Origin of the sequence: Acidovorax sp. 35-64-16, assembly GCF_002281195.1 — a bacterium.
GTDB classification, from domain to species: Bacteria; Pseudomonadota; Gammaproteobacteria; order Burkholderiales; family Burkholderiaceae_C; genus Acidovorax; species Acidovorax defluvii.
The window spans coordinates 1-56,578 of sequence record NZ_NCFM01000017.1 but is presented as its reverse complement, the minus strand read 5'-3'; the positions used below and the strand labels follow the sequence as shown (position 1 = coordinate 56,578).

Here is a 56,578-nt window from a genome sequence, read left to right as displayed (position 1 = left end):
ATGCGGGCGCCGGTGCCGACGTTGTAGGTTGTGGCGCCCCAGGCGAAGGCCACGCCGACGCACATGAACATGAGGCCGGCAAAAAAGTCTTTTTGGCTCTTGATTTTCACGAATGTCTCCTAGGCGGAATCTCGACATCGCGATTGTGCTGGGAATACAGGCCCCCAGCGATGTGGATTCCACCTACACCCGGGCACCGCCGCCGCGCCTTGCCTTGTCGTGCTTTGCCGTGCCAAGAAGGGGCGCAGCGGCCACCCCCCCGGGTCATTCGAGCGGCGGGGTCCCTGCCACCACCTCATCGAGCGTGGTCAGCCCTTCGGCCACGCGCAGGGCGCCAGCCAGGCGCAGGGGACGCATGCCGTCGGCCACGGCCTGGCGGCGCAGCACGTCGATCGATGGCGCCTGGGTGATCTTGTCCTTGAGCGCCTCGCTCACCGTGAGCAGCTCGTACAGCCCCATGCGCCCCAGAAAGCCCCCCATGCGGCAATCCACGCAGCCCACGGCCTTGAACGGCTGGTAAGTGCCCGAGAGCTTCCAGGGCTTGACCACCTCGGCCAGCGCCTCGGGCGCGGCCGAGGTGTCGGGCTGCTTGCACTGCTTGCACAGCGTGCGCACCAGACGCTGGGCCAGCACACCGAGCAGCGTGGCATTGATCAGGTAAGACGGCACACCCAGCTCCATCAAGCGGGTGATGGCACTGGGCGCATCGTTGGTGTGCAGGGTGGAGAACACCAGATGCCCCGTGAGCGCCGCCTGGATGGCCATCTCGGCGGTTTCCAGGTCGCGAATTTCGCCCACCATGATGATGTCCGGGTCCTGGCGCATCAGCGCACGCAGGCCTTCGGCAAAGTTGAAGTCGAGCTGCGGCTGCACCTGCGTCTGGTTGAAGCTGGGCTCGATCATTTCGATCGGGTCTTCCACCGTGCTCACGTTGACCTCTTCGGTGGCCACGCGCTTCAAGGTGGCATACAGCGTGGTGGTCTTGCCCGAGCCGGTGGGCCCGGTCACCAGGATGATGCCGTGCGGGCGCTTGACCAGCGCCTCCCAGCGCTGCGCGTCGTGCGGCGCAAAGCCCAGGGCATCCAGATTCTTGACGGTGTTGTCGGGGTCAAAAATCCGCATCACCATCTTTTCGCCAAACGCCGTGGGCAGCGTGGACAGGCGCATCTCCACCTCGTCGCCGCGCTGGTTGCGGGTCTTGATGCGGCCGTCCTGCGGTCGGCGCTTTTCCACCACGTCGATGCGGCCCAGCAGCTTGATGCGCGACACCATGGCGTTGTGCACGCCCATGGGCATCTGGTAGACGGGGTGCAGCACGCCGTCGATGCGAAAGCGGATCACGCCCTGCTCGCGGCGCGGCTCCAGGTGGATGTCGCTGGCGCGCTGGTCAAAGGCATATTGCCACAGCCAGTCCACCACCTTCACCACACCCTGGTCGTTGGCATCGAGCTGCTTGTTGCTTTTGCCCAGCTCGACCAGCTGCTCAAAACTGCTGCCACCCGCGTTGCCGCCCGCCTTCTGCGCCGCGCGCACCGACTTGGCCAGCGCAAAGAACTCGGCCGTGTAGCGGTGAATATCCTGCGGGCTGGCCACCACGCGACGCACCGCGCGGCGCGACTGGCGCTCCACCTCGGCCACCCAGTCGTCAATGAAGGGCTCGGCCGTGGCCACCACCACCTCCTTGGCCGTCACCTGCACCGGCAGCACCTTGTGGCGCTCGGCATACTGGGCGCTCATGCTGTCGGCCACGCGGCCCACGTCCACCTTGAGCGGGTCGATGCGCAGGTATTGCAGGCCCGCGCGCTTGGCCAGGTATTCGGTGAGTGCTTCGATATCGAGCGGCTTGCCGTCGCTGGCGCGCGCCATGGACACGCTGGCCAGCCGCACCAGCGGATGCTGCGAGCTTTCGGCCTGCGAGCAGCGCGCAATGGTGCGCTGGGCTTCTTCCAGCGATATCACGCCATCGGAGCGCAACCAGTCCACCATGCGGCGCCAGTCCAGCGGGCCGACATGGATCGCAGGCGCAGCAGGCGCGGGGGTTTCGGGGAGGGTTTTCATCAGGGGCCTTGGGAAACGGTGCAATGGCTCGGCGCGCGGCTGCGGACGATCAGTCCACAACGGGTTTGAACACGCGCAGCCACTTGGCAGAGGGCAGATCCCAGCGCGCCTGGATGGCCTCGGCCCGCGCCGCCAGCTCGGTGCGTTTGGGCCGGCTGGGCGTGCGCTGCGCCAGCACCACGGTGTTGCCCTCGCGGGTGGGCTTGAAGGCCCACAGCGCGTCTTCGCCAAAGGCGCTGGCCATGCTCTTGAGGCTGCGCTCAAAGCTCGACGCGCGGCCAAACAGGTTGACGGTCATGCAGCCGTCCTCGGTCAGCAGGGCGCGGCAGTCGGCATAAAAGTCGGGGCTGTCGAGCACCGGCGCCGCGGCCTCGTGGTCGTACAGATCCACGGCCAGGGCATCCACGGTGCCCAGCCACATCGGGTTCTTGATTTCCTCGGCTGCATCGGCCAGCACCACGCGCAGCTTGGGGCCATCGGGCGGCAGCTTGAACCACTGGCGGCACACCGCCAGCACCTGGGGGTTGAGCTCGATGGCCGTGGTGCACAGGCGCAGTTTCTTGTGGCAGAACTTGGTGATGGCCCCGGCCCCCAGCCCCAGTTGCATGGCGTGGCGCTTGGTCACGCTGGCGGGTTCGACAAACAGCAGCCAGGCCATCATGCGCTGCACATACTGCAGCTCGATCTCGAACGGCTCGGCCACGCGCATGGAGCCCTGGATCCAGGGGGTTCCCAGGTGCAGGTGGCGCACCTCGCCATCGTCGGAGACACTCACTTCGGGTAATTCGATTGCGGTCTTTTTATTGCGGGCCATTCACACCAATCCATGCCGGGCCAGCAGTTCGGCCCAGGCGGTCAATTTACGTTCAAAACTCCAGGAGGCGTTGGCCGGGCTGGTGGACGGAAGCCGGCTCACCGACACCCCCAGCAACGCCGTGCTGCGCGCATGCCTGAAACTCTCCCCCCCATTGTGGGCGATGGCCGCCAGCCGGGGGCAGCGCCCGCGCAGGCTGGCAAAGTCGTTGACCTGCGCGTTGCGGATGCGGGTGTCCAGACTGCCCACGCGCTCGCAGCTGGCGTACACATCCCACAGCCCAAGCCCCCGCGCCAGCAACCAGGCGCAGCGCTGGTCGTAGTGCTCCCTGCCGGGCAGCGGGTGCTGCGGCCAGAGCGCCTGCAAGATGCGCCAGAAATGGTTTTGCGGGTGCGCATAGTACTGCCCCGCCCGCAGAGAGGCCGCGCCCGGAAAACTGCCGAGCACGAGCACCACCGTGCGCTCGGACACCACGGGCGCCAGCCCCGTCAGGCGCTCGCCGCCGGGCGGCAGCAGCGGGCTGGGCACATCGCGGGGTCGGGTGGGGCGGCCCACAGCCGCCTTGTTTTCCTTCATGGTCTGATTCTGTCGTGAAACCTGGTGGGCAATCCGGCAACTATCAAATAAATAGCTGCTAGCGCTTATCTGACAAGCGCTACAAGCCAAAAACACCTCAAACTTTTTGCACCAGCCCGGCCAGGCGCGGCAGCGCCGCACAGGCGTTTGCGGCGGTGCTGCGCGCCAGTTCCGCCACGGGCATGCCGCGCAGGCCCGCCACCACCTCGGCGATGCGCGGCAGCTCGGTCGGCGCGTTGCGCCCCTGGGGTTGTCCGGCGGCACGCTGTTCGGCCGGGGTGTAAAGCCAGTGCGGCGGAATGTCGGGCGCGTCGGTTTCCAGCACCAGGGCCGACTCGGGCAACTCGGCCGCCAGCCGGCGCAATTGCAGAGCCCGGTCATAAGTCACCGCGCCGCCAAACCCCAGCTTGAAACCCAGCGCAATGAACGCCTGCGCCTGCTGCAGGCTGCCATTGAAGGCATGGGCGATGCCGCCCGGCACGGCAACGTCGCGCAGGCCCTTGAGCAGCTTGTCTGCCGAGCGGCGCACATGCAGGACCACCGGCAGATCGAACCGGCGCGCCAGCTGCAGTTGCGCACGGTAAAACTGCTCCTGCCGCGCGGGGTCCAGTCCATCGGCAAAAAAATCCAGCCCGATTTCGCCGATGGCCACCAGGCGCGGGTCGGGGTGGTGCTGCTCCAGCGCCTGGGCCAGCAGCGCCAGGTCGGCATCGGCCGCCCGCGCGGTGTAGAGCGGGTGAATGCCCAGGGCGTAGCTGTCGCCATGGCGGTGCGCCAGCTGGCGCACGGCATCCCAGTTGGCACGCTCTACCGCCGGAATCACGCAATGCGCCACGCCTGCTGCAGCCGCCTGCTCGCGCACGGTGTCGCGGTCGGCGGCAAACTCGGCGGCGTCCAGGTGGCAGTGCGTATCGATCCAGGAAGACATGCCGACATGATGCCCGACCAGCGCGCACCTGGCAGCGGCCTGGCAGCGGCCCGGCGACACGGTGGTGTGCATCAACGGGCGATCCGTGCTACTGTCAAACCCGTGCGCCACGCCCCGGCGCGACGTGCCGTTTTCTCACCCCCCGCGTGCCTGCCAAGGCGCAGCGCCCACAGCCCCCCAAGGCGTGCGCACGGGCCGGCAAATGGCCATGGAACCAGAAGGTGACAGCATGCCCCGGCCCGCCCTCTACAGCAGTTCCCGCCCCACCCGGCGCCCGGCAGAACCGGTGGCCGCAGTGGCCAGCGCGCCGCAGCCGTCACCACCGCTGGCACCGCCCGCCGCCGCATCCGCAAAACCAATCGCCCCGCGCAACCACCTGCGCGCCCTGTGGTCGGCCGTGGTGCTGCTCACCGCGCTGCTGCTGGCCAGCCTGTGGCTGCACCCGGGCACCACGCCCCGCCGCATCACGCAGGACGACATCGACGCCGCCGTGCTGCGCACCCTGGAGAACACCACCTTGCCATCGCCCGCCACAGCGGCGGTGGAGGCCGTGGCGCCCTCGGTGGTGCGTGTGGCGAGCTACACGCGCAGCAAGAACGGCAAGAAAGAGCTCGAGCGCGGCATTGGCACCGGCGTGGTGATTGTGGATTCGGGAGTCATCCTCACCAACCTGCATGTCGTACTGGGGGCCAGCCGCATCACCATCACCTTCCATGATGGGCTGGAAACCACCGCCAGCGTCACCGGCGTCCAGCCCGAAAACGACCTGGCCGTGCTGCAGGCCCACAAGGTGCCCGACGACCTGGCCGCCGCGCCGCTGCGCTCCACGCAAGACCTGCGGGCGGGCGACCAGGTGGTGGCCATCGGTTTTCCGTTTGGCATCGGGCCATCGGCGTCGGCGGGCGTGGTGTCGGGCCTGGACCGTGAATTCGATCCGCCCGAAGGCACCCGTCCGCTCACCAACCTGATCCAGTTCGACGCGGCCGCCAACCCCGGCAACTCGGGCGGCCCGCTGGTCACCATGGAAGGCGAGGTGGTGGGCATCGTCACCGCCATCCTCAACCCCACCGAGGCCCGCACCTTTATCGGCATCGGCTTTGCCGTGCCCATTGAAAACGCCGCGGCTGCGGTGGGCATGCCGCCGTTTTAGCAGGAGGCACCCCCCTGAGCTTCGCGCCCTCCCCCTCTCTCGCTTCGCTGCGCGATGCGGGAGGGGGACGCCCCCAGCGCACGGACTGGATATGCCGCCTTCGCGGCGGGGCGGCCCTTGCGCGGGGGCGCTGGCTTTGCACCGCGCCAGTTGCTCGGGCTGGTGACGGCCCGCAGCATCGTTGATCACTGACAAGGAAGGGAACCCATGGAAGCCGCAACGAACAACGCATCCACCGCCACGCTGATGGAGCAGGTGCTCTACGAAGTCAAGCGCGTCGTGGTCGGGCAAGACCGCTTTCTCGAACGCGTGATGGTGGCCATGCTGGCCCAGGGCCATCTGCTGGTCGAGGGCGTGCCCGGCCTGGCCAAGACGCTCACCATCAAGACGCTGGCGCGCACCATCCAGGGCAGTTTCAAGCGCATCCAGTTCACGCCCGACCTGGTGCCCGCCGACCTGGTGGGCACGCGCATGTACAACCAGAAGACGGGCGAGTTCAGCACCACGCTGGGCCCAGTATTCACGCACCTGCTGCTGGCCGACGAAATCAATCGCGCCCCCGCCAAAGTGCAAAGCGCCCTGCTGGAGGTGATGCAGGAGCGCCAGGTGACGATTGCCGGCGAAACCCACAAGGTGCCCGCGCCTTTTTTGGTGATGGCCACGCAAAACCCCATCGAGACCGAAGGCACCTACGCCCTGCCCGAAGCGCAGGTAGACCGCTTCATGATGAAGGTGCTGCTGGGTTACCCCACCGAGGAGGAAGAGTTCGTGATTGCCCAGCGCGCGCTGGCTGCGCCCGTGCAGGTGCTGCCCGTGGCCACCACGGCGCAGCTGTCGGCCCTGCAGGCCGAGTGCCGCAGCGTGTATGTGGACCCGTCGCTGCTGCAATATGCGGTGAAGCTGGTGGCGGCCACGCGGGCACCCGCGCAGCATGGCGTCCAGGACATTGCGCAGTTCATTGCCTGCGGCGCCAGCCCGCGCGCCACCATCTGCCTGGCTGAAGGCGCGCAGGCCCTGGCCATGCTGCGCGGGCGCGCCTACGTGCTGCCCGAAGACATGACCGATCTGGCGGCCGATGTGCTGCGCCACCGGCTGTCGCTGTCGTATGAGGCGCTGTCGGACGGGCTGGATGCCGATGCGCTGATTGCCCGCATCATGGCCAAGATACCGGCGCCTGCGCGGCCTTTGCACCACCTGCAAAACAGCTTGGGCACTCACCATGAGCAACAAGCTGCCTGAACCCGCCACCGGGCAACCCCTGCCCAGCGTGCCTGGCCAGGCCGACCGCCTGCTGCGGCAGCTGGAGTGGCATGTCATCCGGCGGCTCGACGGCCTGCTGCAGGGCGACTACCGCACCCTGGTGCGCGGCAGCGGGCTGGACCTGGCCGACCTGCGCGAGTACCAGCCCCACGACGATGTGCGCCACATCGACTGGAATGTGACGGCCCGCCTGAACACGCCCCATGTGCGCGTGTTCACCGAAGACCGCGAAATGTCGGCCTGGTTTCTGCTGGACCTGAGCCCCTCCATCCACTTTGGCCCGCAGGGCTACGCCAAGCGCGACATCCTCACCGGCTTTGTGGCGGTGCTGGCGCGCCTGCTCACGCGCCACGGCAACCGCGTGGGCGCCATGCTGTATGGCGCGGGGGGTGCGGGTGGTGCGGGCGGTGCAAAGAGCGCAGAGGGCGCCGGCGCGCGCGCGGTCGATGCCGTGCTGCCCCCGCGCAGCAGCCGTGCGCAGGTGCTGCACCTGGCGCACCGGTTGCTGCAGCCGGGCACCGTCCAGCCCGCCGGCGTCACGCAACTGGGCTTGCTGCTGAAGGCCGGCCTCGGCGGCATTCGCAGGCGCTCCACAGTGTTCGTGGTGTCGGACTTCATCAGCGCACCCGGCTGGGAAAAGCCGCTGGCCCAGCTGGCGCAGCGCCACGACGTGGTGGCCGTGCGCCTGTTCGATCCGCTCGAACTGGAGCTGCCCGACCTGGGCCTGGTGCTGTTGCGCGATGCCGAGACCGGCGAGCAACTGCAGGTCGACACGCACGACAAGGCCTTTCGCCAGCGCTTTGCCCGCCTGTCCGCCGAGCGCGAGGCCGCCCTGCGCACCGCCCTGGCCGCCGCGGGCGCCGACACGCTGGAGCTGCGCACCGATGACGACCTGATCGACGCCCTGCTGCGCTTCATGGACCTGCGCCAGCGCCGCGCCGGGCCGCGGCTGCGCGCTGTCCAGTCCAGCCCCCGCCCCACCACCGTGCTGGCCGGGCAGACCGCGCAGGCCACTGCCTGAAACCCACTCACCCAAGGACAACCGACCATGGTTTTTCTCTGGCCCACCCTGCTCTGGCTGCTGCTGGCGGTGCCGCTGCTGGTGGCGCTGTACGCCTGGCTGCTGCACCGGCGCAAGCAGCAGGCGCTGAACTACCCCAGCCTCGGCCTGGTGCGCGCGGCGCTCGGCCCCGGCCAGCGCCTGCGCCGCCACATCCCGCCCACCCTGTTTTTGCTGGCGCTGGTGGCCCTGCTGCTGGCGGCGGCGCGCCCCATGGCGGTGATCACGCTGCCCTCAGAGCAACAGACCATCGTGCTGGCCATGGATGTGTCGGGCAGCATGCGCGCCACTGACGTGGAGCCCGACCGCCTCACCGCCGCGCAGAACGCCGCCAAGGCCTTCATTGCCGAGCTGCCGCGCCATGTGCGCGTGGGCATCGTGGCGTTTGCGGGCAGCGCCCAACTGGCGCAACTGCCCACCCAGAGCCATGAAGACCTGGTCAAGGCGATCGACAGCTTTCAGCTGCAGCGCGGCACGGCCACGGGCAACGGCATCATGCTGGCGCTGGCCACGCTGTTCCCCAACGCAGGCATCGACATTGCCGCTCTGGGCGAGCGCCAGGCCATGCGGCCGCGCTCGCTCGACGAGGTCACCCGGCAGGACCCGGCCAAGACCTTCACGCCCGTCGCCCCGGGCTCCTACAACTCGGCCGCCATCATCATGCTGACCGACGGCCAGCGCACCACCGGGGTGGACCCGCTCGAAGCCGCCCAGTGGGCCGCCGACCGGGGCGTGCGTGTTTACACCGTGGGCGTGGGCACGGTGCAGGGTGAAACCATCGGTTTCGAGGGCTGGTCGATGCGCGTGCGGCTCGATGAAGAAACCCTCAAGGCCGTGGCCTTGCGCACCCAGGCCGAATATTTCCACGCTGCCACGGCCGCCGACCTGAAGAAGGTCTATGAAACCCTGAGTTCGCGCCTCACGGTGGAAAAGCGCGAAACCGAAGTCTCTGCCGTGCTGGCGCTGGTGGGGGCGGCGCTGGCGGTGCTGGCCGCCGGGCTGTCGGTGGGGTGGTTTGGGCGGGTGATGTAGTTAAAAAAACTATCAAAATAATAGCTGCTTGCGCTTATTCCATAAGCGCTAGAGGCCAAAAACACCCAAAATACGCGTTATTCGACCAGGCCCCCGGCGCCATCCACCAAGGTGGCCAGCGGCAGGTCGTGCAGCTCTTGCAGCAAGCGCACCAGTTGCTGTGCGGCGGCATCCACCACCGCGCGGCCCTTGTCGGCTGTGGCGGCGGCGGCATTGCCCACGGCACCGGCCACGTGGTAGTCCTGCATCTGCCAGCCCAGCTTGGCGCTTTTGCCGTTGCCCAGGATGGCGTAGCGCTCGGCCCGGTCCTGCGAGGTGGAGCGGAAATCGCGCGCGTGCTCCATGTGCACCGCGCTTGGCGCCAGGTGCAGCATCATTGAGGTCTCGATCTCGCCCGCATGGATGCCAAAGCGGTGCTCTTCGGCACTGAATTGGCCAGCCACGGCGTCGGGCAGAGGCAGGCTGAACCAGCTGGCGCTGTAGACCAGCAGATGGCTGCGCGTGCGCAACTCGCGCGCCACGATGTCCATCACGCTGACCTGGCCGCCATGGCCGTTGAACAGCAAGAGCTTTTTCACCCCGGCGCGCGCCACGCATTCGCCAATCTCGGTCCACAGCGCAATCACCGTGGCGGGCGACAGCGTGAGCGTGCCGGGAAAGCGGATGTGCTCGGGGCTCAGGCCCACCACCTGCGGCGGCAAAAACAGCACGGGCAGCGCAGCGGGCAGCAGCGGCAGCGCGGCGTCCATCACGCCCTGCAGCAGCGTGGCATCCACCGACAGCGGCAGGTGCGGCCCATGCTGCTCGATGGCCGCCACCGGCAGCACGGCCACCGTCTGCCGGGCCTGGCCGCTGGCGCGCAGCCCGATGAAGTCGCGGGTGGAAAGGTCGGCCCAGAAGCGCGACGGCAGGGGTGGGTGGGTGGCAGCAGTCATGCCCGCCATGGTAGTGGCTGCCGCCTCGGCCTGGGCATGAAAGGAATGCAGGTCACTTGAGCACCGTGGTGAGCAGCCAATACAGCAGATGGCCCACGCCCATCGCCAGCAACAGCACCAGTGCCAGCCCGCTGGCGCGCGTGCTGAAGCCACGGCGGCGCTGCCATGCCCGCACTGCCAGCGCCACCACCAGCCCCACGCCCGCCAGCACGGCCCACACCACCCAGACAAGACCCCGGTAAATGCAGCCAAAGTTCTCGCAATACAACGTGAAGCCGTGGAAGGACAGCGCTGCCAGCAACGCACACAGGCCCAGCAGCAGCCAGCCGCTGCCACGCAGCAGGCGGGTGAGCGAGCGCGACCAGATAGTTGCTGCAGGAACGACCACAGAAGAAGAAGAAGAAGAAGAAGAAGATGGCTGCATGGAAGTGGCTTTGCCCGACAGGGGCATGACCACCCCGACTATCCACCAGTTGGAAGCACCCCGGTGCACGGGATGCAATGGCTTACCCCGACGGTCAGACAACGGGGACAATAGCGGCTCGCGCGCGGTCGTTTTGCATCAGGCCCTTGGGACCGCGGCGCTCACTTTTTGCACCTCGCCATGCCTTTGTCCCTGCCCTCTTTTTCTATTGCCTCCTCGCGCCAGCAACGCTGGCTTCGCCTCGCAGTGGGCGCACTGGCGGCCTTGATCGTGTGGTGGATGGTCAGCTGGCTGGCTATTGCGCACCTGGCGAAAGGCCCGCTGGAGCGCATCGCCAGTGAACAGCTGGGCCGACCAGTGACCGTGGGGGCGATCGAGTTCACGCCCTGGACGCTGGAACTGACCCTGCGCGACATCGCCATTGGCGGCGCCCAGGGCGGCCCCCCGCAGCTTCAGATTGCACGCATCTATGCCGATGCCGAGCTGCAGTCGCTGCTGCGCCTGGCGCCGGTGGTGGATGCCCTCGCGGTCGACGCGCCCCATCTGCGGCTCACGCACCTCTCGGACGGCCACTACGACGTGGACGACATCCTCGCGCGGCTCGCCGCCCCCAGCGACAAACCGGCCAGCGGCCCCGCACGGCTGGCGCTTTACAACCTGGCGCTAACGGACGGCACCATCGAATTCAACGACCACAGGGTCGACGCACTCCACACCGTGCGCCAGCTGGCCCTCAAAGTGCCTTTCATCAGCACCCTGCCCTCGCAACGCGAGATCAAGGTGGAGCCGCACCTGTCGTTTGTCGTCGGCGACAGCCGGTTTGACTCGTCGGTGCAGGGCACGCCGTTTGCGCAAACCGGCAAGGGCGACGCCACGGTGAAGTGGGAGGGGCTTGATCTGGCGCCTTACCTGCCCTACCTGCCCGCCAGCCTGCCGGTGCGGGTGCAGGGTGCCTTGCTCGACCTGGACCTGAAGGTGGCGTTTGAGCAGGCACCCCGCCTGGCCGTGACACTGAGCGGCACGGCGCAGACGCGCAACGTCAAGATTGCTGACCGCAACAACCAGCCCCTGCTGTCGTACGAGCGCCTCACGGTGGACATGGCCGATGTGCGGCCGCTCGACCAGGTGGTGCGCCTGGCCCGCGTGGAGCTGGCGTCGCCCATCGTGACGGCCGCGCGCAATGCCCAGGGCGCGGTCAACCTCGCGCAACTGGCTACCCCGGCCGCCGCCGCCAAACCGGCAGCGCCGGCACGCACATCACCGGCGGCATCGGCCCCCCAGGCCCCCGCCAGCAGCGCAAACCCACCCGCAGCCACAGCCCCCGCCCCCGGCTGGACCGTGGCGGTGGCGGCGGCCGCCGTGCGCAAGGGCCAGGTGCGCTGGAGCGACCAGAGCACCCGCCCCGCCGCCGCGCTGGAGGCCACCGACCTCACGCTGGATGTGGCCGATGTGGCCTATCCCTTCAAGGCCCCGCTCACCTTCACGGGCGCGCTGGGCGTGCAGGGCAGCACCCTGGCTTTCAAGGGTCAGGCCACCGACCGTGCCGCCGAGGTGCGCCTGACTGCCCAGGCCCTCGCCCTGCAACTGGCCGCGCCCTACCTGGCCCAGACGCTGGAGCCCGTGCTGACCGGCCTGGTCAGCGGCGAGCTGGCCCTGCAGTGGCAAGCCCCTGCTGGCGACGCCGCCAAGGCAGGCGCTACGGGCATCACGCTTGGCGCGGGTCCCCTGGCGCTGGAGCAACTGGCCCTGCAACAGGGCAAGACCGCGCTGGCCAGCGTGGGCAAGCTGGCGCTGGACGGCCTGAAGCTGAACCTGGACACGCGCACCGTGGACATCGAGCGCCTGGGCATCACCCAGCCCAAGGCCACGGTGGAACGCGCCGCCGATGGCCGCTGGATGGCCGAGCGCTGGCTCAAGTCCGCGCCCGCCGCCAGTCCCTCCAGCGCCACCACAGCGCAAGCCTCCGCACCGCCACCCGCTGCGCCCGCTGCACCCGCATGGCGCGTGCGCCTGGGCGAGCTGGCTGTAGACGAGGGCAGCATGGCCTTTGCCGACCGCGCCCAGCCCCGCCCCGTGGCGCTGAACCTGTCGGCGCTGAGCCTGCAGGCCCGCAACCTGGCGCTGGACGGCGGCAAGCCCGAGGCCTTCCAGCTCTCGGCCCGGGTGGCCGCACGCCGCGGCAATGCCGGCTTTGTCGAATCCCGGGGCAACGCCGGCATAGTCGAATCCCGGGGCAATGCCGGCAAGCTCGACTACCGGGGTACGCTGACACCCCAGCCCTTTGCCACGCAGGGGCGCCTGGAGGCCAGCCGCCTGCCCCTGCACGCCCTGGACGGCTACCTGGCCGACCGGTTCGCCATCGAGTTGCTGCACGCCGAGGCGGGTTTTCGGGGCCAGGTGGCCATGGCCCAAAGCGCGCGCGGCACCACGCTGCGCGTGAGCGGCGATGCCGCCATCGACGAGCTGCGCGCCAACAGCACGGCTGCCGCCACGCCCAAGACCGCAGACCAGGTGGGCGAAGAACTGCTGGCCTGGAAGAGCCTGGGCCTGCGCGGCCTGAGCGTGGCCCTGGCGCCCGACACCGCCCCCCGGGTGGAGGTCAAAGAGACCAGCCTGGCCGACTTCTTTGCGCGCATCACCATCAACGAAAACGGCCGCATCAACCTGAGCGACATTGCCAAAAGCCCCGCCCAGGTCAACAACACGCCCCCGGCCGCCGACACCGCACCAGCCGCCCCCGTGGCGCAGGCGCCAAGCTCGCCCCCCGACACGCCCGCGAGCACCGCCAACGCCACGGCATCGGCCAGCACCGCGCTGCCCCCCTCCCCAGCCACCCCGCCCGACCCCCTGGCCCCGGTGGTGGTGTTCGGCCCGGTGAGCCTGGTCAACGGCAAGGTGCTGTTCTCGGACTTTTTCATCAAGCCCAACTACTCGGCCGACCTGACCGAGCTGACCGGCAAGCTCAGCGCGTTCTCGTCCCAACCTGCGGGCAGCGAGCCCGTGCTGGCCGACCTGGAGCTGCGCGGGCGCGCCGAGGGCTCGGCATCGCTGGAGATCACCGGCAAGCTCAATCCGCTGGCCAAGCCGCTGGCGCTCGATATCCAGGGCAAGGTGCGCGACCTCGAACTGCCGCCCCTTACGCCTTATTCCGTCAAATACGCGGGGCACGGCATCGAGCGCGGCAAGCTCAGCATGGATGTCTCTTACAAGGTGCTGCCCAACGGCCAGCTCACGGCGAGCAACAAGCTGGTGCTCAACCAGCTCACGTTCGGCGACCCGGTGGAGGGCGCCCCCAACAGCCTGCCGGTGAAGCTGGCCGTGGCCCTGCTGTCTGACAGCCGTGGCGTGATCGACCTCGATCTGCCCATCAGCGGCTCGCTGAACGACCCGCAATTTCGCATCGGCCCGGTCATCTTCAAGATCATCGTCAATTTGATCGGCAAGGCCATCACCGCCCCGTTCAGCCTGCTGGCCCGCGCTTTTGGCGGCGGTGACGAACTGAGCAGCGTGGCCTTTGCCCCGGGCAGTGCCGCCCTCACGCCCGAGGCCCGGCAGGGCCTGGACAAGGTGGCAAAAGCGCTCACCGATCGGCCCGCGCTCAAGATCACCGTCACCGGCACGGCCAGCCTCGAGCGCGAACGCGACGCCATCCAGCGCAAGCGCCTGCAAGCGCTGGTGCACGCCGCAAAACGCCGCGCGGCCCCCGCCGACACCACCCCCGTGCAGGCCGCCGAATACCCGGCGCTGCTCAAAGAGGTGTACCGCCGCGCCGACATGCCCAAGCCGCGCAACCTGGTGGGCATGGCCAAAGACCTGCCAGTGCCCGAGATGGAAGCCCTGCTGCTGGCCCACCTGCCCGCCGCCACCGAAGACGAGGCCACCGAGCTGGCCACACAGCGCGGCCAGGCCGTCAAGGCTTATCTGGCCGAGCAAAAGCTGCCCGAGGAGCGCCTGTTCATCGCCGCACCCAAGGCCGCCAAGCCCGACGAAAAATGGACGCCCCAGGCCCAGCTGAACCTGGCAACACAATAAGGCAGGCCGCGGGCTCCAGGCAGGGCGCTCCGGCGCGCCCGGCCGGGGGCGCCGGAACCAACCGCTGCGCCGAGCGCTCACACCCTCTAACCATGCCCCAACGCCTGCACTTCCGTCTCTTTTTTGCTCTGCTTTTTATAGCTGCTAGCGCTTTATTCACGGGCGCCAACGCCCAATTTAGCCAAAAATCCAGCGCCGCAGCCGGCAGCGTGGTCACCACACCCTATGTGCGCGCCGAGCTGCTGGCCCATGCACCCCAGGGCGTGGCGCCCGGCCAGCCGCTGTGGCTGGGCCTCTCGATCACCCACCAGCCCGAGTGGCACACCTACTGGAAGAACCCCGGCGACTCTGGCCTGCCCACCGAACTGACCTGGACGCTGCCCGCCGGCCTGGACGCTGGCGAAATCGCCTGGCCCCTGCCCCGAAAAATCCCCATCGGCACGCTGGCCAACTATGGCTACGAAGGCACGGTGCTGCTGCCCGTGCCCGTAACGGTGGCCAGCACCTTCGCCCCCGGCCCGCTGACCAAGGACGCCACCATCGAGCTGCGCGCCTCGTGGCTGGTGTGCCGCAAAGAGTGCATCCCCGAAGAAGGCGTGTTCACGCTGAAGTTGCCCATCCAGAGCACCACGGCGCTGCACGGCGGCGCATTCGAGGCCGCCGCCATGGCGCAGCCGCAACCCGTGCTGGCGGGCACCGGCGGCAGCGGGCAAGAGAACCAGGCGCAAATGGCCGATGGCAACGCACTGCAGATCAGCGTGCACGGCCTGCCCGTGGCGCTGCGGGGCAAAACGCTGGACCTGTTTCCCGAAACCGGCGAGATCATCGACAACGCCGCGCCGTGGCCCCAGGCCTGGAAAGGCAACGTGTGGACGGCCACCGTGCCGCTGTCGCCCCAGCGCAGCGCCAGCCCCAGCCTGATGCCGGTGGTGCTGGCCGAGAAGACATCCGGGCAAGAAACCGCAGGCCACGCCACCGGCCCCGACACACGCACGGGCTACCGCGCCGAGCTGAAGGTGCTGGGCACCTGGCCCCAGGGCGCCGCCGTGGCCACCGTATCGCCCGCGCTGGAGGCTGCGCTCAAGGCCAATGCGGCGCAGGCGGGCGGCAACGCCGCCACCAATGCGGCAACGGCAACGCCAGGCGGCGGGGCCTCGTCCCTCACCCTCACGGCTGCGCTGCTGGGCGCCTTGCTGGGGGGCCTCATCCTCAACCTCATGCCCTGCGTGTTCCCGGTGCTGGCCATCAAGGTGGTGGGATTCACCCAGCATGCGCAAAACCGCCGCGCCCACCGCATCAGTGGCATCGCCTACACGGCGGGCGTGGTGCTGTCGTTCATCGCGCTGGGCGCACTCATGCTGGGCCTGCGGGCGGCGGGCGAGGCCATTGGCTGGGGCTTTCAGCTGCAGTCGCCCGCCGTGGTGGCGGGGCTGGCGGCACTGTTCACGCTGATTGCGCTGAATCTGGCGGGGGTGTTCGAATTGGGGCACTTTCTGCCGTCGTCAGTGGCCAGCCTGCAGGCGCGGCACCCGGTAGCAGACAGCTTTTTGACCGGCGTGCTGGCCGTGGCCGTGGCCTCGCCCTGCACGGCGCCGTTCATGGGCGCCTCACTGGGCCTCACGGCCACACTGCCCGCACCGCAGGCGCTGGCCGTGTTTGCGGCGCTGGGCCTGGGCTTGGCGCTGCCGTACCTGGCCGCGAGCTTTGTGCCCGCCGTGGCCCGCGCACTGCCGCGCCCCGGTGCCTGGATGGACACTTTCCGCAAGCTCATGGCCTTTCCCATGCTGGCCACCGTGGTGTGGCTGGTGTGGGTGCTGGGCCAGCAAAGCGGCATTGATGGCGCGGGCGCGCTGCTGATCCTGCTGGTGGGGCTGGCCATGGTGGTGTGGGCGCTGTCGCTGGCGGGCCTTGCCCGCTGGTGGATGGGCTCTGTGTCCATCGCGGCGATGGCGCTGCTGGTCTGGGCCTTTGCACCGCAGGTGACCACCGTTGCGTCCACCGCCGCGCCCGCCACGGCAGCATCCAGCGCCGAAGCCGCTGCAGGCACCGGCTGGCAGCCCTGGACACCCGGCGCGGCCGAGCAGATCGTGGCCACTGGCCGCCCGGTGTTTGTGGACTTCACGGCCGCCTGGTGCGTGACCTGCCAATACAACAAAAAGACCACGCTGGCCAACGCCGACGTGCTGGCCGAACTGCAAGCCAGGAACGTGGCCCTGCTGCGCGCCGACTGGACGCGGCGCGACCCCGCCATCACGGCGGCTCTCACCGCGCTGGGCCGCAGCGGCGTTCCCGTGTATGTGTTCTACCGCCCCGGCAAGCCGCCGGTGGTGCTGACGGAAGTGCTCAGCGTGGACGAGGTGCGGGCGGTGCTGGCCGACCTGTAGCGGCGCAAGGGGCGGGCAGCGCACATGCGCGGTCATGCTTGCGTACACTGCCACGCATGAGCCGCACCCCCGACACCATCAGCACCCTGCGCGACGTGCTGGGCCGCTGCCGCACCATTGCGGTGGTGGGCCTGTCGCCGCAATGGCACCGCCCCAGTTTCTTTGCCGCCAAGTACATGCAGGCGCATGGCTACCGCATCGTGCCGGTGAACCCGGTGGTGGCGCAGGGCGGCGGCAGCATCCTGGGCGAGATCTGCTTCGCCAGCCTGTCCGACGCGGGGCAGGCCATCGCCCGCCAAGGCGGGCGCATCGACATGGTGGACTGCTTTCGCAAAAGCGAAGACATCCCACCGCTGGCCGAGGATGCCATTGCCATTGGCGCCAGCTGCCTGTGGCTGCAGCTCGGCGTGGTCAATGAAGACGCTGCCCGGCGCGCCGAAGACGCGGGCCTGCAGGTCATACAGAACCGCTGCGTAAAAATTGAACACGCGCGCCTGTTTGGCGGCCTGGGCTGGATGGGCGTGAACACCGGCGTGATCACCGCCAAGCGGCTGCGGCAGCTGCCCTACTGACTGGTTATTCCTGTTTTAATAGCTGCTTACGCTTTATACATAAGCGCTTGCGGCCAATTTGATGCATAAACCGCCATGAGCAACTCTCCCCACCAAGCCGACCATGCCTATGGTTTTGGCACCCGCGCCATCCACGCCGGCGCCCAGCCCGACCCGGTGACCGGCGCGCGCGCCACGCCCATCCACCAGACCACGAGCTTTGTGTTTGACAGCGCCGAGCACGCCAGCAGCCTGTTCAACCTGCAGACTTTCGGCAATGTCTACAGCCGCATCAGCAACCCGACGGTGGCGGTGTTCGAGGAACGCATCGCCAGCCTGGAAAACGGCCGCGCCGCGCTGGCCTGCGCCAGCGGCATGGCCGCACAAATGGCGGCGCTGCTGGCCATTCTCAAAACCGGCGACCACATCGTGGCGGCGAGCACGCTGTATGGCGGCACGGTGGGGCAGCTGGGCGTGGGGTTTGCGCGCCTCGGTATCGAGACCACGTTTGTCGACCCGGCCGACCCCGAGAACTTTGCCCGCGCCATGCGCCCCAACACGCGCGCGGTGTATGGCGAAACCATCGGCAACCCGCTGGTCAACGTGCTTGACATCGCCGCAATTGCCGAGGTGGCGCATGCCCACGGCGTGCCGCTGGTCATCGACAACACGGTGGCCAGCCCCTACCTGTGCAACCCGCTCGATTTTGGCGCCGACATCGTGGTGCACAGCGCCACGAAATACATCGGCGGCCACGGCACCACCATGGGCGGCGTGGTGGTGGAAGGCGGCAAGTTTCCGTGGGACAACGGCAAGTTCCCCGAGATGGTCGAACCGAGCCGTGCCTATCACGGCGTGAAGTTTTATGAGACCTTTGGCGACTTCGGCTACACCATGAAGGCGCGCATGGAGGTCAACCGCACCTTTGGCGGCGTGCTCTCGCCCATGAACGCATGGCAGCTGCTGCAGGGCGCCGAAACGCTGCACCTGCGCATGCGCGAGCACTGCCGCAACGCGCTGAAGGTGGCGCAGTTTCTGCAGGGCCACCCGCAGGTGCAGTGGGTCAACTACCCGGGCCTGCCCGGCTCGCCGTACCACGCCTTGGCGCACAAGCAGTTCCGTGCGGTGGATGGCCACCCCGGCGCCTCGGGCATCCTGACGTTTGGCGTCAAAAGTGCAAAGGGTGGCGGCGCGGCCACGGGCGAGAAGTTCATCGACGCGTGCGAGTTTTTGAGCCACCTGGCCAACATCGGCGACGCCAAGACGCTGGTGATCCACCCCGCCTCGACCACGCACCGCCAGCTCAATGACGAAGAACTGGCCCGGGCCGGCGTGAGCGCCGACATGGTGCGCCTGAGCGTGGGCATCGAGGACGTGGACGACATCCTGTGGGATATCGACCAGGCACTGGGGCGGGCCACGGCCTGATTCCATTTTTATGGTTCCGGCACTCTGAGATCTCCGCCGCCATTCGGGCTGCGCGCATCGACACCCGCTGGTCAATGCTCCGCAGGCGGTGTGGTGCCAACTGCCACGCGACAGTGCTGCCAGCGGCGCCCGCGCTGCACGGCTGGCGCCAGCCACAGGATGTGCACGGCCACATATCCCAGCGCTGCCAGCAGCAGCCCCAGCGTGGGCAACCCCACCAGCAGCGGGGTGCCCAGGGCCTGCATCCATGCGGCCAGCGCCTGCACTGAAAACGCGCCGTCGGGTGCCACGCTGCCCCAGGCGGGCATGACCTGTTCTCCGGGCATCACCAGCGCGCCCAGGTAAAAGGCCAGCGCATACAGCGGCACGATCGTCAGGGGGTTGGTATAGAACGTGGTCATGCCGCCCGCCACCACATTGCCGCGCAGCCAGGCGCAGGCCAGCAGGGTGCCAGGCAACTGCAGCGGGCCGGGAATGAGCCCGCAGAACATGCCCGCTGCTACACCCCGGGCCAGCGGCTGGCGCTGAAAACGGAACAGCGCGCGCTGCTCCAGCCAGGGCTGCAGGCGCAGCAGCCAGGGCCGGTCCATGTGACCCCGCACGCGGGGCTCCAGCCCCCGCAACCAGCGGCGCAAGCGGCACAGCATCTGCATGGCGGCGAACACTTAGAAGGTGTGAATGAATCCGGCGTGGCCGAGCAGGCCGCCAAAACGCGGCCTGTCGAGGCGCAAAGCGCAGCCATAGCTCGGGCTATGGCGAGCATTTGCAACGACGAGGGGGTGCGTTTTGGCGGGATGAGCGGGCATGGTGGGTTCGTTCACGCCTTCTCAACCCTTGGGGGGCAGGGCCGGCGAGCCTTGGCTCGACGCCCGCAGCGACAGCACGATGGAGCCGGCAATCAGCGAGGCCGTGACCAGCAGGGCATAGCCAATCGGGATCTTCACCAGGTCGATGAGCAGCATCTTGCCGCCGATGAACACCAGCACCAGGGCCAGGCCATAGGCCAGCAGGTGAAAGCGGTTGGCCAGGTCGGCCAGCAGGAAGTACAGCGCGCGCAGGCCCAGGATGGCGAAGATGTTGGCCGTGAGCACGATGAACGGGTCGCTGGTGATGGCAAAGATGGCGGGGATGCTGTCCACCGCAAAGATGATGTCGGTGGTGCCGATCAGCACCAGCACCACGAACAGCGGGGTGTAGTGCTTGACGCCGTCGATCATGGTGCTGAGCTTTTCGCCGTCAAACCGGTCAGTGATGCGCATGCGCTTTTTCAGCAGGGTGAGCACCGGATTGGTGGCAATGTCGGGCTCCTGCCCTGCAGCAAACCACATTTTCGCGCCGGTAAACACCAGAAATGCGCCAAATACATACAAAAGCCAGTGGAAGGTGGCCAGCAGCCAGGCGCCCACCAGAATCAGCAGCGTGCGCAGCACGATGGCGCCGATGATGCCGATGATGAGCGCGCGCTTCTGGTATTGCGGCGGCACGGCAAAGTAGCTGAACAGCATCAGAAACACGAAGATGTTGTCGATCGACAGGCTTTTTTCCACCAGATAGCCGGTGATGAACTGCATTGACACCGTGTTGGCCACCTCACGGCCCTGGCTGCCGTCCAGATACCACCACAGGATGGCCACAAACACAAAGGCCAGCGAGAACCACAAAAGACTCCAGCGCACGGCCTCTTTCATCGTGACCTTGTGCGCGCCCTGGCGCTCCATCACCAACAGGTCGATGGCAATGGCCACCACCACAAAGACGGCAAATCCCGCCCACATCCACCAGGTTCCTATCGTTTCCATGCTTTTTCTCCGAAAGGGAATTTGTTTTGCCCACCGCTCGCCTCGGGCACAGGGCTGCACTGTAGGGGCGGCATCGATTCTTAAAAACCTGTCATATTGGTAGCATTGGTTCGGTTTTTACGAACCCCACCGCTTCACTCACCGAAAGCCCCCCATGAGCCAAAGCTTCAATTACCGCCATCTTTTCTACTTCTGGGTGGTGGCCAAGGAAGGCGGCATTGCCCGCGCCGCCGAGCGGCTGGACATGGCCGTGCAGACCATCAGCGCCCAGGTGCGCGAGCTGGAAAAATCGCTGGGCGTAAGCCTGCTGCGCACCGAAGGCCGCAACCTGGTGCTGACCGACGCCGGCGTGGCGGCGCTGCACGAGGCCGACCACATCTTTGCGCTGGGTGAGCTGCTGCCCGTGCGCGTGCGCGAGGCCGCCAGCGGCCAGACGCTGCGGCTGAACCTGGGCATCTCTGACGGCATTGCCAAGCTGGCCGTGCACCGGCTGCTGACGCCCGTGCTGGACGAGCCCCACCTGCGGCTGCTGTGCCATGAGGGCGAATTTCAGCCGCTTTTGGGCGAGCTGGCACTGCACAAGCTCGACGCCGTGCTGGCCGACCGCGCGGCGCCCCCCAACCCCGCCCTGCGCACCACCAGCCAGCTGCTGGGAAGCAGCGCCATCGCCTGGTATGCCCCGCCGCTTTGGGCCGAGGCAGCGGCCAACGGCTTTCCGCACAGCCTGGCCGTGGTGCCGGTGCTGCTGCCCACCGACCACGCCGCCATGCGCGCGCGCATCGACCACTGGCTGGAGCGCGAGCGCATCCGCCCGCGCATTGCCGGCGAGTTTGAAGACAGCGCCCTCTTGAGCACCTTTGCCGCCACCGGAATGGGCGTGATGCCCGCGCCGGTATCGCTGGGCGAGCACCTGGCGCAAACCCACGGACTGGTGCAGGTGGGCAGCACGCCCGAGGTGCAGGAGCAGTTTCACCTGATCTACAGCGCACGCAAGGTCATGCACCCGCTGCTGACAAGGCTGCTGGAGGCAGGCAAGATCGGAACGCTATTAAATTAATAGCTTATAGCGCTTATCCATCAATGGCCAGAAGCCAAAAACACCCAAACTTCGAACCACAACCCGCTGGATGTACAGCGTTTGCGGCCCATCCCCGCGAGCAGGCCGACGCAACAGGAGGACCGCTTCTTCCAGACCGAAACCCGGGCCAGTGGCCTGCGCCAGCGCGCCCTGCGACAATTGCGGGCATGAGCACCACCTTCGCCCCCCTCACCAACGACACCTTTTTGCGCGCCTGCCGCCGCCAAGCCACCGACTACACCCCCCTGTGGCTGATGCGCCAGGCGGGCCGCTATTTGCCTGAATACAAGGCCACGCGTGCCCAGGCGGGTAGCTTCATGGGTCTGGCCACCAATGTGGACTACGCCACCGAAGTGACCCTGCAGCCGCTGGAGCGTTTCCCGCTCGACGCTGCCATTTTGTTCAGCGACATCCTCACCGTGCCCGACGCGATGGGCCTGGGCCTGACGTTTGCCGAGGGCGAGGGCCCACGCTTTGCCCAATCGATCCGCACCGAGGCCGACGTGGCCCAACTGGCCGTGCCCGACATGGACAAGCTGCGCTACGTGTTTGACGCCGTCACCAGCATCCGCAAGGCGCTCAACGGCCGCGTGCCGCTGATCGGCTTCTCGGGCAGCCCCTGGACGCTGGCCTGCTACATGGTCGAAGGCAAGGGCTCGGACGACTACCGCCTTGTCAAGACGCTGATGTACAGCCGCCCCGACCTGATGCACCGCATTCTGGCCGTGAACGCCGACGCCGTGGCCCAGTACCTCAACGCCCAGATCGACGCGGGCGCCCAGGCCGTGATGGTGTTCGACAGCTGGGGCGGCGTGCTGGCCGACGGCGCATTCCAGGAATTCAGCCTGGCCTACACCCGCCGCGTGCTCGCGCAGCTCAAGCGCACCGGCGTAGACGGCCAGGACGTGCCGCGCATCGTCTTCACCAAGGGCGGCGGCATCTGGCTCGAGGACATGAAGGACATCGACTGCGAGGTGCTGGGCCTGGACTGGACGGCCAACCTGGGCAAGGCGCGCGCCATTGTCGGCGGCCAGGTGGGCGGCCCCGGCAAGGCGCTGCAAGGCAACATCGACCCCAATGTGCTGTTTGCCCCGCCCGCGCAGATCGTGACCCAGGTGCATGCCGTGCTCGACAGCTTCGGCACGCCGCACACCGACCGCACCACCACCGGCCCCACGCACATCTTCAACCTGGGCCACGGCATCAGCCAGTTCACGCCACCCGAGCACGTGGCCGCGCTGGTCGAAGCCGTGCACAGCCACTCGCGCGCGCAGCGCCAGCGGTGAGCGCAGCGGCAAGCCCCCGTGCACCAACCGGGGGCGCACCTGGCCATGGGGTTATGCACAAACCGGGCGCAGCGGCGGCTACCACTTCGCAGCCCCTGCGCTTCGTCAAGACAATCTTTGACCACTTGCAAAATTCGATGTAAGTGATTGATTTCAAACAAGTTAATTGCGCTGCTTATTTTGCGTGCAATCCAGCCAGAGCACGCAATTTCAAGGGCTTGCAAGCCAAATCCAGTGGATATCAACAAAGTTATCCACAGATATTCTGAATTTCTTGCAAATACCTTGTGAAATCAAGCACTTGGAGCACAAAGTGAACGCATTTTTGAAGAGCTCCGCCCACCACTAGCACAAAACGGGGGCGTTTTCCCCTCTTGACGAACCTGGGGTGTACGACTTATGCACACTGATCGTGATGCGGCGCAGCAAAACGGCGGGCGAGCGTGCTACCACAAAAATTTCGCCAAAAATTCTTCAGATGATTGATTCATAAGGATTTTTTGACTGTGCCATTTTTCCGGGCAATCTGTTGCAAGCCAGTGTTCATGCGGTCTGGCAGTGCATCGGCGCAGGATGTCAACAAAGTTATCCACAGAAATCCGGGATTACTCCCCAATGCCTGCCAGATCAAGCACTTAGCGCCCACATCCCTGCACCACATCAACAAGCGGTTGTAACCTTGCCTGCCCATCCCTGCATCGTCCATGTGGCCCTGCACACCCCTTCGCACAGCGGCGTGGGTGACCTGCTGAGCTACGCCAGTGAGCGCCCGCTTGCACCCGGCACGCTGGTGCGCGTGCCCTTGGGCAACCGCGAGGTGCTGGGCGTGGTGTGGGATGCCGACCAGGCCACGGGGGAGCTGCCCGACGGCGCCACCCTGCGCGCCATTGCCGGCGTGCTGGAAGGCGTGGCCCCGCTCGATCTGTCCTGGCGCCGCCTGGTGGCGTTTGCGGCGCGCTACTACCAGCGCGCGCTGGGCGAAGTCGCCCTGGCCGCCCTGCCCCCGCAACTGCGCGACCTGAAACCCGAACAGCTGGCGCGCCGCTTGCGCCGCCCTGCCACGGCGGCCGGAGACACGTCAAAAACTATTAAAAACATAGCGCTCACCGCAGAACAGGAAAGCGCCAGAGCCCGAATTGCTGCAGAAAAAGGCCCCTTCCTGCTGTTTGGCAGCACCGGCAGCGGCAAGACCGAGGTGTACCTGCGCTGCGTGCAAGAGATGCTGGAGGCCGACCCAGGCGATGGATTTCCGGCCCAGGCGCTGGTGATGGTGCCCGAAATCAACCTCACGCCCCAGCTGGAGGAACGCTTTGTGGGCCGCTTCGCCCCCCGCTTTGGCCCCGGCGCCGTGGTGTCGCTGCACAGTGGCATGACCAACCCGCAGCGCCTGAAAAGCTGGCTGGCCGCGCACAGCGGCAGCGCGCGCATTGTGCTGGGCACGCGCATGGCCGTGTTTGCCAGTCTGCCGGGGCTGCAACTCATCGTGGTGGATGAAGAGCACGACCCCAGCTACAAGCAGCAGGAAGGCGCCCGCTACTCGGCGCGCGACCTGGCCATCTGGCGCGGGCGCGAGCAGGGTGCCAAGGTGCTGCTGGGCTCGGCCACGCCGTCGCTGGAGAGCTGGCACGCCAGCCGCCCACCCACGCCCGAAGACCCGGAGGGCGGGCGCTACGTGCGCCTGCACATGCCCAGCCGCATTGGCGCAGGCGCCCTGGCCCGCGTGCGGCGGGTGGACATGAACCAGCAGCCCCGTCGCACCGTGTTCAGCGCCCCGCTGCTGGCCGCCATCACCGAGCGCGTGGCGCGCGGCGAGCAGAGCATGGTGCTGCTCAACCGCCGGGGCTATGCGCCCGTGCTGCACTGCGCAGACTGCGGCTGGAAAAGCGACTGCCCCCACTGCAGCGCGCACCAGGTTTTCCATAAAACCGACCGCACCATGCGGTGCCACCACTGCGGCTTCACCGTGCGCGTGCCCTACCACTGCCCCACCTGCGGCAGCCCCGACATCCAGCCCATGGGCCGGGGCACCGAGCAGCTTGAAGAACAACTGAGCGCCCTGCTGCGCAACGTGCAGCGGCCCGATGGCGACCCTGCCCGCATCGCCCGCATCGACGCCGACACCACCAAGGCCAAGGGCGCGCTGGAGGCGCAGCTGGCGCAGGTGCATTCGGGCGAGGTGGATGTGCTGGTGGGCACGCAGATGATTGCCAAGGGCCACGACTTTCGGCGCATCACGCTGGTGGCCGCCGTGCAGCCCGACGGCGCCCTGTTCAGCAGCGACTTTCGTGCGCCTGAGCGGCTGTTTGCACTGCTCATGCAGGCCGCAGGCCGCGCCGGGCGCGACGCCGCCTACATGGCCGCGCAGGGCACGCAGTGCGAAATGTGGGTGCAGAGCTTTCACCCCCAGCACGCCGTGTTTGAGGCGCTGCGCACGCACGACTACCCCGCCTTTGCCACCCAGCAATTGAAGGAACGCGAAGAGGCCGCCATGCCCCCGTTCTCATACCAGGCGCTGGTACGGGCCGACGCCCGCACGCAGGAGGTGGCCCAGGGATTCCTGTCGGCCGCCACCGCCGCAGCCCATGCGACGGGCCTGCCGGGGCTCGACCTGGTGACCCTGTTCCCGCCCGTGCCCCTCACCATCCAGCGCGTGGCCAATGTAGAACGCGCCCAGATGCTCATGGAAAGCCCCAGCCGCGCTGCGCTGCAGCGCTTTCTGGCCGCCTGGCAGCCCGTGCTGCAAACCACCCGCAGCCAGCCCGAGCACAAGGGCCTGATCCGCTGGCTGGTGGATGTGGACCCGCTGGCGATTTGAGGTGTTTTTTGGCCCTTGCGCTTGCTGGACAAGCGCAAGGGATGACCTGCATAACCCTCGCGCGTCGGTGGTAGTGCGGATCGGGATGGGCCGCAAGGCGTCTTTTTGCAGCCAATAGCTCGGCTATTGGCAAGAAAAGCAACGCAGTGGACCGCCCGAGGCCGCGCTGCCACAGACCGCAGGGAGTTATGCAGATCATCCCTCGAAGCTATCGAAATGGATGCAGCCCAGAGAGCCGAAGCGGCACCTCGGTACGCCGTGGATGCGCACGCACGATCTGCCGCTGCAGCGCAGCGTGCCAACCTACAAGTGGAAGTCGCCCGCGGCTTCCGGCTGGTAAAGCACTTTTTCAATCCGGATGTGGCAGGTCCGGTCCGGAATCCGCCAGCTGAAGGCATCGCCCGCCTTGTAGCCCAGGATCGCGGTGCCGATGCCGGAGCAAACCGACAGTTTCCCGGCACGGTCGTCCGCGTCCTCCGGGTACACCAGCGCCACTTCCAGTTCCTCGTCGTCCACCTGCAGCAAGGCCCGGGAGTTCATCGTGACAACATCCTCGGCCACGTTCCAGGGATCAACGACGATGGCCCGCTCGATCTCGTGCTCCAGCTCAAAAACCTCCGAGCCGCGTTCAAGCTCGACCAGACTCCTGAGCCGGGCCTTGTCAATCTCGGTGATGTAGATGTCGGCGGCGTGCACCGCAGGGCTTTCGCGCAAGAGCCGGAGATAGCGCTCCGAGCTCATGGAAAGCGACTTCATCGCAGGCGTTTCGCTTTCCAGCAAAAAGCCGCTGTGCAGGAAGGCCTTCAGCGAGCGCGCATTGTCCGGGTGGATCTTGGCGATGAGCTTCTCGGCCCGCATGTCGAAGAAGGCGAGCTTCATGCCTTCGCGAATGGCGCTGGCGCCGAGCTTGCGGCCCCAGTTGTCGCGATTGCCGATGACCAGCACCATTTCGCAGTCCCGTCCCACCTTGACGAGGCGCACAAAGCCCACCGGCACGTCCTGCCCGTCGTAGGCCATGAAGAACCGGCCGCCCTGGTTGAAAAGATGGGTGAGAATCGGCAACTGGACGCGCCCGATGACCTGCTCGATGAACCGGGAGACATGGCGCGAATCGCTCAGGTAGCGGGTGACGTCCTCGTCTTCCAGCCAGTCCATCAGGGTCAGCGCGTTGGCCCGGGTGATCTCGGGGCACAGAGCAATAAAAGGCTTGTTCATCTTCACCACCTTTGGTTTCAAGAATGAAAGCCTTTCAGGGCCGCGGCCGTGACGGTTCTTTCGGTTAACGTTTCATTTTAAAGCGGTACGCGAGTGCGGGCGTTCGATGCATTGCAAAAACCCCTGCGTTGCGTGCGACGTATGGGCCAGTGGCCGCCAGGCGCCATCAGGCGCTGAAGCGCCCGAGTTCACCGCGAAACGGTCGCTTGCGCCATGTGAGCGAGCGGCCGCAACGGCTCGGCGCCCGCCTATCGAGGCAATTCGCCGGTGTCCGCTCGCAACGGGTGGCCTGTACCAACCGTGCCGGGCCGCGCAGCCAGACGATGAGTGCGCTGGCCATTTAGCGGTGGCATTTTCTGGCAGACCGTCATAGAGTGGCCCAATGCACGTCCCTCCCTGCCACGTCACCCACCTTGTCTATCGGCTTGGCACGGGTGGCATGGAAAACGTGGTGGTGCAACTCATTCGGCACCTGCCGCGCACATCGTTTCGGCACACCGTCATCGCACTCAGTGACATCGACCCCGAGTTTGCCCGGCGTCTTGATGGAACGGATGTGGAGCTCATCGCGCTCAACAAGCCGCCGGGGCAGCCCTATGCCCTGTACCCCAAGGTCTATCGACTGTTGCGTCGCCTGAGGCCCGACGTGCTCCACAGCTGCAACCTGGGGGCACTGGAGTTCGTGCCCGTGGCGGCACTCGCGCGGGTTCCGCTGCGTGTGCATGTCGAGCACGGACTGGACTTGCATGAAATCAATGGCAAATCGGCGCGCTACCGCCTGCTCAGACGGCTTTATCGCCCCTTTGTGAGCCAATACGTGGCGGTGTCAGTGGACCAGGCGCGCCAGTGTGCGCAGATTGGAGCGGCCGCTGAGCGCGTGCACCTGATCCCCAATGGTGTGGACACGCGCGTGTTTCGCCCGCGCACCGGCGACGACGCCTTGCCGGTGGGTTTTCCGTTCCAGCGCGAACGGCACTGGGTCATTGGCACGGTGGGGCGCCAGGCGGACATCAAGAACCCCTTGCTGCTGGTGGACGCCTTTGTCCACCTGGTGCGTTCGGGCGCTCCCGGCACAGAACGCCTGCGGCTGGCCATGGTGGGTGACGGGCCATTGCACAGCGAGATGGCACAGCGGCTGCACAACGAAGGGTTGAGCGATCGCGCCTGGCTGCCGGGTGCGCGTTCGGACATTGCAGACATCCTGCGATCGTTCGACTGCTTCGTCCTCCCGTCCCTTTCAGAAGCGACGTCGTGCGCCCTCCAGGAGGCCATGGCCACGGGCCTGACCATCGTGGCCACCAACGTTGGCGGCAACGCGGACGTGCTGGACCAGGGCCGGTGCGGCAGCCTGGTGCCCTCGGGCGACGCCACCGCGCTGGCGACCGAACTGCTGCGGCTCAGCCAATCGGGCCGGCCGAACGCCCAGGCGCAAGAAGCGCTCATCTCGGTGCAGCGCCGCTACAGCCTTGAGACAGTGATCCAGCGCTATGGCGACCTCTTCCTGAGCGCGGCAACCCATGGCCCCCTTGAAATAGCGGCACAGCAGCCGGCGCCCCCGCAAGACACCATGCATTGATCCCCGTGCAAAGAAGCGGATTCACCACCGGTCTCATCCCTCTTTGCGTCCGAACGACGTCACTTTTTACCGCCATGAAAATACTTACGTTCTCTACCCTGTACCCCAATGCCGTCAAACAGCATCACGGCATCTTCACGGAAACCGCGCTGAAGAAGGTCATGGAGACGGGCAAGATCGAAACGGTGGTGGTGGCGCCGGTGCCATGGTTTCCGTTCACGCACAAGATGTTCGGCGACTATGCGGGCTTTGCGAAAGTGCCCACAGAGGAAATGCGCAGTGGCGTGCGCGTGCTACACCCCCGGTACTTTCTGCCGCCCAAGATGGGCATGCATGTCGCGCCGTTTCTGATGGCCATGGCTTCCAGGTCCGCGATAGCCAGACTGATGGACGAAGGCTTTCAATTTGACGTCATCGATGCGCATTACTTCTACCCTGACGGGGTGGCAGCAACGCTGCTGGGGCGCTACTTCAACAAACCCGTCGTCATCAGCGCCCTGGGCACAGACATCAACCTGATCCCGAAGTTTTACCTGCCCCGGAAAATGATAGTGTGGGCAGGCAAAAATGCTGCGGCCGTCGTGACGGTCTGTGAGGCCCTGAAGACTGAACTGAAAAAAATTGGCTTGGCACGCGAAGACATCATGCCGCTGCGCAACGGCGTCGATCTGGAATTGTTCAAACCCGTCGACCGGCCCACCACGCGGTCAGCGCTGGGAATCAGCGGCTTTACCTTGCTGTCGGTGGGTTACCTGGTGGCACGAAAAGGGCATCACCGCGCCATTGCCGCGCTCGCGTTGATGCCCGACGTGACCCTCGCCATCGCAGGCGGCGGCCCCGACGAGAACAAGCTCAGAAAACTGGCCACAGATCTCGGTGTTCAGAACCGCGTCAAGTTTCTGGGTGTGCTTTCGCAAAAAGAGCTTTGCCTTTACTACGGTGCCTGCGATGCCCTGGTTTTGGCCTCCAGCCGGGAAGGCTGGGCCAACGTGCTCCTGGAGTCGATGGCATGCGGCACCCCGGTGGTCGCCAGCAATATATGGGGAACACCAGAGGTCATCACCTCGCCTGAGGCTGGCGTCTTAATGCCCAGCAATACGCCGGCGGGCATTGCACAGGCGGTGGCGCACTTGCGCAGCAACTACCCTCTGCACACCTCAACGCGGGCTTATGCAGAAAGGTTCAGCTGGTCGGACACCACGGCGGAAAAAGTGCGGATTTACAGCCGCTTGACCCAGCAGCCTGCACCAGCGCATTGAGTTTTATGGCACTTGAACTTGCAACCGCCCTTTTGGGGCATGCAAGACAAGCCATCAAAAGCAAATCAAGTCTTGCGCAAATGGCCGCGCCGGTTCCCGTTCTGTCGGGCTAACCGCAGCAGTCGCCGCTGGCTCGGTTGGGAGTTGGCGCGCTCGGTGGGGCTCCTGCGGCACCGCTGCAGCACGATGCTGCGCCACGGTTCGGTGCCGATGCCGATGCCGATGTCGGCGCAAGCATCTGGCTGGCTGCCATCAACCCTGCCTGGATGAACTGCTCCTGCGGGATCGCCTCGTAAGTGTGGCCGCCCACTTCAATCGTGCGGCAATCCGAGTCGCCGCACACAGAGCAGCAACGGCTCATGCCCACCTCGGCGCCCAGCCACTCCTCGATGGGTTTGCCCGCGATCCACACGCGGTTGGACTCGGAGGGATTGGACTTGAACGCAGCTTCGTCGATTTGCTGCATTTCGAGCACGGGCTCGATCCCCAGCGGTCGCAGTGCCGCGGCGAGTTGGGCCGTGGCCGCCTCGAGTTCGCGACCCGTATCCCCGCAACGGGTGCAAGTCTCACAGCCCATCACGAGGCGCCTCCACACAATCTGCATTGGTTTCATGCCACTCTCCTGAAAGTTTCTGATGGACAACGTTGACATGGTCCATCGCACCGAAGGGCTTGGCAAGAGTGGCCAGCATCACGTACACGCGCATTCTTTGGTACCTTGAACTGCTCGGCCAACCCTTCCATCACATCCGGATTATTCGACACCTCTCGAACTCCCGCCTCCCGATCGAACCGGATGGGCATGGCCTTCGGCAAGAACCCCAATGCGAGGTTGGCACAGGATTGAATTGAAGTGTTTTTGGCCTCTAGCGCTTATGCAATAAGCGCCAACAGCTATCAAAATGAAAGCGCTCAGGTCAGCAACGCCACCGCCCCCGAAAAGCTCAGAAACGCCAGGGCCGTGGACACCAGAATGATTCGTGCGATGCGGCCGTTGTGGGCGCCGAAGCGTTCGGCCAGCAGCGAGACATTGCTGGCGCTGGGCAGGGCGGCCAGCAGCACCAGCACCGTCAGCGCAAAGGGCGTGAGCGGCACACCCACGGCGATGGCCGCCGTACCCACCGACCACACCAGCAGCGGGTGCACCAGCAGTTTGGCCACGGCAACGGGCACGTAGTCGCGCACCAGCACCTGTTCATGCTGGTTCATTTGCGAGCGGGCCAGCACGGCACCGATGGTGAACAGCGCCACGGGCGAGGCGGCGTCGGCCAGCATGGCCACGGTTTTGTCCACCGGGCCGGGCAGGGTGAACTGCAACGCCGAGGCCAGCGCCCCCAGCGCAATGGACCAGGGCATGGGGTTGGTGGCCATGCCCTTGAAGGCGCTCTTGAGCGCCACGCCCACGCCGTGGGTGCCCGCGCCGTCAAGGCGCGACAACGCAATGCACAGCGAGCTGGTGATGACCATGTCCACCACGATGGTGACGATGGCCGGGCCCGCGCTCTGCGCGCCCAGCAGCGCCACCAAGAGCGGCACGCCCATGAAGCCGGTGTTGGGGAAGGCGGCCACCAGGGCGCCAAAGGCGGCGTCGTTCCAGCCGATGCGCGCATTGCGCGTGAGGGCCACCGCGGCGCCCACCATGACCAGCGCGCACAGCAGGTAGACGCCGGCCACGGCCGGGTCGAGCAGCTGCGCGATGGGGGTGCTGGCGCCAAAGCGGTACAGCATGCACGGCAGCGCGAAATACAGCACGAAGGCGTTGAGCCCCGGAATAGCCGGCTGCGGCAGCACGCCGCGCCGGGCGGCCAGATAGCCGCACAGCACCAGCGCGAAGAAGGGAAAGGTGATGAGGAGGACAGACAGCACGGGAAAGATTGTCGGTGCTGCGCCCGGCGCCCGGGCGGTGCGGCCCGGGCCGCGGTCAGCGCAAAATCAGGCGGGGGTCATCACACAGGACGAATGCGCGGCGGATCGCAGGCTTGGGGGGTCTCTTCAGGGGGTGCTTCTAAGGATTGCCTTCCACCGGATAACCAGGCGGAGAGCCGCAGACAGTGCGATTGCACGGCAAGGCTCTTCAACGACGTTAGCCGGTTGGAGGCATTCCTTGGTCACTGCTTGCGCTGGATGATGAGGTTGCGCTTGGCATCCTCGGGGTAGGCAAAGGTGATGCCGCCGTTTTTGACCATACCGATGACCAGCATGTTGCGCGTGATGGCGTCCTTGTCTTCCACGCTGAACGGTTTTTCGTAGGTGGACACGACGCCGTAGTAGGTTTTCATCTTGCCTTCGAGCGATTCCTTGATGGCCTTGCCGGCCAGGTTGCCGTCGCGGATGCCCAGAAACGAATACATCAGCAGGTAGGTGGCGTCGTAGGCGTTGGCGGCTGCCATGGGCACGGCCACCTTGCGCTGGAATTTGCGGGTGTAGCTCGACAAAAAGGACGCACGGCGCTCGTTGCTGGGCTCGGCAATGAAGGTCTGCACCATCAGCGCGCCTTCGGCGGCATCCTTGGCGCCATCCAGGAAGAACGGGAACGACAGCGTCCAGGGGCCCACCTGCGGCACCTTCCAGCCCAGGGCCTTCTTGCCATTGGCGATGACGGCGTTCTCCTGGCCCACGGTGTAGCTGTAGATCACTTCGGCGCCGGCGGTGCGCGCGGCGGCGAGTTCGGCCGAGAGGTCTTTCACGCCCAGCGCGAAGCGCGACACATGCACGGGCTTGAGGTTCTTGGCGGCCAGGGCGGCCACCACGTCGTTGTAGCCGCCTTCGCCATAGCCGGTGGTGTCGGCAAAGATGGCGACCTTGTCCCAGCCGCGCTTGACGATGTCCTCGACCATGAACGGGGCCTGCAGCGCATCGCGCCCCGTCACGCGAAAGATGTAGCTCTCGGGGGCGGGGTATTTGGCGGTGACGGCCGTGCCGGTGGCGCAGGGCACGATCAGCGGGGTCTTGGTGTACTGGAACAGGTCAATGGCCTTCATCGCCACGCCGGTGTTGCAAAAGCCGATGGCGGCAACCACTTTTTCCTTGAGCAGCTCCTGGCTCACCTTGCGCCCCTGGTCCGGGTCGGCCGCGTCGTCCTTGACCACCAGTTCCAGCGGCCGCCCCAGGTAGCCACCCACTGCGTTGATTTCATCCACCGCCAGCTTGATGCCATTGAGCATGGGCACACCAAAATCGGCAGAGGGGCCAGTGAAAGGCCCCACCACACCGATGCGCACGGGCGTGGAGCTGCCAATCTGGGCCTGTGCAGGCAGGCAGGCCGCGCCCAGCAGCAAGCTGCCTACGGCCATTGCGCCCCACGAAGGGCGGCGTGCAACGCACAGGATCGAAAGAAAACGGTGCATGGAGGACATGGGTACAGACGTTGCAGCGCAACCGCTGGCAAGAAAAGTGATGAGATGGGTCAAGAGTATCAAACTGCAACGCCAAACGCCCTAGCGGGAATTCCCGAGACCACAGGTGGGGTGTCAGGGCGGCGTCAGGCAAAGCGAAAACTGGGCCGGCCGGTATCATTGCGCGCTTCGCGTCGTCCGCCCCCTGCCTGTCCCCTTCCCTCCCCCTCCCTCCATGTCTGCCGGTCTCAATCTCGCCCAGCTTCAGGCTGTCCATTACACCGACGGTGCCTGTCTGGTGCTGGCGGGGGCCGGCTCGGGCAAGACGCGGGTGATCACGCACAAGATCGCGCACATGATCGAAAAAGGGATGGAGCCCAAGCGCATTGCCGCCATCACCTTTACCAACAAGGCCGCCGCCGAAATGCGCGAGCGCGCCAAGGGCCTGATTGGCCGCCGCGCCAAGGATGTGCTGGTGTGCACCTTTCACGCCCTGGGTGTGCGCATGGTGCGCGAAGATGGCGCGGTGCTGGGCCTCAAGCCCCAGTTCAGCATCATGGATGCCGATGACGTGGCCGGTATCCTGAAAGACGCCGCTGGCGGCACCACCGACCTGGCCACCGCGCGCCAGTGGCAGTGGACCATCAGCAAGTGGAAGAACATGGGCCTGACCTCGGAGCAGGCACTGGCCCAGGCGGCAGACGACAACGAGCGCAGCATTGCCGTGGTGATGGCGCGCTACGAAGAGCGTCTGGCGGCCTACCAGAGCGTGGACTTTGACGACCTCATCGGCATGCCGCTCAAGCTGCTGCGCGATTTTCCCGAGGTGCGCGCCAAGTGGCAGGCGCTGCTGGCCCATGTGCTGGTCGATGAATACCAGGACACCAACGCCACGCAGTACGAGCTCTTGAAGCTGCTGGTGGGTGAGCGTGGCCATTTCACCGCCGTGGGCGACGACGACCAGTCCATCTATGGCTGGCGCGGCGCCACGCTCGACAACCTCAAGAAACTTCCGCTGGACTACCCCGCGCTCAGGGTCATCAAGCTCGAGCAGAACTACCGCTCCACCAGCGCCATCCTGCGCGCGGCCAACAACGTGATCGGGCCCAACCCCAAGCTGTTTCCCAAGACCCTGTTCAGCGAACTGGGCGAGGGCGAGCCGGTGCGCGTGGTCGATGCCGACACCGAAGAGCACGAGGCTGACCGCGCCGTGGCCCGCATCCAGAGCCTGCGCGCCGCCAGCAACCCGCCGCCTGCGTGGAAGGACTTCGCCATCCTGTACCGCGCCAACCACCAGGCCAAGCCGTTTGAAAAAGCGCTGCGCCGCGCGAGCATTCCTTACAAAGTGTCGGGCGGCACCAGCTTTTTTGACCGCGCCGAAATCAAGGACCTGTGCGCCTGGTTTCGCCTGTGGATCAACAACGACGATGACCCGGCGTTTTTGCGCGCCATCGGCAGCCCCAAACGCGGCATCGGCCACACCACGCTGGCCGCTTTGGGCGCGTTTGCCACGCAGCACAAGCAAAGCATGTTTGGCGCGCTGTTCAACGGCATGCTGCCCGCGGCCGTGCCCAAACGCGCGCTCGATGGCCTGCACGAGTTTGGCCGCTACATCAACGACCTGGAGCACCGCGCACGCCACACGCACGGCGCCGAAGATGCGCGCGCTTTTCTGACCGACTGGCTCAAGGAAATAGGCTACGAGCAGCACCTGTACGACGGCGAAGACAGCGAAAAGGTGGCTGCGGCCCGCTGGAGCAATGTGCTGGAGTTTTGCGACTGGATGGCCCAGCGCGCGGGCGGCCAGATCGACGACACGGCGGGCGCCGTGGTGGCCAGGGAAACCAAAAGCCTGCTGGAGGTGTCGCAGACCATTGCGCTGCTCTCCACCATCAGCGAGCGCGAGCAAGAGCAGGACATGGTCACGCTCTCCACGCTGCACGCCAGCAAGGGGCTGGAGTGGCCGCACGTGATTCTGGTGGGCGTGACCGAGGGCATGCTGCCCTTCAAGCTGGACGATGCCGAGGGCCGCCAGCTCAAGGTGGCCGATGACACCCTGCAACGCCTGCAGGAAGAGCGCCGCCTCATGTATGTGGGCATCACCCGCGCCCAGCGCACGCTGGCCGTGAGCTGGACCAAAAAGCGCAAGAAGGGCCGCGAGATGGTGGCCGCACGGCCCAGCCGCTTCATTGCCGAGATGGGCCTGGACAAAACCACGGCGCGCGAAGACCCACGCGAAAAACTCAAGGCCCTGCGCGCCGAATTTGCTGCCAAGGCGCAGGCCGCGAGCGCTGCGAATGCGGCCAACGCAGCACCCACCCCATGACGCCACGCCCGATGAATCCCATGGCATGGCCCACGCTTCGGCCTGCGATTACTTACATTTTGATAGCTATCAGCGCTTGTCCTACAAGCGCTACAGGCCAAAACGACCCAAAATCCGCGACGGCTTGCCCGGCTGCTGCCAACATGAACCACCAGAACCTGCAGGGCCGCTGGCACGCCACGCTGCAGGCCGCCGCACCGGATGCGGCGCACCCGCCCGATGCCACCGCCCTGTTGCAGCTTGGCCCCCATCCCGAGCTGGCCCACAGCGTGCGCGGAACCGTGCAGCGTGGCGGCGCCAGTGCACAGCTCAGCGGCGATGTGAACGCGGGCGAACTGACTTTGGAAGAATCGGTCAACGGCACCAACATCAGCGCCACCTGGACAGGCCAGGTGGTCGATGGCAGTTGCGGCAAGGAAATACACGGAACATGGAACAACGCCACTCCCCCCACCACCCTCCCCTTCGTGCTGCGCAAGCAGGCGGGCTGGCAATGAGCGCCCGCCACGGCGCCGCACTGGCGCTGGCATTGCTGGCACCGGCCGGGGCCGCCCTGGCCCAAAACGCACCCACGCCCGCCAGCGCCAGCGCACCCGCCAGCGGCGACGCTGCATGGCGCCGGTGCGCAGCCCTGGGCGACGACAACCAGGCGCGACTGGCCTGCTTCGACCAGTGGGCCGGCCAGCAGGCCTGGCAGGCGCCGGGTGCGTCGGCCAAGGCGGGTGCAGCGGGCGCGGGCGAAACCGGCCAGGGCGCCGATGCGTCGGCGGTTGCGCTGCCGGTGGACGCCCGGCTGCCGGCCACCCGCATCATCGATGTCGCAAGCTCCGCAGGTTGCCGCGACACCCAATACAGTGACATCTCGCGCTTTTGGGAGCTGGAATCGGGCACCGACTGCGGCACCTTCAGCTTTCGCGGCTACCGGCCCATCACCGTGTCGGTGGTGGCCTCCGACAGCGTGAACCGCCAGCCCAGCTCGGATGCCGAGGACCGCACCGCTGCCGACATCACTCCCTACCGGCGCACCGAAAACCGCATTCAGCTGTCGGTGCGCACCAAGCTGGCCCAGGGCATGCTGACGCGGGGCCACCCCACGCTCAAAGACTCGCTGTGGTTTGGCTACACGCAGCAGTCGCACTGGCAGCTGTTCAGCCCCAACATTTCGCGCCCCTTCCGCACCACGGACCATGAGCCCGAGGTGATTTATGTGTATCCCACCGACGCCCAACTGCCTTTTGGCTGGCGCTGGCGCTACAGCGGCGTCGGGCTGGTGCACCAGTCCAACGGGCAGAGCAACCCCTTGTCGCGCAGCTGGAACCGCGCCTATCTCATGACCGGCATGGAGCTGGACAACCGCTGGAACGTGCGCGCGCGCGTCTGGAAGCGCCTGTCCGAAGACCGCACCAGCGACGACAACCCCGGCATCAGCGACTACATCGGCCGGGGCGAAGTGCAGGTGTTCTGGAACGTGGACAAGGACAACACCCTGGGCGCCACGGTGCGCCACTCGCTGTCCGGCACGGGGCGCGGCTCGGCCCGGCTGGAATGGCTGCAAACCCTGGGCACGGGGCTGGGTGGTGGCAAAAGCAACCTGCGCCTGCACACCCAGCTGTTCAGCGGCTACGGCGACAGCATGATCGACTACAACCACAAGCGCACGGTGCTCAGCCTGGGGCTGAGCCTGGTGGACTTCTAGCGTACATCCCCCTGAGGCGCTTGCGCGCCTTCCCCCTTCTCTCTCCTCGCTTCGCGAGTCGGAAAGGGGGACGCAGCCAGTGCGGCGGGGCGGCCCTTGCACGGCTGCCCTGGCCTGGGCCGCGCCAGCGTCACGCGCCGCGGGTGGCACGCAGCACCGGAGAAAGCCCATGCCATCACCGCCGCCCTCGCCAGCTCACAACTCGTTACGACATCGTCCTCAAGTTTGCCCCTGACGCGCCGACGTGCCGCCAAAATGGCACGCGCACCGACGCCGGCATGGCCCTTGGCGAAGGGCTCCCAAAAAGAGCCCCTTTCCCACCCTTTAACCTGCCATTGCCTGCACCGTGCGCCCTCGACAATGCCGCTAAAGAGGAAATCCCATGGACATGCAATACCAGCTCAAGGCAGGCAGCTACTACCTGTACGACATGCGTGACACGCCCAGCGCGGTCACGGGTGAACGCCGGTTCAAGCTGAAAACCGACACGGTGGCCATTGCATTTGATGTGCACACGGGCGAGGTGCACCAGCACGGCAGCCCCACACGCATCCAGTCGTGGGCCAACAATACGCGCCGACGCCTGCGCGCAGCAGGTGCGCAAGATGTGGCCAACGACATCGTGGTGGTGTCAGGCCCCCTGCCGGTGGACGAGCTCAACAAGTGCCTGTGGGTCAACGGCTACGTGCGGCGCATGTTCAAGCGCCTGGCCAGCCTGCCGCACGGCAAGCTGCAGCGCACGGCCGAGCCGTTTCGCAAGGCCGCCTGAAGCCGGTCAAGCATTCATTTAATTCTGCACAAGGGCCGCGAACTGCGGCCCTTCGCGCATCTGCAGGTCAAACTGCTGCGTCTGCGGCACCTTCCAGGTCGTCTTGCACCTCCAGCACCTCGGGGTGTTTCACGATGGTCACCGGCACCGGGCTGGCATGGGCCAGCTCTTGCGACACCGATCCCAGCAACGCACTGCTGATGGCACCCTGGCCGCGCGCGCCAATCACGACCATGTCGCAACCCGAGCTTTCGATGATGTCCACCAGCACATGCGCCGGGTCGCCCACGCCCACGGCGGTTTCGCAGCCAAGGCCGGCCGCCTGCAGCAGCGCGCGGGCCGACGCCATCAGGTGCTCGCCGGCCTCCACGCTGGCGGCGGCGATCAGGTCGGGGTCGCGCGACACCACCAGCTCATACAGCGACGCAGGCTCTTGCACATTGGTCAGCACCACGCTGGCGCGCAGGCCGTCCTGCACCAGCCGCAGCACATGGTGCACGGCGTCGAGCGAGAGGGCCGAGCCATCCACAGCGATAAGTATCTTGATCATGGCAACAACTCCTTTGTATTGAACAGTTCGGACCAGTGTAGCGGCGCGTGGGCAGCGCGCAGCGCGGCATGGCGGTGTGGCCCCATCTGGGACAATCGCGCCCATGCTCCAGTTTGACCTTCTCACCACCGACCCCACCAGCCACGCCCGGCGCGGCACGCTCACGCTCAACCATGGCGTGGTGCAAACCCCCATCTTCATGCCCGTAGGCACCTATGGCACCGTCAAGGGCGTGATGCCGCAAAGCCTGCACGACATGGGCGCGCAGATCATCCTGGGCAACACCTTTCACCTGTGGATGCGCCCTGGCCAGGACGTGATGCAGAGCTTTGGCGGCCTGCACGGCTTTGAAAAATGGGACAAACCCATCCTCACCGACTCGGGCGGCTTTCAAGTGTGGAGCCTGGGCGCCATGCGCAAGATCACCGAAGAAGGCGTGCACTTTGCTTCTCCCGTCAACGGCGACAAACTCTTCATGTCGCCCGAGGTGAGCATGCAGATCCAGACCACGCTCAACTCCGACATCGTGATGCAGCTCGACGAGTGCACCCCGTACGAAACCAAGGGGCATCTGACCACCGAGGCCGAGGCCCGCAAGAGCATGGAGATGAGCCTACGCTGGGCGCGCCGCAGCCAGGACGAATTTGCGCGGCTCGAAAACCCCAACGCCCTGTTTGGCATCGTGCAGGGCGGCATGTTTGAGAACCTGCGCGCCGAATCCCTGGAGCGCCTGGTCGAGATGGACTTCCCCGGCTATGCCGTGGGCGGCGTGAGCGTGGGCGAGCCCAAGGACGAAATGCTGCGCATCATGGCGCACACGCCGCATCTGCTGCCCGCCCACAAGCCCCGCTACCTGATGGGCGTGGGCACACCCGAAGACCTGGTCGAAGGCGTGGCGCAGGGTGTGGACATGTTCGACTGCGTGATGCCCACCCGCAACGCGCGCAACGGCACGCTGTTCACGCGCTTTGGCGACCTCAAAATCCGCAACGCCCGCCACAAGACCGACCACCAGCCGCTGGACACCACCTGCAGCTGCCACGCCTGCGCCGGCAGCGCGGGCGTGCCGTGGAGCCAAGGCGGCCGAGGCGGCTTCAGCCGCGCCTACCTGCACCACCTGGACCGCTGCGGCGAAATGCTGGGCCCCATGCTCACCACCATCCACAACCTGCACTACTACCTGAACCTCATGCGCGAAGTGCGCGAAGCCCTGGAGGCAGGGCAGTTTGCGCAGTTCCGCGCGCAATTCAAGGCGGACCGGGAGCGCGGGGTGTGAACATGGGTTGATGGAGGCGCCTTTTTGCTATTTATTTAATAGCTGTTAGCGCTTTTCACACAAGCGCAATGAGCCAAAATCGTTCATAAATTGCTGCACCTGTTGCTGCGCTGGCCCTGGCGCGCGCTCACCGGCCTGGGCAGCGGGTTCGCGGCGTTGGCCATCCTGTTCGAGGAATGCGCCTGGGAGCCGCGGCAGCGGCTGCTGGCGCGCACCGCCTCCTGACGGCGCCCAAAGCAAAGGCCCCTGCCATGCAAGACGACAGGGGCCTTCTGGGGCGGCGCGACGGCGCCGCAGATCAATCGCGCAGATCGGCCGGCAGCGTGCCGCCGTTGGCGGCAATGCTGCGCATCACCTGCTTGTGCAGACCGATGTTCCAGGCGGCCGAGCCGGGTTCGTCGTTGCCGCTGTAAAGCAGTTCGGCAGCCAGCTCCTTGCGCGCCGACAGGCTGCTGTCCAGGCCCAGCAGTTTGAGCAGATCAACGATGGAGGTGCGCCAGTTCAGCGCGCTGGCGCCGGGCATGGCGTCCAGGATGGGCGCCACGTCTCCCAGCGCGATGGATGCCGGTGCTGGAGGGGCTGAAGGTACGCCCGCGGCGGCGGGTGCCGGTGGCGCGGCCACCACGACTTCAGCGGCGTTGGCCGACGGAAAAATCTTGGAGAAGATGTTGGAAAAGAAACCCATGATGGCTCCCGAAGTGGTTGGGGTGAAAAGGATACGCGGCACCCAGGGTGAGGCCCTGAACTGCGCCTGCCTTTGTATCACGCGGGGGTGACGGGCGAATGCCCGGGCTGCGTTGACTGGCTGGCCTGTGCCCCCGTGCCGCACGCATGGCAAAACCGGGCAAATGAACTCTTGCGCGTTCTGCAGTGGCCGCAGTGGTCAAACAGGCCGATGCCGCAGTGGGGGCAAAAATCGATCTTGTCGTTCTTCAGGTCGACCGGGCGCTCGCAGCCGGGGCACACGCTTTTGGCCAGGCGCGCCAGGGCCACGTCGTAGCCCAGCTCTTTGCGGCGCTGCTGGTCGGGCAAGGACTCGGCCTGCTTTTGCCGCTCCAGGTAGCGGTTGAGCGCCAGGATGGCATAGCGCCCCACCAGCGCCGTGATGGCGATGCCCACCACATAGCGCACGTAGCCGCCGTAGCTGGGCAGGTAGGGCACGAGTTCGACAAAGAATGCAAACAAGGCGAAAAAGATGAAGCCCCACACAAACGGCCAGTAAGTGCTTTTGCGCTTTTTTACAAACAGCCAGCCCGCCACCACCAGCAGCGGCAGCGTAAGCGCCAGGCGGTACAGGAACACGCGCAGCTCGACCCTGCGGCGCTCGGCGTTGAGCTTTTCGTAGCCTGCGGCTTCGAGCGTGCTCAGGCGCGCCTGGGCGGCGGCGGCGGCCTGGCGGGCATCCAGCGCGGCCTGCTGCTGTGCCTCTACGGCTTGCTGGGTGGTGCGCTCGGCCTGCTTGAGGGCATCGAGCGCCTGGGTGCGGGCCAGCACATCGGGGTCGTGCTCGGCGCGCTGGGTGACGCTGCGCGTGGCCAGCCAGTTGTTGAAGGTTTCGCGCGCGGCCTGGCTTTCGCTGCGGGCCTTGCTGCGCTGCAACTGGGCCTGTTCGAGCGCGGTCTGCGCCTCTTGCTCCGCCTGGCGGGCGGTCTGCACCTGGCTGCGCAGGGCCTGGGCGGCCGGCTTGTCAAGAAAGTCGTCCACCCGCAGTGGGGCCTCGACCTTGGGCAGGTCGCCCACGATGGTGCCGCCCAGGCCGATGAGAAAGCTGGCAAACACCAGCGCTACCAGCCACAGGCCGCGGCGAAACCATTTTTCAGACAGCCGCAGTGATTTGCTCATGGTTTTTTCCTTTTTGAACACTATGAATTAAATAGCTGTACGCGCTTGATTCCAAAGCGTTACAGGCCTTTTTTACTGAAATTTCGACAGAGCGCGACGGTCCACCGCGCGCACTCCACATGCCGCCTTCACGCCGCGCTTGCGCGGCCACCAGCCCGGCTGCGGTAGCCGCCATGGTCGCAATGCGGCATAGTGGAGGCCAGCGGCCCCGGAACTTTTCTGCGTCGCCGTGCCCCGAAACCTGCTTCCTACGGATCACCGAGGTGAAATCATGATGTGGCAAAAACTGCGCCCTCTCGCATGGGCCGGGATGGCCGCTGCGGCGCTGGCCGCCAGTGGCGTTGCGTGGGCCGATCGCGGCGGGCACGGCCACGGACACCGGGGTGCGCGGGTGGGTATCGGTCTTTACCTGGGCCCGGGTTATGGCTATCCCGTCTACCGCCCGGCCTACCCCTATTACTATGCCGACCCCTACGGCTGGTCGCCGCCGGTGGTGGCGGTGCCCGCCGAGCCGCCCGTGTACATCGAGCGCGGCTACGACGCCCCGGGCTACAGCGGCGGCACCAATGGGCAGCAGCCCCAGGGCTACTGGTACCGCTGCAACCAACCCGATGGCTACTACCCCTATGTCACCAACTGCCCCGGCGGCTGGCTGCAGGTGCCGGCGCAGCCACCCGCCAACTGATGACTGGCCAAGCCCCCAAGCCCCATGGTCTTGGCGCCACGCAGGCGCCTTATTTCCCACTTGAGGAATCATGATGAAACCCCTTTCCCTCGCAAGCGTGTCGCTGCTGGTGCTGGCCTTGACCGGTTGCACGGTGATGCCCACCGGCCCCAGCGTGACGGTGCTGCCCGGCAGCACCAAGAGTTTTGAGCAGTTCCGGTACGACGACGTCAACTGCCGGCAATACGCACACATGCAGGTGGGCGGCGCCAACGAAGCCGTCAACCAGAGCGCCGTGGGCAGCGCGGTGGTGGGCACGGCCATCGGTGCCCTGGCCGGTGCCGCCCTGGGCGGCAACCACGAGGGCGCGGCGGTGGGCGCGGGCATGGGCCTGCTGATGGGCTCCAGCGTGGGCGCTGGCAATTCGCAATCTGCGGGCTACGGCAGCCAGCGCGGCTATGACAGCGCCTATGTGCAGTGCATGTATGCCCGCGGCCACCAGGTGCCGGTGTATGGCCGCATGCTCACCAGCCCGGGGGCACCCGGGCCGGGCTACGCCGCCCCCATGGCGCCACCGCCGCCCCCGCCTGGCTACTGGCGGCGTTATTGATCTGGCGCCGGGATATTTCGAAGGCCGCGCGGGCTTGCCAAAGCCCTTCGGCCAATTCAGCGTGAATGGCTCAAACGCCATGGTGCGGGGGCCCACAGGCCGCTCATGAAGGCTGTGCATTGATGACAGGTGGCACCAAGCCGTCAGGCCGCCAGCAGGCGCGCCACGCGCTCACGCAATAACTCGGGCTGCGCCTCGGCGGCCGCCACGGGGGTGCCCACGTTCAGCCCAACGCGGTTGAACAGGCCACGCCGGAACGGCCGCACCATGGCGCCGCCTTGCTCGATGCGGCTGAAGTACGAACCCCACAGGTTGGTCAGTGCCATCGGAACCACGGGCACGTCCAGCCCGTCGGCGCGGGCGCGGTCCAGAATTTTGACGATACCGCCCTTGAACGGCTGCAATTGCCCGTCGCGCGTGATGCCGCCTTCGGGGAAGATGGCCAGCAGGTCGCCGCCCTGCAGCACCTGCGCCGCGCGCTCGAAGGCAGCCTCGTAGGTGGCGGCGTCTTCCTTGTAGGGGGCGATGGGAATGGCTTTGGCCAGGCGGAACAATGCGCCCAGCACCGGCACCCGAAAAATGCGGTGGTCCATCACAAAATAGATGGGCCGGGGGCTCGCGGCCATCAGCAGCACCGCATCGACAAAGCTCACGTGGTTGCACGCCAGCACGGCCGCGCCCTGCACGGGCAGGTTTTCGTCGCCCTGCGCCTTGAAGCGGTAAACAAAGCGCGAGAGCACCCAGGCCACAAAACGCAGCAAATATTCGGGCACCAACATGAAGATGTAAAACGCCACCACCGCGTTGGCAATGCCGGTGAACAAAAAGATTTGCGGCACCGTGAAACCCGCGCCCAGCAACGCGCCTGCAATGAGCGAGCTGGCAATCATGAACAGAGCGTTCAAGATGTTGTTGGCCGCGATGATGCGCGCGCGGTGCGTGGGCTGGCTGCGCATCTGGATCAGTGCATACATGGGCACGCTGTACAGGCCGGCAAACAGGCTCAGCAGCGCCAGGTCGGCCATCACGCGCCAGTGGGCGGGCTGCGCCACAAAGGCGGCCAGGCCCATCACATCGGAAGCGGGCAGGCCGCGCGCGGCGAAATACAGGTCGATGGCAAAAACGCTCATGCCAATGGCGCCCAGTGGCACCAGGCCGATCTCGACATGGCGGCGCGAGAGCACCTCGCACAGCAGCGAGCCGGTGCCAATGCCGATGGAAAACACCACCAGCAGCAGCGAGGCCACCTGCTCGTTGCCATGCAGCACCTCTTTGGCAAAGCTGGGGAACTGGCTCAAAAACACCGCGCCAAAAAACCACATCCAGCTGATACCCAGCAGCGAGCGGAACACCACGATGTTTTCGTGCGCCAGCTTCAGGTTGCGCCAGGTCTCGGTGAAGGGGTTCCAGTTGATGGTGAGGTGCGGGTCGGTGGCGGGCACCGGGGGGATGAACTGCGCCACGCCCCGCCCCATCAGCGCCAGCAGCACACAGGCCAGGGCCACCGTGGTGTGCCCAATGCCGGGGATGGCCACCAGCAGGCCCCCCGCCACGTTGCCCAGCAAAATGGCCACGAAGGTGCCCATCTCGACCATGCCGTTGCCGCCCGTGAGCTCGCGCTCGCTGAGCACCTGGGGCATGTACGCAAACTTGACCGGGCCGAACAGCGTGGAGTGCACTCCCATCAGGAAGGTGCACAGCAGCAGGATGGGCACATTGCCCGCGATGAACCCGCCAGCGGCCACCAGCATGATGGCAATCTCCAGGTTCTTCACGAGGCGGATCATGCGCGTCTTGTCGTATTTGTCGGTCAATTGCCCCGAGGTGGCCGAGAACAACAAAAACGGCAGGATGAACAGCGCCCCGATCACCAGCCCCGCCATGGCCGGTGGCAGCCACGACACGCTGAGCTGGTACGTCACCATCACGGTGAAGGCGAACTTGAACAGGTTGTCATTGGCCGCCCCCGAGAACTGCGTCCAGAAAAAGGGCGCAAAGCGGCGCTGGCGCAACAGGGCGAACTGGTTGGGGTCGGCGTGTGCGCCAGGGGCAGGATGGCTGCTGATTGCGCTGGTGGCACTGGTGGCGCTGTCAGAGAGGGTCTCGGGGGTCATGCGTTGGTCCTCGGTTCCGTCACGGGTTATTGGGCGCGGGGTCTGCGGCTGCGCGCCGGGTCCACCGCTGTTCTGGTGCCGGTGCCCTGGCGCATGAAGTGCGCCCGCACACCGGGGTGACGTGGCGCGTCATTCTGCCCGCACACCGTGACTGCTGCGCCCGCAGGCAGCGGGCCGGTGCGCACTGTGGCCAGCGCGGCCAGCACCGGCAATGCGGCACCTGCCGCCAGCAGGTGCTTGAGGCTGTGGCCCGACACCCATTGGCCCAGCGCGTCAAACACCGCGTGGTCTGCGGCCTCGAACAGCTTGGCCGCGCCATACCAGGCCATGACGGCGCCCAGCTGCAGTGCCAGTGCGCCGCACCGCGTGGGCAGCAACGCCATGGCCGTCACCGCCAGCATGCCGCCCAGTTGCACCACCGCCCAGGGCAGCAAGTTGCCGGTGTGCGCCCACCACATCACGGCCGCCGGCCCGGCCACCACCATGGCGGCCGCCGCCACCCCACCCGCGCGCAGACTGACGCGGCTCGCCCCCGCCAGGCCCAGCAGCCCGGCAAAGGCCACGGCCATGCCCAGCCGGTCCCACAGCAAGCCTGCGTCATCGGGGTGCAGGTGGTAAACGGTAGAGCCGATCGATGTCAACAGCAAGCCCATACAAAACAGGCCCGCCGTGGCGCGCGTGACCGCATCGACCGCGCCGCGCTGCAGCCCCCGCAGCAACCCAAGCCCCCGCAGGCCCGCCAGGGCAAACGGCAGGTTGGTCAGCACGTCCAGCGCGCAGGGCAGACCCCACAGCATGCGCTGATCGGCAAAGCCATGCTGGTGCTCGCTGGCAGGCACGGCGGGGCCCAGCATCGCCAGTGCCAGCAGCACCGCGGCGCCCAGCAGCAGGCCGGTTTCAGGCCGGGTGAGGCCGCCCCGGGGAAGTGAATGGTCAAAGGTCATGGTGTTGCGTGGCCGGTAGTGGGTGATGCCGCGCAGTGTGGGCAAGGCCGGGGCAATTGGAGGCATAAAGTCGCTCAGGGCGCTACCGATAGCACCTTGGGTATCCATAATCAATACCCATGAGCACCACCGCCGATCTCGTTGCCGCCCTCAAGAAGGAACTCAAGACCGCCCAGATGACCTACGCCGACCTGGCGCAGGCCCTGGGCATGGCCGAATCGAGCGTGAAGCGCATGCTGGCCAGGGGCGACATGCCGCTGTCGCGCATCGACGCCATCTGCCGCGCGCTGGCGCTGGACTTTGCCGACCTGGCCCGGCATGTGGCCGACAACCAGCCGCTGCTCAGGGAGCTGACCCCCGAGCAGGAGCGGGCCGTGGTGGCCGACAAGAAACTGCTGCTGATGGCCATTTGCGTGCTGAGCCAGTGGACGCTGGAGCAGGTGACCACCGCCTACCGCCTGACCGAGGCCGAGGGCATCCAGTACCTGGCCCAGCTCGACCGCATCGGCATCATCGAGCTGCGGCCGTTCAACCGCTACCGCCTCAAGCTCGCCAAGACCTTCCGCTGGCGCCCGCACGGCGCGGTGATGAACTACTTTCGGGAGCACGCACTGCTCGACTACTTTGCGGGTGGCTTTGACGGCCCAGGCGAGGGCGTACTGCTGGTGCACGGCGCCATCAGCCGCAGTCTGGCCCCGGCTTTCATGGAACGCATGCAGCGCGTGGCGCACGACTTTGCCCAGCAGCACCTGGCCGACCAGAAACTGCCCCAAAGCGAACGCGAGGGCTACACGCTGCTGCTGGCGCTGCGCAGCTGGGAGTTCGAGGCGTTTGCAGGCATGCGCCGCTAGCACATGTTTTTCATAGCATGCAGCGCTTACCAGCAGTGCGTTACAGGCCAAAAACACTCTGAATACTGCACGCCAGTCGGCGCGCTGAAACACAACTTCACAACACTTCGCACAGCGCCTACACGCGCTTGACGCAGCGCCCCCACGATCAAGGCTCCCGGTTCCACACGGAATCCCTTCTGAGGAGAACACCATGGCACGCATAGCCCTCGCCGCCGCTTCCATCGCCCTGCTGTCGCTGAGCGCCTTGACGGCGGCGCATGCACAGGTTGGCGCCACTATCGTCATCCAGTCGGGCAGCCCCCACTACCAGCGCCCCGCCCCGGCGCTGGTGCAATACCAGGCCCCACCGCCCCCGCGCTACGAAGCTGTGCCCCGCCATCGGCGCGGCATGGCATGGGTGCCCGGCCACTGGGAATGGCGCGGCCACCGCCATGTGTGGATGCAAGGCCACTGGGTGAAGGCCCGCCCCGGCTACCACTTCCGCGAACCCCGCTGGGTAGAGCACGACGGCCGCTGGGCCATGCAGCGCGGCGGCTGGGACCGTGACCGCGACGGCGTGGCCAACCGCTACGACCGGGACCGCGACGGTGACGGCGTACCCAACCGCCGCGACCGCCAGCCCGACAACCCCCGCCGCAACTGATTGCAACCGGGCACAACTGAGCGCCAATAAGCGCTATGTATCGCGGATCGGCACAACCGGGTGCAGGCGTGGCGGGTTTTCAGCCCAGCTGAAGCTCGGCGCGGCCCAGGCACGGGAAGTCGGCCACCACCACCGTGCCCGGCGCCACCAGCACGGTACCGGTGCATGAACCAGTGGTCACCCACTGGCCGGCGCACAGCCCGCCCAGGCTGCGCGCGCCTTCGTTGGCCAGCCATGTCAGCAACCGCAGGGGGTCGCCCGCCGGGTTGCTCCAGGTGGCGTGCTGCACGGCCACCGCCCCATTCACCGACAGGCTCACTCCTTGTGCCAGGGGCTGCACTGCAGCCACATCGGCCGTGCCCGAACCCACGATAAGTGCCCCGTGGCAGGCCTGGTCGGCCAGGCGGCTCCACGCGCCCTGCTGCGCCCAGGCGGCAAAGCGCGTGTCGCACACCTCGATGGCGGCACGCACGGATGCCATGGCCGCCAGCACCTCGGCCGCACTGTAAGGCGTTGGGCGCTCGGGTAGATCGATGCCCAGCTCGTACACCAGTTCCGCCTCGACTCCCATCACGGCAAAGCCGGCGGCAGGCATATTCAGCGCCTGCCCGGCTGGCGCGACAAACACCGAATCGCGGGTGAGCGCTGCGCGCGCGGGCAACGCCTGGGGGGATGCGGCGCCCACCTTCCAGCCCGCGATCTCGCCGCGCTCGTGCACCACGGCGTCCTGCACGGCATACGCCTGGTCCGCATCGCACGGGCGCAGCGCAAGGGGCAAATCCAGTGGCCGGGGCATGCGCCCCTGGCGGGCCATGGTGAGCAAGGCCGCGCTGGCAAAGGGATCAAAAGCGGTAACAGGCATGGCGTACATCCTTGGGGTAAAGCTGGGCGAATTATGGCGAGGCGCAGGCCCGTCCTGCCCCGCCAGCATCAGCAACGATTGCTGCCCATTAGCCCGCAAAACCACCCCGCCGCCGCCAGCGCGCTCCTAGAATGGCCCCCGCAGGAGAGCATGGCGGGCCGCAAGCCCGCCGCTGCACCGAAGGCGCAAACTCCCATACACGCTCAGGTCCCGTACTGCACCATTCATCAAAGCCGTCTGGAGAGCCGCCACACCCGTGTGGCGCACCGAAGGAGCAAACCGCACGCCATGTGGGCTGGGCGGTGAATCTCTCAGGTACCAAGGACAGGGGGAGCGGCAGCTTGGGCAGTCATGCGCCAGCTGCACGCTATTGAATTTATAGCTGCCAGCGCACGTCTTTCAAGCGCCAGAGCCCAGAAAGGCTTTGAAAATCATGCGCGTGATCGTTTTGGGTGCCGGCTTGCTCGGCGTGACTTCGGCTTATTTTCTGCAGCAACTCGGCCACGAGGTGACCGTCATCGACCGCCAGGGCGCCCCCGGCGCCGAAACCAGCTTTGCCAACGGCGGGCAAATTTCGGTGAGCCACGCCGAACCCTGGGCCAACCCCAGCGCGCCGCTGAAGGTGCTGCAGTGGCTGGGGCAGGAGGATGCGCCGCTGCTGTTCCGCATCCGCGCAGACATGCGCCAGTGGCTGTGGGGCCTGTCCTTTTTGCGCAACTGCACCCCGGCGCGCACGCGCCACAACATTGAGCAGATCGTGCGCCTGGGCACCTACAGCCGCAGCGTGCTGCAGCAACTGCGCGCGGACACGGGCATCCAGTACGACCAGCGCACGCAGGGCATCCTGCACTTTTATACCAACGCCAAGGAGTTCGACGGCGCTCTGGCCCCCGCCGAGCAGATGCGCGGTTTGGGCTGCGAGCGCCAGGTCATCAGCGCCGACGAGGCCGTGCGCATCGAGCCCGCCCTGGCCCACATCCGCCCGCAGCTGGCGGGCGCCACGTTCACGGCCGAGGACGAGTCGGGCGACGCCAACCAGTTCACGCGCGAACTCGCCAAACTGTGCGAGACGGCGGGCGTGCAGTTCCGCCTGGGGCACCACATCACTGCGCTGCGCGAAGTGGGTGGCAGCATCGACCATGTGGAATTGACCAACGCCGAAGGCCGCTTCGAGCGCGTGCGTGGCGATGCGTTTGTGCTGGCCATGGGCTCGTTCAGCCCGCTGCTGGCCCAGCCGCTGGGCATCCGCCTGCCCATTTACCCGGCCAAGGGCTATTCGGTGACCATGCCGGTGAAGGACGCGAGCCGGGCGCACCAAGTGAGCCTGACGGACGACGAGTACAAGCTGGTGTTCTCGCGCTACACCAGCGAACGCGGCGGCGACCGGTTGCGCATTGCTGGCACCGCCGAGCTCAACGGCTACAACCGCGACCTGAACCAGGTGCGCTGCGACGCCATCGTGCGCCGCGTGGAGCAACTCTTTCCCGGTGCGGGCGACGCGAGCCAGGCGCAGTTCTGGACCGGCCTGCGCCCCGCAACGCCCAGCAACGTGCCGCTGATCGGCCAGACGAAGGTGGGCAACCTGTTTCTCAACACCGGCCACGGCACGCTGGGCTGGACGCACGCCTGCGGTTCGGGCAAGGCGCTGGGCGACATCGTGAGCGGGCGCGTGCCAGAGGTGGATTTTGCGTTCCAGGGAATGGCCGCAGGACGTGGCGCCAACGTGCTGGTGCCGGCAGCCAAGGGGGCATGAGCACCCAAAACGGATGAAGCGGCTGCAGCCGCTTTACAGGGAAGGCGCCAGAGCGAAACCACAGCGCCAGGAAAGGCCCGCCACAAGACTCGTGGCGGGCGGACGGCCCGTTCAAGGCGATGCCGCACCCGTGGCCTGGGCGACAAAGCGTGCCAAAGCCTGCATGTCTTGCGGGCTGATTTTTTCGGCGTAGGACGGCATCACGCCGATGCCATTGCGCAGCGCACGCAGCACGCGGTCGGCATCGGGCTTGAGCTCGTCGAGTACCGGGCCTATCTGCCCCTCAGCCCCGGCCGCCTGCAAGGTGTGGCAAACGGCGCAGGCCGGCTGCAGGGTGGTGAACAGCAGCTTGCCGCGCGCTATTTCGGCAGGGTCGGCCGCCACGCTGGCGCCGGCCAGCAAGGTCAGCCCACCCACCGCCCAAGCCCTGGGCAGCCCATGCCAGGTCACCACCGTCACGGTCACGGCGTGATCGTTCCAGCTGGCGTTGTTGTAGCCACCCACGTTTTCCTCGCGCTGCTGGGGCTGCACATTGCCTGCCATGTCGGTAGCACGGCTGGCGAGCACATGGGTGCCCGCACCCAGGCGCACCGGCAGCACGAACTGGCGCCAGGCAAACCGGCCCAGGTCGGGGCCCACGAGTTGCGCCGCCTGCCAGGTCTTGCCGCCATCCACCGACACCTCAACCCCCTTGACGGCGTGCATGCCGCCGAACGCCACGCCGTGGATCTGCGCCACACCGGCCTTGAGGGGGCCTTGCTCGGGCAGCGGGCTGTTGATCCAGGACTTGACCGTCATCTCCCACACCGAGGGCTGGTCCGGGCTGGCCTTGGTGCCGGGCGGCGACATGCGGTAGCCATGCTGCATGATGCGCGCCTGCGACTGTGCCGGCGTGAACGCCAGCCGCTTCACATACTTGATGTTGTTCACGCCCTGATAGCCTGGCACCACCAGGCGCAGTGGCCCGCCATGCGCCAGTGACAACGGCTCGCCGTTCATTTCCCAGGCCAGGAGGGCGTCGTCCATTGCCTTCAGGGGCACCGAGCGCTCGACAAGAACGGTCAGAGGGTCCACACCTTCGGGCAGCTTTTCACCACCGGTTCCGGTGACATACGCCATGCCGTCCACCAGCCCACCCAGGGCGGCCACCACGTTGCGCAGCGGCACACCGCTCCACACCACACAACCGGCGGCACCCACCGTCCACGGCGTACCGCTGGGCTTGCTGGGGAAGAACCCCCGACCATTGCCCGAGCACTGCAGCACCGTGGCGACGGTGTCGATGCCCAGCGTCTTGAGCTCGGCCAGGCTCAGCGCGCGCGGGCTTTTGACGCCCTCGATGGACACGGTCCAGGCATCGCGGTTCTCCAGAACGGCGGCGTCGGGTGCGGGCAAATTGTTGCGAACATACAACTGGTTCGACGGCGTGATCACGCTGGTGCCGAAGGCTGCGCGGCGGGTTTCCAGGGTGCTGCCGCTGTGCACGATCAGCGCATTGGCGCTCTTCCAGCCGGCGTAGCCCGGCAACGGCTTGGGCGTGGCTGCGGCCTGGGCACGTGCAACGCCAGTCCAGCCAGCCAGCCCCAGCGCGCTCAGTGCGGCAGCGCTTCCGGCCAGCATGTGGCGGCGTGGCAGTGTCATCGGGTTCTTCATGGGCAGGGTCCTCCGGAAATAAAGGAAACAGGTGAAGTCCGTCTTGCAACGCCGGATCGCCCGACGCCACAGAAGGGGCTGGGCGGATTTTGTGTGGGAAGCCGTTTTTGGCGAAGCGCTTTTGGAGCACAGATGTAAACAGGTGCAACAAATCCGCTGCAGGTGTTCGCAATGTCAAACCCTTGGGGCATATTTGCCAGACGGTTCACTGTGTTGCAAACGCGCACGCCCGGAAGTTGCCAGGCCAAAGCGCGGGCTATGCCGGATTGCGGCGGTGTCCAGGCAGGGCGTGCCCTGGTGCGGCCTCGCACCGTGGTGGAATCCGGCGCCGCACCGCCCATTGCGGCAAGCCACGGTGAAATTGAAGCGCCGCCATTCAACAATTCAAGAGGAAATGCCATGCCCCGCAACTTTCAATGGACCGCTGTCACGCTGGCGTGTCTGCTCGTCAGCCCCTGGGCCCAGGCCCAGCTGACGGCCATCGTGGCGGTGGAACCCACCGCCAAGAAGGCGGCCCACACCATCGTCCGCAGTGCGCTGGAAACAGGCCTGACACAGGCAGCAGGCCAGCCCCTGAAGCTCAGCACCAGCGAAGACCTGGCCGATGTGATGCGGGCCACCCGCAGCGCGGGCTATGACGTGTTCATCGGCCCTGCACAGGTTGCTGCCTCGGCCTTGCAGCGGGGCTATGAACTGGTGGGTGCCACGCAAAAATCCGAGCAATACCTGCTGATCGGCGCAGCCAATGTGCCTGCGGTGGCGGCCATGAAAGGCCAGCGGCTCTATCTGCCGCAGCAGGACTCGGTCTACACCTACATGGCGCGCGGCATGCTCAATGAAGCCGGGCTGTCGTTCCAGGACCTGAAATCGGTAAAGCATGAAAAATACCCGCAAGCAGGCCTGTCCGCGTTGTCGCTGGGCGTTGCGGACGCCACCGTGGTGCGCGCCGATGAATGGGCCGAGTGGTCGGCGGGCCACCCCGGCGTGGCACGCGTGCTGGCCACCTCGCACCCGGTGCCGGGCGGCTTCACGATCGTGGTGCGCAAGGATCTGCCCGCCGATACACGCAGCAAGCTGGGCCAGTGGTTCGGCACGGCCACGGTGTCCAGCGGGCTGACGCCGGTCACCCAGCGCCCCGACGCCCAGGAATACCGCCGCGTGGCCGAACTGGGCCTGTTCACACCCAACGGCCTGCCCGGCGTGACCCGCATTTCCGCCAAGGAGGCGCAGCAGTTGCAGGCCCAGGGCGCCGTGGTGGTGGATACGCGCACCGAGAAGGAATTCAAAGCCAAGCGCATCCGGGGCGCGGTGTTGGCCGCCTACATGGAGAAAAGCCTCAAGGATGTGGCCTTCAACGCGGCCCAGGACGACTTTCAGGCGTTCGACAAGGTTTCCCTCGACAAGACCAAGCCGGTGATCTTTGCCTGCAATGGAGCCGAGTGCTGGAAGTCCTACAAGGCGGCCAAGGTGGCAGCCGCCAAAGGCTTCAAGTCGGTGTACTGGCTGCGTGGCGGATTGCCCGAATGGGATGCTGGCGGACTGCCCACGGAAGGCGGCTGAGGCCACGGGCATCGCCCGCGCTCCAGACAAACTTCGACAGAAAGCCCATGACTGTCAGGCGCGCGGGTTGCTGACCTGAAGGCTGAGGCCAGCGGCGCACCACCAAGCCAACGGTACGCCAAGTCAGGCGCTACTGCCCGCGCAGCATCACGCGCCAACAAACACCGTCAACACGCCGGTGTAGCCATACAGGTGGTGGTGCGCAATTTCACCGCCGGCGAAAAAACCCACCAATGGCACATCGCCCAGCGCATGCCGCACGATCTGCAGTTCGGCACTGGGGCCGCCAAAGTGGGGGCCGCCCCGGCCCGAGCAGCTCACGTAGATCGCGCCACAGATGCGCCGCCCCGTCTGTGGCAGCGCACCAGCAGCGGAGGCGCCAGGGGCTGCGGCCTGTTGTCCGCCCTGCGCATCGGACGATACCAACGGTGCGGTCTCCAGCTCTTCGGGCGAAAGCTCTTCGCGGATTTCGGCGCAGATGCGCATGAGGTCGGCGCGCGCCGCCGCCACATTGCGCTGGCAAAACGTCAGGTGCATTCCTGGTTCCACATGGTCGGCCAGCGCTACGCCCCGGCGGGTGGCATCCAGGCCCACGATGTGGCGCACACGCGTGTCGGTGCCGAAATGGCCCGTGCGGCGCTGGCCCTGGGGCTGCTCGCCCGCATTGACCAGCCCGGCCAGCGTGGCGCGCACCTTGCGAAGGGCGGGTTGCGGGTCGCCACCGTCCAGAGAAACCTCCAGCGTGTCGAGCAGCACATCGAGCGCAGGTTCGCCATCGAGCTGCAGCACCACGTTTTCGTGCGCGGCGGTGATGGTGTGCTGCACGCCCACGGGCTGGCAACCTTGCGTGACACGCGACACCAGCGCCACCCCGGCGCCAAACGCCACACCCGAAAGCCCGCCGTCAAACACCCCGCTGGCGCCGCCCTGCCCGGCCATGTTGCCGTCACCCCCCACCGCAAACTGCACGTTGTTGCTGCGGCTGGCGCTCAGCCCCCCAAACAGGTAACCCGTGGCGGTGCGCGCGGCCATCTCGTCCAGCAGCTCGGCCAGTTCGGCGGTATGGCCATCGGCATGCACCAGCGCGGTGTAAGCCTCAAATCCGCTGGCCGGATTGCGCGGCAACGGGGCCACACCGGAAAACACGCGGTACTGGTCGGCGGGCACGTCCAGCAGCATCACGGAGAGCGCGGGCTCGTCAAAATACTCGGCGTTGCTGGCCGAGACGCCCACGCCCACGGTGCCGCTCCAGTCGGTCACCTCGGGCAGTTCACTGCTCAGATAGTCGAACAGCGCCTGCGCCTCGCTGGCGTAGTGGTCGGTGATGTAGAGCAGGCCCAGCGTGGGTGCGGATGCGTATTCGGGCAGGGACATCTGGGCCCGCAACTGGGCCAGCACGAGTGCGGCGGCCATGCGCCACTGGGGGTGGGTGGCATGGCCGGTGGGAAATAGTTTCATGGTGTGACCTCTCGGGCAGTGGCGGGCGCTGCCCGCAGCACCGCCAGATCAGTGATCTCAGCCCGCCGACTTGCGCGGTGCGCGGCGGGCCGTGGCTTTTTTGGCGGCGGGTTTCGCGGCGGGTTTGCTGGCAGATTTGGCAGGTGCCTTTTTTGCAGCAGACTTTTTGGCAGCGGGCGCTTTGGCCGCACCGGCAGCAGCGCGTTGGCCGGCCTGCATGGTCTCTATGCCCTTGGCGGCAAACTGGCTGGCCATGTCGGTGGCGGTCTTCATGGCTTCTTTGGCCAGGCCGGTGGCCACGTTATGGGTGGGATCGATGCTGGTCTGCTTGGCGGCGTCTTTCAGGGCGTTGGCCGCAATCTGCTGGAACTGGCTGGTCAGCGCGCCCCACCAATGCATGGGGTCCACCACGGTTGGCTCGGGGGCCTGGGAGCCCTTGGAATCGTCGGCCGGTGCGGCCTGGGCTGGCTTGACGGGTTCTGCGGGCGCAGGCGCAGTGGCGGCGGGCGCGGGGGTTGCTGCAGCAGTTGCAGCGGCCCGACCGGCAAAGGTTTCGGCAGCCTTTTGCATGCTGCCCATCACGCCGTCGGCAGGCTTGAGCTTGAAGGCGCTGGCCACGTCGCCCATGCTGAAGTTCATGCCCTTGAGCGTGGCCAGCGTCATCTTTTGCACCTCCAGCGCCTGGACGGTGGCGGTCAGGGCGCGCGAGTTCTGCTCCAGCCAGAACTGCACGGCCTTGAGTTCGTCGATGCGTTTTTCCAGCTCTTCGACGCTGATGGTGGGCGCCACCCAGTTCGACAGGTTGGGCAGCTGGGGAATGCTGCTGGAGGCCCCTTTGGCCAGGCTTTGCAGAAAGTCAAAGCCGGGGACGAATTTGCCGAAACCGAAGTTGGATGTGTCGCTCATGGCCGCTCCGCAATAGGTGGGTCTGTGGCACGCGCCCCGCAGGGCGTCGTGTTGGCACAGCTTACTCCAATGCCTTGCGTTCCGGAAAGCCCCCGGTGCTCAGTGCTTGTTTCAGTGCGCTGCGCCTTGGCCCATGCCGGAGGCCGCTGCTCCAGGTGCTTGCGAGGCCACCGGCAGCTGCAGTGGCAGCTGGGTTTCGGCGCCCTTGGCATCCTGGAACACCAGGGTCACAGGCACGTTGGAGCCCTTGGCCAACGGAGCCTTCAGGTCCATCAGCATGACGTGGTAGCCGCCGGGCTTGAGCTCGACGGTTTTGCCGGCAGGCAGGTCGAGCGCGGGTATGGCGCGCATTTTCATGATGTCGCCTTCCATCTTCATCTCGTGCACTTCGACCACGCCGGCTGCTGGCGACTCGGCGCGCACCAGGCGCGCGCCGTCTTTGGCAGTCAGGCGCATGAAGGCACCCGTGGCCTTTTGGCCCTGCACGGTGGCACGCGCCCAGGCGCCGTCCACCGCCACGGGGGCAGTGGCTTGGGCGTGTGCCTGGCCGGCAAGCAGGGCAAGGGCGAAGAGTGCGGGGCGGGTGATGCGGTGCAGTGTCATGGGGTTCTCCTGGGTAAAAAACGAATGGGAAACAGTAAAAGGGAAACAGTGAAAGGGGAACAACGTCAGCGGGAGGCCGCGTGCTGTCGACATTGCCACAGACAAGGCCTTCGGCGCAGGCGCGGAAATCTTCTGCCTGCCCGGCTTGCGGCCTGCAAACCGCTGCACACCTTGGCCAGCGCTGGCCCAGCCATGGCATGGGCGCGTCGCGCATTCAGGTAGCGCGGGCGCGGGGTCGATTCGCATAAGGCACGGGACACATCCAGCGCCGCGCAGCTTGGGTGCACGCAGCCTCCTGATTACAAGCCAAATTGGCCTCTAGCGCTTATCCATAAAGCGCAAACAGCTATTATAATAATAGCAAAATCAGAAGACAGCTGGGGGCCCGCGCGGCGGCAGCGGCGCGGCTGTGCGGGCCGCAATGTGCGCTGGCGGGGCAGAACCCAGGGCATGCGACGGGGGGCGGGCGACCGGCAACACTGCCGACGGGGGTGGCGGGG

49 protein-coding genes, 1 pseudogene and 1 riboswitch (1 of these 51 cut by a window edge) are annotated in these 56,578 nt (G+C 66.5%); of the genes and pseudogenes, 25 read left to right on the top strand and 25 right to left on the bottom strand.

All coding sequences use genetic code 11. The features are described 5' to 3' along the window. From B7Y64_RS12400 to B7Y64_RS12380, 5 genes are all read right to left on the bottom strand, one after another. On the bottom strand, nt 1–110 hold the start of the coding sequence (locus B7Y64_RS12400) for a tripartite tricarboxylate transporter TctB family protein (protein ID WP_024813928.1). Its footprint begins 379 nt before the window's first position; 110 of the gene's 489 nt are visible here — the first part of the coding sequence; its start codon is at nt 108–110; the stop codon falls past the left edge of the window. Between the two features lie 154 nt (nt 111–264). Continuing rightward, nucleotides 265–2,058, bottom strand: coding sequence for a GspE/PulE family protein (locus B7Y64_RS12395; protein ID WP_291326426.1), 1,794 nt, complete (start codon nt 2,056–2,058; stop codon nt 265–267). A gap of 49 nt (nt 2,059–2,107) precedes the next feature. Further along, complete coding sequence (locus B7Y64_RS12390) at nt 2,108–2,872, bottom strand: spermidine synthase (RefSeq protein ID WP_024813926.1); 765 nt, start codon at nt 2,870–2,872, stop codon at nt 2,108–2,110. Next, nucleotides 2,873–3,448: a DNA-deoxyinosine glycosylase gene (locus B7Y64_RS12385; RefSeq protein ID WP_291326424.1), complete on the bottom strand. Its 576-nt coding sequence runs from the start codon at nt 3,446–3,448 to the stop codon at nt 2,873–2,875. Nucleotides 3,449–3,545: 97 nt separating this feature from the next. Further along, a complete protein-coding gene (locus tag B7Y64_RS12380; protein WP_291326422.1) occupies nt 3,546–4,376 on the bottom strand; it encodes a TatD family hydrolase in 831 nt (276 codons plus the stop codon). A gap of 229 nt (nt 4,377–4,605) precedes the next feature. On the opposite strand from B7Y64_RS12380, the gene B7Y64_RS12375 reads away from it, so the two are divergent. The 4 genes from B7Y64_RS12375 to B7Y64_RS12360 all read left to right on the top strand — a co-directional run bounded on the left by B7Y64_RS12375 (nt 4,606) and on the right by B7Y64_RS12360 (nt 8,878). After that, nucleotides 4,606–5,526, top strand: a complete 921-nt coding sequence (locus B7Y64_RS12375; RefSeq protein WP_291329027.1) for a trypsin-like peptidase domain-containing protein — start codon at nt 4,606–4,608, stop codon at nt 5,524–5,526. 207 nt (nt 5,527–5,733) lie between these two features. Next, entirely contained in the window at nt 5,734–6,765 is a 1,032-nt protein-coding gene (locus B7Y64_RS12370; RefSeq protein ID WP_114656967.1) for a MoxR family ATPase, read from the top strand. Further along, entirely contained in the window at nt 6,746–7,807 is a 1,062-nt protein-coding gene (locus tag B7Y64_RS12365; protein WP_291329024.1) for a DUF58 domain-containing protein, read from the top strand. The genes B7Y64_RS12370 and B7Y64_RS12365 overlap by 20 nt, the downstream gene beginning before the upstream one ends. Nucleotides 7,808–7,834: 27 nt before the next feature. Continuing rightward, nucleotides 7,835–8,878, top strand: a complete 1,044-nt coding sequence (locus B7Y64_RS12360) for a VWA domain-containing protein (protein WP_291329022.1) — start codon at nt 7,835–7,837, stop codon at nt 8,876–8,878. A gap of 77 nt (nt 8,879–8,955) precedes the next feature. On the opposite strand, the gene B7Y64_RS12355 is transcribed toward B7Y64_RS12360, so the two are convergent. Together B7Y64_RS12355 and B7Y64_RS12350 are read right to left on the bottom strand one after the other, a co-directional pair. Continuing rightward, entirely contained in the window at nt 8,956–9,813 is an 858-nt protein-coding gene (locus B7Y64_RS12355) for a creatininase family protein (RefSeq protein ID WP_291329020.1), read from the bottom strand. A 52-nt stretch (nt 9,814–9,865) separates the two neighbouring features. Next, nucleotides 9,866–10,237 carry a hypothetical protein gene (locus B7Y64_RS12350; RefSeq protein ID WP_291329018.1) on the bottom strand — a complete coding sequence of 124 codons (372 nt, stop codon included), beginning with the start codon at nt 10,235–10,237 and terminating at the stop codon, nt 9,866–9,868. Between the two features lie 180 nt (nt 10,238–10,417). Between B7Y64_RS12350 and B7Y64_RS12345 the strand changes: the two genes are divergently transcribed. The 4 genes from B7Y64_RS12345 (at nt 10,418) to B7Y64_RS12330 (ending at nt 18,632) form a co-directional block, all read left to right on the top strand. Continuing rightward, the gene (locus tag B7Y64_RS12345) at nt 10,418–14,269 is read left to right on the top strand and encodes a DUF748 domain-containing protein (protein WP_291324694.1); all 3,852 of its coding nucleotides are present in this window, start codon (nt 10,418–10,420) and stop codon (nt 14,267–14,269) included. Nucleotides 14,270–14,478: 209 nt separating this feature from the next. Next, nucleotides 14,479–16,653: a thioredoxin family protein gene (locus B7Y64_RS12340; RefSeq protein WP_291324693.1), complete on the top strand. Its 2,175-nt coding sequence runs from the start codon at nt 14,479–14,481 to the stop codon at nt 16,651–16,653. A gap of 56 nt (nt 16,654–16,709) precedes the next feature. Further along, nucleotides 16,710–17,225, top strand: a complete 516-nt coding sequence (locus B7Y64_RS12335) for a CoA-binding protein (RefSeq protein WP_111867497.1) — start codon at nt 16,710–16,712, stop codon at nt 17,223–17,225. 75 nt (nt 17,226–17,300) lie between these two features. Beyond that, nucleotides 17,301–18,632, top strand: a complete 1,332-nt coding sequence (locus B7Y64_RS12330) for an O-acetylhomoserine aminocarboxypropyltransferase/cysteine synthase family protein (protein WP_291324692.1) — start codon at nt 17,301–17,303, stop codon at nt 18,630–18,632. 71 nt (nt 18,633–18,703) lie between these two features. Here B7Y64_RS12330 and B7Y64_RS12325 read toward each other — a convergent pair whose 3' ends face one another. Together B7Y64_RS12325 and B7Y64_RS12320 are read right to left on the bottom strand one after the other, a co-directional pair. Next, a complete protein-coding gene (locus tag B7Y64_RS12325) occupies nt 18,704–19,285 on the bottom strand; it encodes a DUF2062 domain-containing protein (RefSeq protein ID WP_291329016.1) in 582 nt (193 codons plus the stop codon). A gap of 174 nt (nt 19,286–19,459) precedes the next feature. Beyond that, nucleotides 19,460–20,431, bottom strand: coding sequence for a TerC family protein (locus tag B7Y64_RS12320; RefSeq protein ID WP_024813912.1), 972 nt, complete (start codon nt 20,429–20,431; stop codon nt 19,460–19,462). A gap of 154 nt (nt 20,432–20,585) precedes the next feature. Between B7Y64_RS12320 and B7Y64_RS12315 the strand changes: the two genes are divergently transcribed. The 3 genes from B7Y64_RS12315 to priA all read left to right on the top strand — a co-directional run bounded on the left by B7Y64_RS12315 (nt 20,586) and on the right by priA (nt 25,610). After that, on the top strand, nt 20,586–21,488 hold the full coding sequence (locus tag B7Y64_RS12315; RefSeq protein ID WP_291324689.1) for a LysR family transcriptional regulator: 903 nt from the start codon (nt 20,586–20,588) through the stop codon (nt 21,486–21,488). 188 nt (nt 21,489–21,676) lie between these two features. Beyond that, nucleotides 21,677–22,795, top strand: a complete 1,119-nt coding sequence (hemE, locus tag B7Y64_RS12310; RefSeq protein WP_291324688.1) for a uroporphyrinogen decarboxylase — start codon at nt 21,677–21,679, stop codon at nt 22,793–22,795. A 679-nt stretch (nt 22,796–23,474) separates the two neighbouring features. Beyond that, on the top strand, nt 23,475–25,610 hold the full coding sequence (priA, locus tag B7Y64_RS12305; RefSeq protein ID WP_291324687.1) for a primosomal protein N': 2,136 nt from the start codon (nt 23,475–23,477) through the stop codon (nt 25,608–25,610). 303 nt (nt 25,611–25,913) lie between these two features. On the opposite strand, the gene B7Y64_RS12300 is transcribed toward priA, so the two are convergent. Beyond that, nucleotides 25,914–26,825 (bottom strand): bifunctional GNAT family N-acetyltransferase/nucleoside diphosphate kinase regulator, encoded by a 912-nt coding sequence (locus B7Y64_RS12300; protein WP_291324686.1) that lies wholly within the window; start codon nt 26,823–26,825, stop codon nt 25,914–25,916. Nucleotides 26,826–27,207: 382 nt separating this feature from the next. Between B7Y64_RS12300 and B7Y64_RS12295 the strand changes: the two genes are divergently transcribed. Together B7Y64_RS12295 and B7Y64_RS12290 are read left to right on the top strand one after the other, a co-directional pair. Continuing rightward, entirely contained in the window at nt 27,208–28,401 is a 1,194-nt protein-coding gene (locus tag B7Y64_RS12295; protein ID WP_291324685.1) for a glycosyltransferase, read from the top strand. 5 nt (nt 28,402–28,406) lie between these two features. Continuing rightward, entirely contained in the window at nt 28,407–29,660 is a 1,254-nt protein-coding gene (locus B7Y64_RS12290; RefSeq protein ID WP_366444431.1) for a glycosyltransferase family 4 protein, read from the top strand. Between the two features lie 109 nt (nt 29,661–29,769). Here B7Y64_RS12290 and B7Y64_RS12285 read toward each other — a convergent pair whose 3' ends face one another. From B7Y64_RS12285 to B7Y64_RS12275, 3 genes are all read right to left on the bottom strand, one after another. Continuing rightward, a complete protein-coding gene (locus tag B7Y64_RS12285; RefSeq protein ID WP_291324684.1) occupies nt 29,770–30,273 on the bottom strand; it encodes a DUF2703 domain-containing protein in 504 nt (167 codons plus the stop codon). Nucleotides 30,274–30,572: 299 nt separating this feature from the next. Further along, complete coding sequence (locus tag B7Y64_RS12280; RefSeq protein WP_291329014.1) at nt 30,573–31,526, bottom strand: AEC family transporter; 954 nt, start codon at nt 31,524–31,526, stop codon at nt 30,573–30,575. 242 nt (nt 31,527–31,768) lie between these two features. Further along, a complete protein-coding gene (locus tag B7Y64_RS12275; protein ID WP_291324695.1) occupies nt 31,769–32,953 on the bottom strand; it encodes an ABC transporter substrate-binding protein in 1,185 nt (394 codons plus the stop codon). Between the two features lie 277 nt (nt 32,954–33,230). Here B7Y64_RS12275 and B7Y64_RS12270 point away from each other — a divergent pair, with 277 nt between their 5' ends. The 4 genes from B7Y64_RS12270 (at nt 33,231) to B7Y64_RS12255 (ending at nt 37,786) form a co-directional block, all read left to right on the top strand. Further along, nucleotides 33,231–35,321 carry an ATP-dependent helicase gene (locus B7Y64_RS12270; RefSeq protein ID WP_291329012.1) on the top strand — a complete coding sequence of 697 codons (2,091 nt, stop codon included), beginning with the start codon at nt 33,231–33,233 and terminating at the stop codon, nt 35,319–35,321. Between the two features lie 143 nt (nt 35,322–35,464). Continuing rightward, nucleotides 35,465–35,818: a hypothetical protein gene (locus B7Y64_RS12265; protein ID WP_291324681.1), complete on the top strand. Its 354-nt coding sequence runs from the start codon at nt 35,465–35,467 to the stop codon at nt 35,816–35,818. Continuing rightward, entirely contained in the window at nt 35,815–37,017 is a 1,203-nt protein-coding gene (locus tag B7Y64_RS12260) for a phospholipase A (RefSeq protein WP_291329010.1), read from the top strand. Before B7Y64_RS12265 ends, B7Y64_RS12260 begins: the two co-directional genes overlap by 4 nt. A gap of 382 nt (nt 37,018–37,399) precedes the next feature. After that, entirely contained in the window at nt 37,400–37,786 is a 387-nt protein-coding gene (locus B7Y64_RS12255) for a hypothetical protein (protein ID WP_024813899.1), read from the top strand. Nucleotides 37,787–37,853: 67 nt separating this feature from the next. On the opposite strand, the gene B7Y64_RS12250 is transcribed toward B7Y64_RS12255, so the two are convergent. Next, the gene (locus tag B7Y64_RS12250) at nt 37,854–38,336 is read right to left on the bottom strand and encodes a universal stress protein (RefSeq protein WP_291324680.1); all 483 of its coding nucleotides are present in this window, start codon (nt 38,334–38,336) and stop codon (nt 37,854–37,856) included. 103 nt (nt 38,337–38,439) lie between these two features. Here B7Y64_RS12250 and tgt point away from each other — a divergent pair, with 103 nt between their 5' ends. Further along, nucleotides 38,440–39,612 carry a tRNA guanosine(34) transglycosylase Tgt gene (gene tgt / locus B7Y64_RS12245; RefSeq protein ID WP_291329008.1) on the top strand — a complete coding sequence of 391 codons (1,173 nt, stop codon included), beginning with the start codon at nt 38,440–38,442 and terminating at the stop codon, nt 39,610–39,612. Nucleotides 39,613–39,702: 90 nt separating this feature from the next. Continuing rightward, the gene (locus B7Y64_RS12240; RefSeq protein ID WP_291329006.1) at nt 39,703–39,837 is read left to right on the top strand and encodes a hypothetical protein; all 135 of its coding nucleotides are present in this window, start codon (nt 39,703–39,705) and stop codon (nt 39,835–39,837) included. Nucleotides 39,838–39,910: 73 nt separating this feature from the next. Here B7Y64_RS12240 and B7Y64_RS12235 read toward each other — a convergent pair whose 3' ends face one another. The 3 genes from B7Y64_RS12235 to B7Y64_RS12225 form a co-directional block, all read right to left on the bottom strand. After that, complete coding sequence (locus B7Y64_RS12235; protein ID WP_291329004.1) at nt 39,911–40,297, bottom strand: DUF3597 domain-containing protein; 387 nt, start codon at nt 40,295–40,297, stop codon at nt 39,911–39,913. 77 nt (nt 40,298–40,374) lie between these two features. After that, a complete protein-coding gene (locus tag B7Y64_RS12230; RefSeq protein ID WP_291329002.1) occupies nt 40,375–41,454 on the bottom strand; it encodes a zinc ribbon domain-containing protein in 1,080 nt (359 codons plus the stop codon). Beyond that, a complete protein-coding gene (locus tag B7Y64_RS12225; RefSeq protein ID WP_291329001.1) occupies nt 41,429–41,629 on the bottom strand; it encodes a hypothetical protein in 201 nt (66 codons plus the stop codon). Before B7Y64_RS12225 ends, B7Y64_RS12230 begins: the two co-directional genes overlap by 26 nt. Before the next feature lie 96 nt (nt 41,630–41,725). On the opposite strand from B7Y64_RS12225, the gene B7Y64_RS12220 reads away from it, so the two are divergent. Both B7Y64_RS12220 and B7Y64_RS12215 read left to right on the top strand, forming a co-directional pair. After that, the gene (locus tag B7Y64_RS12220; protein WP_291328999.1) at nt 41,726–42,139 is read left to right on the top strand and encodes a hypothetical protein; all 414 of its coding nucleotides are present in this window, start codon (nt 41,726–41,728) and stop codon (nt 42,137–42,139) included. A 73-nt stretch (nt 42,140–42,212) separates the two neighbouring features. After that, complete coding sequence (locus B7Y64_RS12215; RefSeq protein WP_291328997.1) at nt 42,213–42,728, top strand: YMGG-like glycine zipper-containing protein; 516 nt, start codon at nt 42,213–42,215, stop codon at nt 42,726–42,728. Between the two features lie 143 nt (nt 42,729–42,871). Here the strand turns inward: B7Y64_RS12215 and B7Y64_RS12210 are convergent, their stop codons facing one another. After that, on the bottom strand, nt 42,872–44,842 hold the full coding sequence (locus B7Y64_RS12210) for an MFS transporter (RefSeq protein ID WP_291328995.1): 1,971 nt from the start codon (nt 44,840–44,842) through the stop codon (nt 42,872–42,874). A gap of 26 nt (nt 44,843–44,868) precedes the next feature. Further along, the gene (locus B7Y64_RS12205; protein ID WP_291328993.1) at nt 44,869–45,852 is read right to left on the bottom strand and encodes a hypothetical protein; all 984 of its coding nucleotides are present in this window, start codon (nt 45,850–45,852) and stop codon (nt 44,869–44,871) included. A 53-nt stretch (nt 45,853–45,905) separates the two neighbouring features. Here B7Y64_RS12205 and B7Y64_RS12200 point away from each other — a divergent pair, with 53 nt between their 5' ends. Both B7Y64_RS12200 and B7Y64_RS12195 read left to right on the top strand, forming a co-directional pair. Beyond that, complete coding sequence (locus tag B7Y64_RS12200) at nt 45,906–46,637, top strand: helix-turn-helix transcriptional regulator (protein WP_291328991.1); 732 nt, start codon at nt 45,906–45,908, stop codon at nt 46,635–46,637. A gap of 193 nt (nt 46,638–46,830) precedes the next feature. Further along, nucleotides 46,831–47,283, top strand: a complete 453-nt coding sequence (locus B7Y64_RS12195) for a hypothetical protein (protein WP_291328989.1) — start codon at nt 46,831–46,833, stop codon at nt 47,281–47,283. A gap of 79 nt (nt 47,284–47,362) precedes the next feature. On the opposite strand, the gene B7Y64_RS12190 is transcribed toward B7Y64_RS12195, so the two are convergent. Continuing rightward, nucleotides 47,363–48,145, bottom strand: coding sequence for a 2-keto-4-pentenoate hydratase (locus tag B7Y64_RS12190; protein ID WP_291328987.1), 783 nt, complete (start codon nt 48,143–48,145; stop codon nt 47,363–47,365). Between the two features lie 227 nt (nt 48,146–48,372). Further along, nucleotides 48,373–48,483: riboswitch (glycine riboswitch) on the top strand. Nucleotides 48,484–48,578: 95 nt separating this feature from the next. Here B7Y64_RS12190 and B7Y64_RS12185 point away from each other — a divergent pair. Then, nucleotides 48,579–49,898: a D-amino acid dehydrogenase gene (locus tag B7Y64_RS12185; RefSeq protein WP_291328985.1), complete on the top strand. Its 1,320-nt coding sequence runs from the start codon at nt 48,579–48,581 to the stop codon at nt 49,896–49,898. A 111-nt stretch (nt 49,899–50,009) separates the two neighbouring features. On the opposite strand, the gene B7Y64_RS12180 is transcribed toward B7Y64_RS12185, so the two are convergent. Together B7Y64_RS12180 and B7Y64_RS12175 are read right to left on the bottom strand one after the other, a co-directional pair. Next, nucleotides 50,010–50,282, bottom strand: coding sequence for a cytochrome c (locus B7Y64_RS12180; protein WP_291329033.1), 273 nt, complete (start codon nt 50,280–50,282; stop codon nt 50,010–50,012). Nucleotides 50,283–50,348: 66 nt separating this feature from the next. Then, nucleotides 50,349–51,551 (bottom strand): annotated as a pseudogene (locus B7Y64_RS12175) (sulfite oxidase); the annotation flags it as partial. A gap of 399 nt (nt 51,552–51,950) precedes the next feature. Here B7Y64_RS12175 and B7Y64_RS12170 point away from each other — a divergent pair. Further along, entirely contained in the window at nt 51,951–53,111 is a 1,161-nt protein-coding gene (locus B7Y64_RS12170; protein WP_291328983.1) for a rhodanese-like domain-containing protein, read from the top strand. 147 nt (nt 53,112–53,258) lie between these two features. Here B7Y64_RS12170 and B7Y64_RS12165 read toward each other — a convergent pair whose 3' ends face one another. The 3 genes from B7Y64_RS12165 to B7Y64_RS12155 all read right to left on the bottom strand — a co-directional run bounded on the left by B7Y64_RS12165 (nt 53,259) and on the right by B7Y64_RS12155 (nt 56,078). Continuing rightward, nucleotides 53,259–54,569, bottom strand: coding sequence for an FIST N-terminal domain-containing protein (locus tag B7Y64_RS12165; RefSeq protein ID WP_291323953.1), 1,311 nt, complete (start codon nt 54,567–54,569; stop codon nt 53,259–53,261). 57 nt (nt 54,570–54,626) lie between these two features. Further along, on the bottom strand, nt 54,627–55,475 hold the full coding sequence (locus B7Y64_RS12160; RefSeq protein WP_291323954.1) for a PhaM family polyhydroxyalkanoate granule multifunctional regulatory protein: 849 nt from the start codon (nt 55,473–55,475) through the stop codon (nt 54,627–54,629). A 111-nt stretch (nt 55,476–55,586) separates the two neighbouring features. Then, nucleotides 55,587–56,078, bottom strand: coding sequence for a copper chaperone PCu(A)C (locus B7Y64_RS12155; protein WP_291323955.1), 492 nt, complete (start codon nt 56,076–56,078; stop codon nt 55,587–55,589). Nucleotides 56,079–56,578 lie beyond the last annotated feature (500 nt).

Excerpts from the sequence above, each read along its gene's own strand:
- B7Y64_RS12155 (WP_291323955.1), bottom strand. The coding sequence starts at position 56,078 with ATGACACTGCACCGCATCACCCGCCCCGCACTCTTCGCCCTTGCCCTG.
- B7Y64_RS12355 (WP_291329020.1), bottom strand. The coding sequence starts at position 9,813 with ATGACTGCTGCCACCCACCCACCCCTGCCGTCGCGCTTCTGGGCCGAC.
- B7Y64_RS12185 (WP_291328985.1), top strand. The coding sequence starts at position 48,579 with ATGCGCGTGATCGTTTTGGGTGCCGGCTTGCTCGGCGTGACTTCGGCT.
- B7Y64_RS12270 (WP_291329012.1), top strand. The coding sequence starts at position 33,231 with ATGTCTGCCGGTCTCAATCTCGCCCAGCTTCAGGCTGTCCATTACACC.
- B7Y64_RS12300 (WP_291324686.1), bottom strand. The coding sequence starts at position 26,825 with ATGAACAAGCCTTTTATTGCTCTGTGCCCCGAGATCACCCGGGCCAAC.
- B7Y64_RS12235 (WP_291329004.1), bottom strand. The coding sequence starts at position 40,297 with ATGGGTTTCTTTTCCAACATCTTCTCCAAGATTTTTCCGTCGGCCAAC.
- B7Y64_RS12275 (WP_291324695.1), bottom strand. The coding sequence starts at position 32,953 with ATGGCCGTAGGCAGCTTGCTGCTGGGCGCGGCCTGCCTGCCTGCACAG.
- B7Y64_RS12370 (WP_114656967.1), top strand. The coding sequence starts at position 5,734 with ATGGAAGCCGCAACGAACAACGCATCCACCGCCACGCTGATGGAGCAG.
- B7Y64_RS12365 (WP_291329024.1), top strand. The coding sequence starts at position 6,746 with ATGAGCAACAAGCTGCCTGAACCCGCCACCGGGCAACCCCTGCCCAGC.
- hemE (WP_291324688.1), top strand. The coding sequence starts at position 21,677 with ATGAGCACCACCTTCGCCCCCCTCACCAACGACACCTTTTTGCGCGCC.
- B7Y64_RS12325 (WP_291329016.1), bottom strand. The coding sequence starts at position 19,285 with ATGCAGATGCTGTGCCGCTTGCGCCGCTGGTTGCGGGGGCTGGAGCCC.
- B7Y64_RS12205 (WP_291328993.1), bottom strand. The coding sequence starts at position 45,852 with ATGCCTCCAATTGCCCCGGCCTTGCCCACACTGCGCGGCATCACCCAC.
- B7Y64_RS12385 (WP_291326424.1), bottom strand. The coding sequence starts at position 3,448 with ATGAAGGAAAACAAGGCGGCTGTGGGCCGCCCCACCCGACCCCGCGAT.
- B7Y64_RS12395 (WP_291326426.1), bottom strand. The coding sequence starts at position 2,058 with ATGAAAACCCTCCCCGAAACCCCCGCGCCTGCTGCGCCTGCGATCCAT.
- B7Y64_RS12335 (WP_111867497.1), top strand. The coding sequence starts at position 16,710 with ATGAGCCGCACCCCCGACACCATCAGCACCCTGCGCGACGTGCTGGGC.
- B7Y64_RS12320 (WP_024813912.1), bottom strand. The coding sequence starts at position 20,431 with ATGGAAACGATAGGAACCTGGTGGATGTGGGCGGGATTTGCCGTCTTT.
- B7Y64_RS12210 (WP_291328995.1), bottom strand. The coding sequence starts at position 44,842 with ATGACCCCCGAGACCCTCTCTGACAGCGCCACCAGTGCCACCAGCGCA.
- B7Y64_RS12250 (WP_291324680.1), bottom strand. The coding sequence starts at position 38,336 with ATGATCAAGATACTTATCGCTGTGGATGGCTCGGCCCTCTCGCTCGAC.
- B7Y64_RS12160 (WP_291323954.1), bottom strand. The coding sequence starts at position 55,475 with ATGAGCGACACATCCAACTTCGGTTTCGGCAAATTCGTCCCCGGCTTT.
- B7Y64_RS12195 (WP_291328989.1), top strand. The coding sequence starts at position 46,831 with ATGGCACGCATAGCCCTCGCCGCCGCTTCCATCGCCCTGCTGTCGCTG.
- B7Y64_RS12225 (WP_291329001.1), bottom strand. The coding sequence starts at position 41,629 with ATGGCGGCTACCGCAGCCGGGCTGGTGGCCGCGCAAGCGCGGCGTGAA.
- B7Y64_RS12375 (WP_291329027.1), top strand. The coding sequence starts at position 4,606 with ATGCCCCGGCCCGCCCTCTACAGCAGTTCCCGCCCCACCCGGCGCCCG.
- B7Y64_RS12220 (WP_291328999.1), top strand. The coding sequence starts at position 41,726 with ATGATGTGGCAAAAACTGCGCCCTCTCGCATGGGCCGGGATGGCCGCT.
- B7Y64_RS12390 (WP_024813926.1), bottom strand. The coding sequence starts at position 2,872 with ATGGCCCGCAATAAAAAGACCGCAATCGAATTACCCGAAGTGAGTGTC.
- B7Y64_RS12165 (WP_291323953.1), bottom strand. The coding sequence starts at position 54,569 with ATGAAACTATTTCCCACCGGCCATGCCACCCACCCCCAGTGGCGCATG.
- B7Y64_RS12190 (WP_291328987.1), bottom strand. The coding sequence starts at position 48,145 with ATGCCTGTTACCGCTTTTGATCCCTTTGCCAGCGCGGCCTTGCTCACC.
- B7Y64_RS12260 (WP_291329010.1), top strand. The coding sequence starts at position 35,815 with ATGAGCGCCCGCCACGGCGCCGCACTGGCGCTGGCATTGCTGGCACCG.
- B7Y64_RS12315 (WP_291324689.1), top strand. The coding sequence starts at position 20,586 with ATGAGCCAAAGCTTCAATTACCGCCATCTTTTCTACTTCTGGGTGGTG.
- B7Y64_RS12265 (WP_291324681.1), top strand. The coding sequence starts at position 35,465 with ATGAACCACCAGAACCTGCAGGGCCGCTGGCACGCCACGCTGCAGGCC.
- B7Y64_RS12255 (WP_024813899.1), top strand. The coding sequence starts at position 37,400 with ATGGACATGCAATACCAGCTCAAGGCAGGCAGCTACTACCTGTACGAC.
- B7Y64_RS12330 (WP_291324692.1), top strand. The coding sequence starts at position 17,301 with ATGAGCAACTCTCCCCACCAAGCCGACCATGCCTATGGTTTTGGCACC.
- B7Y64_RS12380 (WP_291326422.1), bottom strand. The coding sequence starts at position 4,376 with ATGTCTTCCTGGATCGATACGCACTGCCACCTGGACGCCGCCGAGTTT.
- B7Y64_RS12350 (WP_291329018.1), bottom strand. The coding sequence starts at position 10,237 with ATGCAGCCATCTTCTTCTTCTTCTTCTTCTTCTTCTGTGGTCGTTCCT.
- B7Y64_RS12230 (WP_291329002.1), bottom strand. The coding sequence starts at position 41,454 with ATGAGCAAATCACTGCGGCTGTCTGAAAAATGGTTTCGCCGCGGCCTG.
- tgt (WP_291329008.1), top strand. The coding sequence starts at position 38,440 with ATGCTCCAGTTTGACCTTCTCACCACCGACCCCACCAGCCACGCCCGG.
- B7Y64_RS12200 (WP_291328991.1), top strand. The coding sequence starts at position 45,906 with ATGAGCACCACCGCCGATCTCGTTGCCGCCCTCAAGAAGGAACTCAAG.
- B7Y64_RS12360 (WP_291329022.1), top strand. The coding sequence starts at position 7,835 with ATGGTTTTTCTCTGGCCCACCCTGCTCTGGCTGCTGCTGGCGGTGCCG.
- B7Y64_RS12215 (WP_291328997.1), top strand. The coding sequence starts at position 42,213 with ATGAAACCCCTTTCCCTCGCAAGCGTGTCGCTGCTGGTGCTGGCCTTG.
- B7Y64_RS12345 (WP_291324694.1), top strand. The coding sequence starts at position 10,418 with ATGCCTTTGTCCCTGCCCTCTTTTTCTATTGCCTCCTCGCGCCAGCAA.
- B7Y64_RS12295 (WP_291324685.1), top strand. The coding sequence starts at position 27,208 with ATGCACGTCCCTCCCTGCCACGTCACCCACCTTGTCTATCGGCTTGGC.
- B7Y64_RS12285 (WP_291324684.1), bottom strand. The coding sequence starts at position 30,273 with ATGAAACCAATGCAGATTGTGTGGAGGCGCCTCGTGATGGGCTGTGAG.
- B7Y64_RS12170 (WP_291328983.1), top strand. The coding sequence starts at position 51,951 with ATGCCCCGCAACTTTCAATGGACCGCTGTCACGCTGGCGTGTCTGCTC.